This is a genomic window from Shewanella sp. UCD-KL21, from assembly GCF_001957135.1.
Classification (GTDB): Bacteria; Pseudomonadota; Gammaproteobacteria; order Enterobacterales; family Shewanellaceae; genus Shewanella.
The window spans coordinates 57,672-104,079 of record NZ_MPHK01000017.1 but is presented as its reverse complement, the minus strand read 5'-3'; the positions used below and the strand labels follow the sequence as shown (position 1 = coordinate 104,079).

Sequence of the window (46,408 nt, the reverse complement as noted above, 5' to 3'; positions counted from 1 at the left end):
TCAAAAAATCTCGAAAGAGTTATCAGATTTCCGAATTATTATTTACTGCATTTGCGGTAGATAAAGCAAGAATTTGCTTGGTGACAATAGCATTGTGGTACCACCTGATCCCATCCCGAACTCAGTAGTGAAACGCAATCGCGCCGATGATAGTGTGGGGTCTCCCCATGTGAAAGTAGGTCATCGCCAAGCGCCTAATTTCTCTTTTAAAGAGAGCAGATAGCCCGTTACTGATGTAACGGGCTTTTTTGTGTTTGTCATTTGAGCGTCATATGCCATGTGAAAGCCATGTGAAAGTAGGCTGTAATGTCTGTGTTTATAAAGCAACATATATACAGACATGCAGCGCTGAGGATTTATCCGCAAATAAACTTCGCTAAGTTCCGAATGTCTCTCATTAGAGAGTCGATAAAGCCCTGACTTAATAGTCAGGGCTGTTTTCGTTTTGGGCAAAATAAAATAACTCACTGACCGTGATAGCTTGAGTCATTAGCTGCTAGATAATATTGTGAGCAGTGAGCGTGGGTGAATGTCTATGTGAAAGTGGACCATAGCCAGCCTGATTTTTATTATTTTTACAAGTAACAGCAAAAGTTATCAATAATCCCTTCCTCACCGAGTTAGGGATTTTTAGGTTTTGGGATGTTAATAAAACAAATCCTGATAGTTGAAGTATTTAGCCATGTTCTTTTAAATATTGATGTGGGCAGCAAGCCAATGTATAACCAGATTTAAGTTAACGGCCTAATCTTTCTAAATAGCATAATTAGCCAATTACTTAAGAGTCAGACTTTATTGTGTTTGAGATTTAAGGCGCTAGCTTCAATCAATATTGCGCTTAAGAAGCTGTTGAGTACACAAGTTGAACTTAAAACAACCTAATACAGTATTAAATATCAGTAACGTAATGCAGCTATCATGATGGTAAGCTATCTTGTAGGTTATTTTGCGGATTTAATCTTGCTTGTTGTTTCTTTCAAGGCAGGCTTTTTAGGGATAAGAATGAAACTAGAGATGATTTGTACTGGCGAAGAAGTGCTATCTGGCCAGATTATAGATACTAATGCTGCCTGGGTTGCTAATACCATGATGGAGTTAGGTATTGAAATGCAGTACCGTATCACTGTTGGTGATCGCTTAGATGATCTTGTTCAAGCATTTATTGATAGAAGCCATCATGCCGATGTGATTATTGTTAACGGCGGTTTAGGGCCAACCAGTGATGATATGTCAGCAGAAGCGATGGCGTTAGCTAAGGGAGAGCCTTTAGTTGAGAATGTTGAATGGCGAGAGAAATTAATTGAATGGTTTTCCCGTAACAACCGTGTGATGGCCAAGAGTAACCTTAAACAGGCTTGGTTACCTGAGTCTGCAGTAATGATTGATAATCCTGTTGGCACAGCATGTGGTTTTAGAGTTAAGTTAAATAAAGCGTGGTTATTTTTTACTCCCGGTGTTCCTTTTGAATTAAAGCACATGATCACCGAGCAGTTTATTCCTTTTATTAAGGCTGAATTTAAAGCTAGTGAAAACACTTCGCTAAAAAAACTGCTTACCATAGGGCATGGGGAGTCTTCTTTAGCTGATAGCCTAGCGGATTTAACTTTGCCTGATGGTGTCACCTTAGGTTACCGCTCTTCTATGCCACATATTGAGATTAAAATATTTGCTCGTGGCGATAAGGCAATTAGTCAACTTCAAAGCGTAACTCAAGCAGTCAAAGCGATTCTCGGTACTGCAGTGGTCGCTGATGACAAGCCCACACTTGCAGCAGAGATCCATCAATGTTTATATCAATCTGGTTTTAGTTTAAGTGTTGCCGAGTCTTGTACTGGTGGCTTAGTAACAAGCCAGTTAATTGATTTTGCAGGTAGCTCATCATATTTGCATCATGGTTTAGTAACCTATAGCAATGAGTCGAAAGTCAAAGTATTAGGCGTAAGCCCACAAATTTTAGATGATTACGGCGCGGTTTCTATTCAAACAGTCGAGGCGATGGCTAAAGGCGCTAGAGAGGTTTTAGATAGTGACTATGCTTTATCGACCAGTGGTATCGCTGGGCCTGATGGTGGTTCAGAGGAAAAACCTGTTGGGACAGTGGCCATTGCGCTGGCGACTAAGCATGCGGTATATAGTCAGATGATTAAAGTCTCCAGTCGATCACGAAGTTTGGTGCGCACTTTAAGCGCAGCTGTTGCCTATGACATGTTACGCAGGGCATTATTAGATGAAGCGGTTATTGTTGATTACCCATCAATCAAACGATTTGATAAGTAATTGAGCGTATTATCTTTATATAAAAAAAGTAGCAATAATATTGCTACTCTTTTTAGTATCAGTTGAATCATTAAGCTTTAAAACTTAATGACAATCTTGCCTTTTTGCACTTCAATCTCTTTGGTGATTGAGGCCATCATTGCTTGGTTAGAATCATTTTCATCCAGCACGTAGACAGGTTGTGATGCTAAAAAAGTACTAAGAAACATCATTAACTGTGGAGTGATTGATGAAAGCATTTTTTCAATATCTGCGGGGGTGGATTTAACCTCAACCAAATCTAACTTCTTTAAATAGATGCTTTTGGTTTCAACGTCATACCAAGGCTCAGCCTCAAATGTTGTCACAAGATCTGCTTCTATAGATTTGAAAGGGTTTTTAACGGCCATTCTCGTTTGGGCTGTGACCGCGATAGTATTGGGTTTGTGGCCCAATTCTACTTCCATATCATTGAGTTTAAGTTGAAGCCCAAAAACTTGGTTACCTTGGGAGACTTCATAATGCATCTCGTTATTTAGGTAATCTTCAACTTCAGACTCACTAATGCTGTACTGAGCGGCGCAGCCAGTCAGTAATAGCATTAGTAAACCTAAACCACATTTAAGTATGCGCATTAGCCAGTGTTTCTCATTCCTGCTGCGACGCCAGCAATGGTTAACATCAGTGCAAGTTCAACTTGTTTAGATGCCTGTTCTTCATTACGGGTACGAGCGAGTAATTCAGCTTGTAAAAAGTTGAGTGGGTCAATATACGGGTTACGTAACTTAACAGACTCGCGGTTCCAAGGCGTATGCGCCATTAACTCTTCTGATTGGGTTAATGACAATACCTCATCAATACCTAATTGTAGGCTGGCGCGCAGCTTTATGCCCAAATGTTTTAACTCATCAGGGACAAGGCAGCTATCGTAATAACTAGCAAGGTTTGGCTCCGCTTTCATATATACCATTTCAAGCATCGAAACACGGGTTTCAAAGAACGGCCATTGTTGCTCCATTTCTATGAGTAAATCAGCTTCACCTCTTTGTGACGCGGCTTGTAGTGCTTCGCCTGCGCCTAGCCATGCTGGTAGCATTAGGCGGTTTTGAGACCAGGCAAATATCCATGGGATTGCGCGTAAACTCTCAATGCCGCCATCGACACGACGTTTTGCTGGGCGACTCCCTAATGGCAGTTTACCTAGTTCAACTTCAGGTGTCGCTGCGCGAAAGTAAGCCACAAAATCAGGCTCTTCACGGACGATGCCACGATAGGCTTTAACTGAATCATCTGCTAAGCGCTGCATACAGTCGCGCCATTGCTGTTTAGGCTCTGGTGGCGGCAGTAAGGTTGCCTCCATAACTGCTGAGGTATATAAAGCCAAGCTTTGAACGGCCACTTTAGGTAGGCCGAACTTAAAGCGGATCATCTCCCCTTGCTCGGTGACCCGGATTCGGCCATCCACAGACCCCGGAGGTTGCGATAAAATTGCTTTATGAGCTGGTCCGCCGCCACGACCAATTGAGCCACCACGACCATGGAACAACATCAGTTTTACATCTGCTTTCTTACATACTGCTACTAGTTGCTCTTGGGCATGATATTGCGCCCATGCTGCAGCAATTACGCCGGCATCTTTGGCTGAATCAGAATAGCCGATCATCACCTCTTGCATGCCTTTGGTGTAACCGCGATACCAGTCAATATTAAGCAGTTGAGTCATGCAATCAGCTGCTGTGGTTAAATCACTTAATGTTTCAAACAATGGCACTACGCGCATTGGATGCTGGCAGCCACTTTCTTTAAGTAATAACAGCACCGCTAATACATCTGATGGCTTACTTGCCATTGAAATAACATATGATCCCAGTGCTGTCGCTGGTTGACTTGCAACCAGTTTACAGGTGTTAAGCACTTCTTGTACGTCAGCCGTTGGTTGCCAAGTACTTGGAATAAGCGGTCTTCGACCTGTTAGCTCTCGTAATAAAAACGCCTGCTTTTCGTTTTCATCCCAGTGATCATAGTCACCAAGGCCTAAGTAGCGTGTTAGCTCGGCAATGACGTCGCTGTGACGTTCAGCATCTTGGCGGATATCCAGCCTGAGCATATGGATACCAAAACAGGCCATACGGCGGAGAATATCTAACAATAATCCGTTGGCGATAAGGCGCATACCGGATGACATTAAACTACGATAAAGCAGCTCTAATGGTTGCTTTAAGTCTTCAAGTTCCCAAATGATATCATCAGGTGTCATATCGACTTGCTGGCCTTCAAGGCGGATATTTAAGTAGTCGATGGTATTACGTAACTTGTTGCGTAGATCTCGCAGCACATCACGGTAGGGCTCTTTACTGTTATTGGATAATGCCATGAGTTCTTCACTGGCATCTTCCATTGATAATTCATTAATCAGCTTAACGATATCTTTGAGGTATAAGCGTGCGGCAGCATGGCGATTTCGTAGTAATACTTCTTGAGTGACGACTGAGGTAACGAATGGATTGCCGTCTCTGTCTCCGCCCATCCAGCTAGAAAAACGTACTGGGCATATATCTGTTGAAATCTGTTTACCGGTTTTAGCTTGGACATGATCATTGAGCTGACGTAAGAAATCGGGTACTGCTTGCCATAATGATGTTTCAATCGTACTTAAACCCCAGCGAGCTTCATCAACAGGGGTTGGCCTGTCATGACGAATTTCATTGGTATGCCATATTTGTGCGATGAGCTGGCGTAAGCGTAAATGAGATTGGCCTCTTTCTCGCTCGGTTAGTTGCTGATTTTCTTGCTCTGTCAGGCAATCAACCACTGCAGAGTATTTTTGAATGAGGGTGCGGCGTGAAATCTCGGTGGGATGTGCTGTGAGTACTAAATCGATATCGAGGTTTTCAAGGCAATGAATGACTTCTTGTTCATCGGAGCTGCTGTTAAGCATTCGTCCAAGTAGCTGCTCTACGGGATCCGGTGTACATACAAGCTCATCACAATTACGACTAATGGTATGGAATTGCTCAGCAATGTTGGCCAAATTAAGAAATTGGTTAAAGGCTTTGGCAAACGGGACTAATTCTTCATCAGGAAGTGAGTTGAGTAAAGTGAGCATCTGTTGGCGTGAGTCTGCATTTCCTTGGCGGGATTCTTTAGCCAGAATGCGAATTTGCTCGACTTTTTCGAGAAAACCTTCACCAAGGTGATCGCGCATAGTATCACCTAAAATTTGTCCTAAGTTGCTGACATTAGAACGCAAGGATGCATACATATCGGCGGTTTGATCTGCCATAATTACTCCATAAGTTACTTAATAAGCGGTGACTATTTTTCCATAAGCTTTAGCACAATAGCGAGCGACAACGGCTTGGTCAATGGCTGATGAGATAAATTCAAAAGCCATTAACCTGCTTGTTGTTATTTAATACAAGCCTGATAAATCAGCTTTTTAATGAGCTCAACCGTAGGGGTTAAATATTCAAGGCCAATATATTCATCGGGCTGATGGGCTTGATTAATACTCCCAGGGCCAAGTACTAGGGTTTGGCAGCCTAATTGATTTATATAAGGCGCTTCAGTGGCATAATTGACCACTTCAGCTTGGCTATTAGCCAGCTTAGAAACCAGCTTGGTCCAATAGCTATCAGCTTTTCCTGCAAATGACTCAGAGCCTGGGTATAAGGTGCGAACTTCAATACTGCCAGGATACTGCTTATTAATATCCGCGAGATAGTTAATGACCATTAGCTCTAAATCCGCGAGTTCAATACCGGGCAGTGGACGAATATCAAGGTGTAAGTCGCAGCAACCACAAATACGGTTGGCAGCATCGCCGCCGTGAATATGGCCAAAGTTCATGGTTGGGTAGGGGACACTGAAGGCATCTTCTCGGTAGTTTTCACTTAAATGTTGCTTAAGCTTTATTAACTGACCCGTGACTTGATGCATTATCTCGATGGCATTAAGCCCACGAGCAGGATCTGAAGAATGACCACTACGGCCAATAACGCGAATACCTTGGGCTAAATGGCCTTTATGCATATACACCGGCTTTAAACTAGTTGGCTCGCCGATAATGGCATAATCTGGTGCGATAGCTGTTGATTCAGCAAAGGCCTTAGCGCCATTCATGGTCGTTTCTTCATCGGCGCTGGCAAAAATATGTAATGGACGCTTCAATTCAGTTAATGGGATGTCTTTTAACGCTTCCATGATCAAGGCAAAAAAGCCTTTCATATCGCAGGTGCCTAGGCCATACCAGCGATTGTCTTTCTCAGTTAATTCAAACGGACTTTGACTCCAACGACCTTCATCAAAGGGAACGGTATCGGTGTGGCCAGCTAATAACAAGCCGCCTTTGCCAGAACCAATGGTGGCGACAAGGTTTTGCTTACCTCTGCTATCAGCGACAGTACTAATTGTGCAATCAAAGCCCATGTCGCTAAACCAAGACTGTAGCAGTGCAATAACTGCATGGTTACTCATATCTTGCTCTACTTCTAAAGCACTGATTGATGGTAGTGCAATCAACTGTTTAAAAGCATCTTTTAATTCTGGTAGTGAGTTCATAAGGGCCTTTTATAAATATTTTATTAAATAACCATTCATTATTATTGCATAAGTAATGTTTTATGTTAGTCTAGCAAACAGCTAAGGAATTCACCATAACTTGATAAATATTTAAGAACTATAGATATGTATGTAATTGCGATTCAATTCACTGTAACAGATCCCAAGGTAAACTATTCTCGACGATAGTTTTAATCTCGAGCACCCTGCTCATATTTCAAATAAAAATTAATAATTTACTGACTTAAAGATGACAACATAATGAAAAAAATCGCAATAATTGGTGCTAGTGGTTATACCGGAGCACAAATCACCGCTCTTATTGATGCGCAAGCATCACTATCGATCCAAGGCTTATATGTTTCTGAAAACAGCCTAGATAAAGGCCGGTTATTAGCAGATCTATACCCGAGTTATCAACACATTCAAATTCCTCTGTCACCGTTATCGGCTGAAGCTAAACAAGCCATCGTTGATCAAGCTGACGCCGTGGTACTAGCAACAGAGCATTCAGTTAGTTTGGAATTAGCCGCATTCTTTTATAACCAAGGTTTAGCAGTATTTGATTTAAGTGGCGCATATCGGTTTGCTGATACCGCCCAATACCCTAAATGGTATGGCTTTGAACATACTCAAGCAGCAGTGCTGGCTGATGCGGTTTACGGCCTAGCAGAATGGAACGCTGAAGCTATTGCTAATAGCAAAATGATTGCTGTGCCAGGTTGTTATCCAACGGCATCACTCACAGCGCTAAAACCATTAAAACCTTTTTTAACTGATGCTTACCCTGTTATTAACGCAGTAAGTGGCGTGACCGGCGCAGGCAGAAAAGCCCAATTGCATACCAGTTTTTGTGAAGTCAGCTTAACGCCCTATGGTGTATTAGGGCATAGACATCAACCTGAAATTGCCACCCAACTGGGTCAAGAAGTTATCTTTACCCCACATTTAGGTAATTTCAAGCGTGGTATTTTAGCCACCATTACCGTGCAACTTAAAGCGGGTACTACAGAGGCTGACATTGCTAAAGCTTATGGCGTATATGATGACTCGCCACTGGTGAGCGTCAAGCATAACCAATTTCCTAAAGTCGATGATGTGGTGCTAACACCCAATTGTATAGTGGGCTGGAAGTTTGACCCGCAAAGCAATTACCTAGTGGTTGCTAGCGCCATTGATAATTTAATGAAAGGCGCAGCAAGCCAAGGCCTGCAGTGCATTAATATTCACTTCGGTCTATAACAGGAGCCTTGATTATGTCTAATACCAACCCTGTTATCGTACTTAAAGTAGGTGGCGCGCTGTTGCAATCAGAGTCTGGCATGGCAGAGTTAATGTCAGTAGTTGCTGAAATGATGCAACAAGGGCAGAAAGTGATTTTTGTTCACGGCGGTGGTTGCTTGGTCGATGAACAGCTTGAAGCTAATGGCAAGCAAACCATTAAGCTTGAGGGCTTACGTGTTACCCCTGCTGATCAGATCCCGATTGTGGTGGGCGCATTGGCGGGCACATCGAATAAAATTTTACAGGCCGCAGCAATTAAAGCTGGCATCGTCAGTGTGGGGATGAGCTTGGCTGATGGCAATATCGTCAATGCCAAAATTAAACATGAAAAGTTAGGTTTAGTGGGTGAAGTGTCGCCTAATGATCCAAGTTATTTAAATTACTTACTGTCACAAAACTGGTTACCTATTTGCAGTTCAATCGCGATTTCGCCAGCGGGCGATATGTTGAATGTCAACGCCGATCAAGCCGCTACCGCATTAGCTAAACTCGTTGCCGGTCAGCTGGTGTTATTGTCAGACGTACCCGGTGTACTTGATGCTAAAGGCGAGTTAATTGCCCAATTAGATCAACAACAAATTAGCTCGCTTGTGGAGCAAGGGGTGATTGAAAAAGGCATGAAAGTAAAAGTTGAAGCGGCATTAGAGGTCGCTCAATGGATGGGCAAAGCCGTACAGGTCGCCTCATGGAAACAACCTCAACAATTAATTGCATTAACTAACGGACAATCCGTTGGCACTCAAATTCAGCCTTAGGAGCAAAGCTAATGGAACACTTATTATCACTTAAAGACTTGTCGCAAACCCAGCTATTAGACTTACTGGCTTTGGCAAAAAAAATTAAAGCAAATCCAGCTGATTACAATCAAGCGCTGGCAGGCAAAAGTGTGGTGATGTTATTTGAAAAGCCATCACTACGTACTCGAGTAAGTTTTGATATCGGTATTAACAAGCTCGGTGGTCATTCAGTTTATCTTGATCAACAAAATGGTGCCTTAGGCAAACGTGAACCAGTTTCTGATTTTGCGACCAACATTTCGTGCTGGGCAGATGCGATTGTGGCGAGAACCTTTTCGCATACAACTATTGCCGGTCTGGCTGAACATGCATCAGTTCCGGTGATTAATGCGCTATGTAATTTATATCATCCTTGCCAAGGCTTAGCAGACTTTTTGACCTTATCAGAGAAGTTTGATGATGTAAGCAAGGTGAAATTAGCTTACCTAGGTGATGGTAACAATGTGACACACTCTTTGATGTATGGAGCTGCTATCTTAGGTGCGACCATGACTGTAGTTTGCCCGCCAGGTCACTTCCCTGACGGCAACATTGTCTGTGAAGTACAAGCCTTGGCTGCCAAACATGGTGGCAAGCTTATCTTGACCTCGGATGTGAGTGAAATGGGCCCGCAAGATGCCATATACACAGATACGTGGATCTCAATGGGCGACAATACTTCAATGGCCGAAATTGAAGCGAAATTTAAGCCTTATCAAGTTAATAGTGAATTAATGAATAAGGTGGGTGCCAATTACTTTATGCATTGTTTGCCAGCTTACCGTGAAGTGGAAGCAACAGCAGAAGTGGTGGATGGTGAAGGTTCACTTATCCTCCAGCAAGCTGAAAACAGAATGCATGCACAAAACGCCGTATTGGTTACTTTGTTAGGTTAATAAATCATATTTTCATCAGCTGGCGTTAGCGAGCTTTTATAAACGAATTACGTTAGGAATTACCATGTCACTTACAGCACAAGCAAATATTAAAAAAGTCGTTTTAGCTTACTCGGGTGGATTAGACACCTCAGCGATTATCCCATGGCTAAAAGAAACCTATGATAATTGTGAAATTGTCGCCTTTTGCGCCGATGTTGGTCAAGGTGCAGAAGAACTTGAAGGCTTACATGAAAAAGCCATCGCATCAGGTGCTTCAGAATGCTACATCGTCGACTTAAAAGAAGAGCTGGTGGCTGATTATATTTATCCGACCATTGCAACAGGTGCTATCTATGAAGGTACCTACTTACTGGGCACCTCAATGGCGCGTCCTATTATTGCTAAGGCGCAAGTAGAAGTCGCCCGTAAAGTTGGCGCTGATGCGGTATGTCATGGTTGTACCGGCAAAGGTAATGATCAAGTACGTTTCGAGGGTTGTTTTGCCGCACTTGCACCTGATTTAACCGTTATTGCCCCTTGGCGTGAATGGTCAATGGTGAGCCGTGAAGACTTACTTGATTACCTTGCTGAAAGAAATATTGAAACCACAGCATCAGCGACTAAGATTTATAGCCGTGATGCCAACGCTTGGCATATCTCTCATGAAGGCGGTGAGTTAGAAGATCCGTGGAATGAGCCAAGCAAAGAAGTATGGACCATGACAGTGGCACCAGAAGATGCGCCAAATACCCCTGAGTATGTTGGGCTAACCATTGCCAATGGCCGTGTTACTCATGTTGATGATGTTGCACTGTCGCCATACGACGCACTAATGAAGCTAAATGAATTAGCTGCAGCGCACGGTGTTGGTCGTATCGATATTACCGAAAACCGTTTAGTAGGCATGAAGTCTCGTGGCTGTTATGAAACCCCAGGCGGAACAGTGATGTTTGCAGGCCTGCGCGCAATCGAAGAGCTAGTGCTTGATAAAACAAGCCGTGAGTGGCGTGAGCAAATTGGCGCACAAATGGCTCACCTTGTTTATGACGGACGCTGGTTCACTCCATTATGTAATTCGTTAATTGCCGCGTCAGAATCTTTAGCGCAATTAGTTAACGGTGAAGTGGTCGTTAAGCTTTACAAAGGCAAAGCAAGTGTAGTGAAAAAGCGCTCTCCAAATAGCTTATATTCAGAAGAGTTCGCGACCTTTGGTGACGACAACGTTTATGACCAAAAAGATGCAGCAGGCTTTATTCGCCTTTACTCTTTATCAAGCCGTATTAGAGCATTAAATACGAAATAAATTTCCTGTGATTTAAGATTGATACGGGGCTCATATAGCCCCGTTTTTATAGAATAAGTTAAAAGAGGGTATCGACATGGCGTTATGGGGCGGAAGATTCAGTCAAGAAAGCAGTGCATTATTTAAATTATTTAATGACTCATTACCAGTAGATTATCGTTTAATTGAAGAAGATATTATTGGCTCAATTGCATGGGCATCAGCAATCACTTCAGTGGGTATTTTAACTCAAGCAGAATGTGAGCAATTGCATGGCGCATTAAATGAATTACTTACAGAAGTAGCCGACAAACCAGAATTGATTATTGCCTCAGGTGCTGAAGATATTCACAGTTTTGTGGAACAGTCTTTAATTGCCAAAGTGGGCGACCTGGGTAAAAAGCTGCATACGGGGCGTTCGCGTAATGACCAAGTGGCCACAGATTTAAAACTATGGTGTAAAAAAGAAGGTCAGCACTCACTTACATTACTGAAAAAGCTCTCAGCTGAACTGGTTAAACTGGCTGAGCGTGAAATTGACGCTGTGATGCCCGGCTATACCCATCTACAAAGAGCCCAGCCAGTATTATTTGGTCATTGGTGTTTAGCTTACGTAGAAATGTTTGAGCGTGATATTAGCCGTTTAGAAGATGCACTAAAGCGTGCTGATACTTGTCCATTAGGCACTGGCGCCCTTGCGGGAACGGCTTATCCAATGGACAGACATCAGATTGCACAATCATTAGGTTTTGCAGCGCCAACCTTAAATAGCTTAGATTCAGTGTCAGATCGTGACCATGTTGTTGAGTTATGTAGCGATGCTTCAATCAGCATGATGCATTTAAGCCGTATGGCTGAAGATTTAATTTTCTTTAACAGTGGCGAAGCAGGTTTCATTGAGCTTGATGACGAAGTGACATCTGGTTCATCATTAATGCCACAGAAGAAAAACCCTGACGCTTTAGAGTTAATCAGAGGCAAAACAGGCCGTGTCTATGGCAGTTTGATGGGTATTCTTACTACCATGAAAGCATTGCCACTTGCTTATAACAAAGATATGCAAGAAGACAAAGAAGGCTTATTTGATGTAATGGATAGCTGGTCTATTTGTCTTGAAATGGCAGCATTAGTATTAAGTGGCCTGCAAGTTAACCGTGAAAGAACCTTAGCTGCAGCCCAGCAAGGTTATGCAAACTCTACCGAGCTGGCTGATTACCTAGTTGCTAAAGGTATGCCATTTAGAGAAGCGCACCATGTTGTTGGTGAAGTGGTCGTGGCTGCCATTGCCAAGCAAACTCCGCTAGAAGATTTTGTTATTTCAGAGCTACAGCAATTTAGCCCAATCATCAGTGATGATGTTTATGAGTGCTTAACGATTGAGTCATGCTTAGCAAAACGTGAAGCTTTAGGCGGTACCTCGTTAGCGCAAGTAAAATATGCATTAGCCCAGAAACAAGCTAATAGCTAAATAATGTGTCAGCCTTATTAGTTTATATTTGTTTCTTTTAGGCTTAAATAAAAAGTCCGCAGCGATTAATCACTGCGGACTTTTTTAATTCATTAACAGCAGATTTATTTTAAAACTAACCGCTGGTGGATTTATTTATTGAAATAAATCATCTGCTGGATTTTCAATAAACAGATCATCTTCAATAACTTCTTCTGTGGCATATTCAGTCGGCTCAGTGCCTTCGATAAAATATTCAAATGAAGTAGTGTAATCTGTTTTACGGGTTAATTTGCCACTAGCTAAGTCAATACGCGCCGAAATAATTCCTTTAGGTGGAATGCTCGCCACTTCTTCTGTGCCAGTGAGTGCTTGGTTCATAAAGTCATTCCAACCAGGCCCTGCTGTTTTTGCCCCAGCTTCAGCCCCTGATATTTGATTTTCAGGACCATCGGCAACCCAGCTGGTTCTGCCAAGTTTACGGCTGTGATCGTCAAAACCAACCCAGAATGTCGAGGTCAGCGTTGGGTTAAAGCCACTAAACCAAGTATCGCGGGATTCATTGGTAGTACCGGTTTTACCAGCAATGTCACGACGCTTTATCAAGCGTGATGCTCGCCAAGCGGTACCATTCCAGCCAGTGCCTTTACTCCAATTGCCGCCACCCCAGATTACACTTTTGAGGGCTTCAGTGATCAAGAAGGCGGTTTGCTCAGAAATGATCCTAGGAGCGTAACGCGCGTTTTCATCTCCACAAGCAGCAATACCAGAATCACTCATAGTAGAGCTAATATCAGCACTAGCCAGTGTATTGTCTAAGCTGTTTTCAGTTTCAATTGGCGCTTGTTGTGAGCTAACAAACTCATTAGCCATTGCTGCAAAAGGGTCATCAATACTGTTGGTTGTCTCATTAGTCGCATCATCAACCTCATTGACTTCCGGGGTGCAGGCCAGTGTAGGCGACGCCTTTTCAATAACATTGTCATATGAGTCAGTAACCTTACTAATATAATAAGGTTCAACTAAATAGCCGCCATTAGTAAAGACATTAAAGGCGGTGGCGACTTGCAGTGGTGTTACTGAAGGAGACCCTAAAGCGACAGATTCATTTCGTGGTAAATCAGCAGGATCAAAACCAAAGTCAACTAGGGTATCTATGGTGTTATCTAAGCCAATATGACGCATGGTACGAACTGACATTACGTTGATAGACTGAGCTAAACCAATGCGTAAACGTGTTGGGCCGCCATAAATATCAGGTGAATTTTTTGGTCGCCATGCGGTACCTTGACGAGTATCGGGCTTATTAATCGGCGCATTATTGATTAATGTTGCCAGAGTGTAGTCTTTTTCAAGCGCGGCAGCATAAATAAACGGTTTGATATTAGAGCCTAATTGACGCTTAGCTTGAGTGACGCGGTTATATTGGCTTTGAGTAAAGCTAAAGCCGCCCACTAAAGTTTTAATCGCGCCATCAGTTGGTTCTAAAGATACCGTTGCGCTAGAAACCTGTGGGATTTGAGACAATTGCCAAAACTCGCCATTATCTCTAATCCATACCTTTTCACCGACAGTTAAAATATCAGCTGCCGTTTTAGGCGGCTTACCTTGACGGCGATCGCTAATAAATTTGCGAGCCCATTTCAGGCCGTTCCACTGGATGACAACTTCTTCGCCTTTAGTATTCAGTAAAGTTGCTTGTTGCTCACTAACTGACATGACAGCCGCTGGAATAATACCTTGTACTGCAGAGGTCTTTTTAAGGTTTTCTATAATGTCGCTGGTGGCCAGAGGTGTATCAGTCCACAAGGTGCTAATTGCACCACGGTAGCCATGACGCTGATCATAAGCGAACACATTATCGCGCAGGGCGCTTTGGGCTTTTAATTGCAGATCCGATGAAATGGTGGTGTAAACGTTATAACCATTAGTATAGGCGTCTTCTTCACCATACTTATTCACCATATAATCACGTGCCATTTCAGAAACGTAAGGTGCATATAGATCTATTTCTGCGCCATGGTATTTCGCGGTTATAGGGGCATTTATGGCTTCTTGGTATTGGGCCTCGGTGATATTACGTTTTTCCAACATGCGGCCTAGAACCCAGTTACGGCGAGTCATGGCACGATTTGGATTGCGAATTGGGTTTGCAGCAGAAGGCGCTTGAGGTAAGCCTGCAATCATGGCCATTTCTGGCAGAGAAAGTTGGTCTAAATCTTTGCCGTAATACACTTGGGCAGCAGCGCCGACACCATAGGCACGGTTACCTAAAAATGAGCGGTTTAAATATAATGTGAGAATTTCTTCTTTAGATAAGGCTTTTTCAATTTTTAGCGCCAGAAAAATTTCTTTCGTTTTACGGATATAGGTTTTTTCACGGGATAAGAAAAAGCCTCGAGCCACTTGCTGAGTAATGGTACTGGCACCTTGGCTTTTTTTGCCAGTAGTGACCAAAATAACGGCTGCGCGAATAATACCAATAGGATCGATACCCTGATGTTCAAAGAAACGTGCATCCTCAGTATCTAATACCGCATTAATTAATTGTTGAGGCACATCTTCATATTCAACCGGTACTCGCCGTTTTTCACCAAATTGAGAAATTAATAAACCATCTTGGCTATAAATCCTTAAAGGTGTCTGTAATTTGACCGTTTTAAGAGAGTTTACATCCGGTAATTCTGGTAAAACGTAGAAATAAGCAGCGACAATGGTGCCGACACCAAATAAAGTTAAGCTAAAAATAGCAATAAGTATTCGTTTAAACCACTTCACCAAAATAATCCAAAGTTCGACAATATGGCTTCTAGTATATAAGCGGGAGGGTTTTTGGTGAAGTAAAAACATGAAAACAAAAAAAAACTGGTTGTAAAATGTCGAAACATTTTATACAAATACTTATAACGAGTTGATTTTGTGCTAATCTATTTTAAAATATAAAATAATAAATGCGATGATGGAATATGCTTTCTAAATTTTGGAAGCGTCAAGCTCCGCAAATGGTGGGGATCGATATTGGATCCCATGAAATAAAAGCCATATTGCTGGGTAAGACTGCTGATGGATATAAAATTCAAAATTATATATCAGCTCCTTTGCGAAAAGGAGCTGTAGTTGATCATGAAATACGTGATTCTGAAGCTGTTATTGAATCATTAAGACACATAAAACGTGGACTACCGAAAGGTATTAACTCTGCCGCCGTGTCTGTTTCTGGTTCTGCTGTGATGACAAAAGTGATATACATGGACGCTTCATTAAATGAAGAAGAAATGGAAGCGCAAATTGAAATTGAAGCAGACAATCTTATCCCTTATTCACTTGATGAAGTGAGTATCGACTTTGAAACTCTTAATCCCAACACTACCGACCCAACAAAGGTAGATGTGTTATTAAGTGCTTGTCGTACTGACAACATTGATTCAAGAATGGATTCACTTGATGCAATTGAGCTTGATACCAAAGTGGTTGACGTTGAAGCTTATGCTTTAGGGCGTTCAGCAGAACTTATTCTGGCTCAACTTCCAGAAGGGGCCAATGAAAAATCTGTTGTGCTAGTGGATGTTGGCGCCAATATGACGACGTTTGCGGTTGTAGAAAATGGCGAAACGACATTTATTCGTGAGCAAGCATTTGGTGGTGAGTTATTTACCCAATCAATTCTCTCTTTCTATGGTATGCCTTACGATGAAGCTGAAAATGCTAAAGTCACAGGCGAGCTACCACGTAATTATATGTTTGAGGTGTTATCTCCATTTCAAACCCAATTATTACAACAAATAAAACGTACCTTACAAATTTACTGCACTGCCAATGGCAAAGATAAAGTTGATTATATTGTCTTAAGTGGTGGCACTGCAAAACTTGAAGGTATGACAACGTTATTGGCTAATGACTTAGGGGTGCATTCAATTGTTGCTAACCCTTTTCAAGGTTGTTTACATGCTGATGACGATATTAAAAACCAAATAGAACCTAGTATCAGTAAATATATGGTTGCATGTGGTTTAGCGCTTAGGAGTTACGCTCAATGGCGAACATAAACTTACTACCTTGGCGTGAAGAGGCCAGAGAAAAACACAAACGAGACTTTATCGGTATATTAGCGTTAGTGTTTTTAATGACCTGTTTAATTGTATTTCTGGCATTGAGTTTTATTGAAGTCGTTACTGATGATCAACGTGCTAGAAATTCATATTTACAGTCTGAAATATCATTATTGGACTCGCAAATTGCCGAAATAAGAAAAATTAAAGCGCGTAAAGATGATATTGAACGTCGCACTAAAATTATTCTAGACCTCCAGCAATCACGTAATTTGCCAACACATGTATTAGATGAGCTGGTTAGAATTGTGCCGCCAGGAATTTATCTTTCAAGTATTGAAAAGAAAGGTAGCTTGTTGTGGATTGAGGGTCGCAGTGAATCTAATAATAACGTCGCGAATATGATGAGAAAAGTTAAAACATCTCAATACCTCAATGACCCAAGCATGCAGTCAATTGTTAGTCATAATGAAAACTTACGACAATTGCAAAAGTTTAGATTAAGAGTGACTATTTTTGATGACCAAATCGATACTGGCTCAAGCCAAGGAGGTCAGCAATGAATCTTGACTTAGAGCAGTTTAATGATATTGATTTTGAAAATATTGGTGCTTGGCCAGCATTAGTTAAAATTGTATTTGCTGCTTTTTTATCTATCTGTGTACTTGGCGCCAGTTATTATTTATTTATTTCCGATGCCATTGATGTCCTTAATGCTGAAGAAAGAAAAGAAATAACCCTAAAAGAAGATTTTCAAACTAAATATCGTTTGGCGGCAAACTTAAAACTGTATCGTGAGCAACTTGTGGTAATGGAAGCTCAGTTCGCAGAACTTTTAAAAATGTTGCCATCAGAAAATGAAATGCCAGGTTTATTGGATGACACCACATTCGTAGCAACAGATGCAGGACTGCGGATTAATAGCTTAGATTGGGATACTGAAATTGAACGTGATTTCTACTTAGAATTCCCGATTAAAATGTCAGTTGTAGGTGATTATCATAAATTAGGCAGCATGGTAAGCGGTGTCGCAAAATTGCCGCGCATTGTCAGCTTGCATGACTTTGTCATTAAGCGTGATGATTCAGGTAGTCTATCGATGGATATTTTAGCTAAAACCTATCGATTTAAAGAAGGTGCGAAAGTACCTGCGAATAAGAAGGGGAAGAAATAAATGAAACTCTTACCCTTATTACTCATCATGCTAATGCTAACAGGTTGTATTGGTGACAGAAGTGATTTGGAGTTGTTTGTAACAACGACTAAATCTCAACATGTTGCTCGCATTCCTCCGTTAAAAGAAACACCTAAGTTTGAGCATTTTGCCTATCAAGCAGAGCTTATGCGAAGTCCTTTTGTTCCACCTTCTCGAGAGCTCACAGAGGAAGTGATTGACACAAGTAGAGATTGTTTACAGCCAGATTTGAAACGTCGTAAAGGGCGCTTAGAAACGTATGCTATAGATAATTTAAAAATGCGCGGAACGTTAAGTGAAGATGGCACAGTTTGGGCCTTAGTTGAATCATCAGATACCAATGTTTATCGCTTGGGTGTCGGTGAGTATCTTGGACTTTACCATGGCAAAATAGCTGAAGTCACGCCGCAATACATTGAAATTATAGAATTAATTCCTGATGGTTCAGGTTGCTGGGCTGAAAGAGCAAGCAACTTAGAACTTTCTGGCAAATAATGCGAAGGATGAGGGAATAATGAAATCTTCTGCCTCGATGCACATATCGACAAAAAAAATATCACTGTTCAGAACCGTACTCGGTGCTGTGTTGTTGCTTGGTGCATTACCAAGCGCGTTAGCTGCGAATAAATTATTGGATGTAAAGTATCATTCTATTGTTGACCATCAATTAGAACTAGAATTGGTGTTCGAGTCTGACATTGTTCAGCCTGAAGTTGACTTGAAGGCGTCACCTGCTCAAATTTTATTAAGTTTTGACGATAGTATTTCAAGCCTCGATAAAGACGATATTACTATCGATAGAGTTGGGGTTGAGAGTTTAAAAACCTCTCAACAAAATGGCGCACTGAACATCGTTGTTGATTTAGCTGAGGTAAAACCTTATCAAGGCAAAGTGGTAGGTAATACTTACCGTTTAACGGTTAACGATACTGTATCTGGGCCTGATAGCGCTGATAACCCATTTGTAAATGGCATTGATACTATTGATTTTCGCCGCAATAAAAATGGTGGTGGCGATTTATTAATTCATTTAGCTAATCGCTCTGTTGCTGCCAACGTAGCTCAGGTTGGCTCTAAATTAGAAGTGAAATTGTATAACACAGACATTAAAAGCGAGCTTTTATATGTGATGGATGTACAAGACTTTAATACACCCGTAACCAGCTTTGAAACCTTCAAAGAAGATTTAACTGCCCGTCTGATGGTCGATGTTGATGGCAACTATGATTACACATACAAGCAAGACGGTAATGTGTTCAAAGTGAGTATTAATAAAGTAGAACGTGCCATCGTTGCTAAAGATGATAAAAAATATAATGGCCGTTCTTTGTCGCTTAACTTCCAGAATATTTCTGTAAGAACAGTACTGCAAATTATTGCTGATTATAATGATTTCAATTTGGTCACCAGTGATACCGTAGAAGGCAATATCACTCTACGTTTAGATGATGTGCCTTGGGATCAAGCGTTAGATTTAATTCTGCAAACTAAAGGATTGGATAAGCGTATTGAAGGCAATATCTTAATGGTTGCCCCAAGTGAAGAATTAGCTATTCGAGAAAGACAAGATTTGGCTAATAAGCAAGAAGTCAAAGAGCTAGCGCCGCTTTATTCTGAATATATTCAGGTGAATTATGCTAAAGCTGTTGATATTGCAGAGCTGATGAAAAGTGCTGATTCAAGCTTATTGTCAAATCGCGGTAGCGTTGCCGTTGATGAACGTACCAATACTTTATTAGTCAAAGATACCGCAGATACTTTAGAAACCATTCATCGTTTAGTTGAAGTACTGGATATCCCGATTAAACAAGTATTAATTGAAGCCAGAATGGTGACAGTTAAGGATAACGTCTCTGAAGATTTAGGTATCCGTTGGGGTATCACAGATCAACAAGGTAATAAAGGCACGTCAGGTTCACTTGAAGGCGCTAATGATATTGTTGCTGGGGTTATTCCTGCACTAAGCGATCGCTTGAATGTGAACTTACCCTCTTCGGCCTCTAATGCAGCCAGTATTGCATTTAGTGTGGCAAAAATGGCTGATGGAACCGTACTTGATTTAGAGCTAAGCGCGTTAGAGCAAGAAAACAAAGGCGAAATTATTGCTAGCCCTCGTATTACCACTTCAAACCAAAAAGCGGCCTATATCGAGCAAGGTGTAGAGATCCCTTATGTGGAGTCTGCCTCAAGTGGTGCGACAACTGTGTCATTTAAAAAAGCAGTGTTGTCATTACGAGTCACCCCTCAAATCACCCCAGATGACCGTGTCATTCTTGATTTAGAAATTACTCAAGATACCCGTGGTGAGGTTGTTTCAACGGGTACAGGTGAAGCGGTTTCAATTGATACTCAGCGCATTGGTACTCAGGTGCTTGTTGATAATGGTGAAACCATTGTATTAGGTGGTATTTACCAGCAGAACTTAATCAGTCGAGTTAGCAAGGTGCCAGTATTAGGTGACATTCCTCTGGTTGGCTTCTTATTCAGAAACACCTCAGATACCAATGAACGTCAAGAGTTATTGATATTCGTGACACCGAAAATCGTGACTGAAAAACTGTAACGGCGAAAAAATAATCATGCCAGCTTAATTGCTGGCATTTTTTTGCCTTAAAATAATTAATTGCTTGATTATATTAAGGTCATTAAACATACCGTCATTTTTTAAGCTCATTGAATCTAGGGTTAAATTATTTATTTTTAATAAACTCACTATAAATCGCTCACATCACTTGCAACAACTGGTGCATAACTGAGATAATCCTTCGTCAAGTCTCATTAGAGCAAGGTTAAATAATAGGTCGGCTTGAGTTTAAGTCGATAAGGCATACTTTTCATATAAGATTCAGACGTATATACAATGGCTGAAAAACGCAATATTTTTCTGGTAGGCCCTATGGGCGCAGGTAAAAGCACAATTGGTCGTCACTTAGCCCAACTGCTGCATTTAGATTTCCACGACTCAGATCACGAGATTGAGCAACGCACAGGTGCAGATATTGCATGGGTGTTTGACGTTGAAGGCGAAGAAGGTTTTCGTCGACGTGAAGCTCAAGTCATCGCCGACCTTTCGGAAAAGCAGGGCATTGTCCTAGCTACTGGCGGCGGATCTGTACAAAGCAAAGACATTCGTAATCATCTGTCGGCTCGCGGTATCGTTGTATACCTTGAGACAACAATTGATAAGCAAGTGGCTCGTACTCAACGTGATAAACGTCGACCTTTACTTCAGGTAGATGATCCACGTGAAGTACTTGAAGATCTTGCTGACGTTCGTAATCCTTTGTATGAAGAGATTGCAGACGTAATTGTTAAGACTGATGAACAAAGCGCAAAGATTGTCGCAAATCAAATTATTGAGCAACTCGGTTTTTAGGTAGGTTTATGCAACAAGTTCAGGTTGAATTAGGTGTAAGAAGTTATCCCATTTATATTGGCCAGAATTTATTGCAACAAAGCGCTTATCTCACCGATTACCTTTCCGGTAAAAAAGCACTTATTGTCACTAACGACACCATTGCTCCGCTGTACTTGCAACAAGCGCAGCAGGCTATGGCATCTTGTAGTGATATAGGTGTGGTTGTTTTGCCGGATGGTGAACAATATAAAGATTTAACTCACTTAAATTTAATTTTTTCTGCACTGTTAGAAAATAATTATGCCCGTGATTGTGTAATCGTAGCACTAGGTGGCGGTGTCGTTGGTGACATGGCCGGCTTTGCTGCATCTTGCTATCAGCGGGGCGTTGAGTTTATTCAAATTCCAACCACCTTATTATCTCAAGTGGACTCTTCTGTTGGTGGTAAAACCGCAGTAAACCATCCGCTTGGTAAAAATATGATTGGGGCTTTTTATCAGCCACAACTGGTATTAATTGACACCGATTGCTTATCGACATTACCTGCAAAAGAGTTTGCTGCAGGGATGGCTGAAGTCATTAAATATGGCGTGATCTGGGATGGCGAATTTTTTAGCTGGTTAGAGCAAAATGTTGACCCATTAAAAGCATTGAATACCGAAGCATTAAGCTACGCGATTGCTAAATGCTGCCAGATAAAAGCTGATGTTGTTACCCAAGATGAAACAGAACGTGGTGTACGAGCATTACTAAATTTAGGCCATACTTTTGGCCATGCTATCGAAGCTGAAATGGGCTACGGTGTGTGGTTACATGGTGAAGCTGTTGCTACCGGAACCATTATGGCGGCGGTGACATCGCAAAAGTTAGGTCTAATTGAACAAAAAGATGTCGATAGAATTACTCGTTTGATGTTGGCGTTTGATTTACCGATAAGCTCACCAGAGTCAATGAACTTTGCTGACTTTATTAAGCATATGCAGCGAGATAAAAAAGTTCTCGCGGGTCAAATTCGATTAGTCTTACCCACCTCAATAGGCTCTGCTGATGTATTCTCTGATGTTGAAGAGTCTTTATTAGCCGACGTCATTAGCCAAGTTTAAGCTTTTTGTCTAATGGTGGATCTGTGGACATACAACAAACGCTTTTATTACCTTCCCAAGAAGCTTTAGTTCAGCGGCTACAACATATTGCCAGCTATAGTGAGCAGCTAGTATTAGTCAGCGGCGCTAAAGGATCAGGTAAAACCACCTTAGTGACAGCATTGGCGAGCGAGCTTGATAACTACAACTCTGCGTTGGTTATCTGCCCAATGCACGCTGATAGTGCTGAAATTCGGCGTAAAATACTGATCCAACTGATTTCATCACCTATTTTTGATGATACCTTACCGCTATCAGATACCTTAATTCGCATACAATCTAGTTTAAGCAAACCGCTGCATATCATTATTGATGATGCGCATTTGCTGCCTAAAGAATTATGGGCAGAATGTATAGTGCTGACTCAAATCCGTTGTGCGGATAAACCAGTGTCACTGACTTTTACCGTCACCACTGAATCATTTGCAGAGTTTAATGAATTAACTAAAACCATGAAGGATTTATTGCTTCATGTTGAGGTAGAGCCATTATCCTTAGCTGAACGCGAAGGCCTATATCGCACTTTATTAGTTAGAAGTAATAAAACGCCATTTATACCTCGCGAAATAATTCAATCGCAAATTGAAAAACAAACGGGTACTCCTACCGAAGTGATTGAGTTACTTAAGCTTGCGCTTGAGGATAAGGTTGAAGAGCCAAAACGCTGGCCAAAATATTTTCCGTTAGCAGTGATCAGCTTACTGCTATGCCTAACCCTAGGGATTGTCGGTTTTTTTTATAACGAACCCGCAGCAGAATCTATTGAAGCAAACCAAGTTAACTTTAGGGCTTACCAAGCGCCAGGATCTGCAGCGCAATGGGCAAACTATCATTATGGCCAAAGCTTATTATTGCCTTGGTTACAATTACATTTTCCATCTCAGCAATCTTTAATTGCGGCTCATGAGCCAACAAATCTTGTTTTACAGCTACTTACTGAGCAGCAAATATTAACCAGCACTACAAAAAGTGGCGCAGTTGAAATTGAAGCTGCAAACACTCAACTGGATTACCAGAGCGTTGATACTGTAGCTGGTGAATTAGTGGCTGGTGAATTAGTGGTTGGTGAATTAGTGGTTGGTGAATTAGTAGCTGGTGAATTAATAGCAGCTGAGTTAGTGGTAAATGAAGATATTGATACTGCTGAAGTTGATGAGACATTAGTCATTATTGAAACAGATAAACTACAGCTTACTGATAACAGTGCAGCGCTGAGCAATACTGACGATAATGCCACTGCCAATGAAGCGTTAGCCGAGCTGCAATACCGAGCGGGTTACACATTGCAACTGGCCAGCGTTATCGACCCCAAATCACTTAACAGTATCTTGCTAAAATTAGATAATGAAACCGCTGTAATTCGTGCTAATTATAATAAACGTCATGTTGTCTTATTTGGGCAGTTTAATAACGCCAGCCAAGCACAAGATAAAGCGCTTAAATTACAAGCCGAACTCGGTTTAAGTGCCCCTTGGGTTCGAAAATTCAGCGATCTTCAAGGTTATCAACTTAGTTCAAATTAATTAGTTAAAGCCCTTAAATCAGCAATGATTATTCTCAATAAAAAGAGTACAATCATCTGCTTTAATTTTGCTAGTAAATGGTATTCATGACTAAAAAGCATAGAGCCTTTCTTAAATGGGCGGGTGGAAAATTTAAACTCGTTGATGAGCTAGCAAAACATTTACCTCAAGGTGAAAGGCTAGTTGAGCCTTTTGTTGGTGCGGGATCAGTGTTTCTCAATACTGACTACGACTCATATCTGCTATGCGATATTAATCACGATCTCATTAACCTCTATAATATTGTTAAAAACCAGCCTGAGAAATACATTGCTGCGGCAAAGGCTATGTTTGTCCCAGAGATGAACGTGAAAGAGCAGTATTACCGAGTGCGAGAAGAGTTTAACCAAACTCAAGATCCGTTTTTACGCTCGGTTTATTTCTTGTATATGAATCGTCATGGTTTTAATGGTTTATGCCGTTATAACCGTAAAGGCGGCTTTAATGTCCCGTTTGGTTCTTACAAAAAGCCTTATTTTCCTGAAAAAGAACTGCGTTACTTTTCTGAAAAAGCTCAAAAAGCAATTTTTGAGTGTGTGGGTTACGAGCAAGCATTTGATATGTCAAAAGCAGGTGATGTCATTTATTGCGATCCACCTTATGCACCGCTATCAACTACAGCAAGTTTTACCACCTATGCAGGCCCAGGTTTTAGTCTTGACGACCAAGCGCTATTAGCGAGAAAATCTCGTCACACTGCACTTGAGCGCGATATCCCGGTACTGATCAGTAATCATGATATTCCACTGACTCGAGAGCTATATCGTGGCGCAAAAATGGCCTCAATAGACGTACAGCGCAATATTAGTCAAAAGGGTAATTCACGTAAGAAAGTCGCTGAAGTGATGGCGTTATATGATCATCATTATCAAGACGTTATTGATTAAATATCGAGTTAAGCTAAGGCTTCACCTATAAATAGTGGCTTAGCTTAGTACCTGTTTAACTATCAATATTAGCGATAAAACCATCAGCACTGCCAGAGCAATGCCCATAAAGATGAAGGGTAAGGGTGAACGACTTTGCTTAAAATCACGTTGGCGATTATCTTCGGTTTGCACCCCAAAAAATGCGGCTATAGTGCTGGTAAATACCTGCCAAATAGACATTAAAGTGCGTTCGGATTATTAGTTGGCATATCACTTATTGGTTTATTGTTGTCGTTACTATGCAGTAACTCCAATAAATCTAAAAAGTGAAACTGACTTGAGCGGCTATTACCTGTTACCCAACTTCCCCAACTGACATTATCTGAATCAACTGCACAGCGGTTAGTCGGATGGCTACTGGGTAAACTCGCGTTATAGGTAACATCGTCAGAGCAATCACATTGCTGAGCTTGCAAGGCCGGCTCAGTTTCTGACATGGCAAAGTAGGCAACAAGGATTAATGCGCTAGTCGAAAATAAGCTAACCGCAGGTTTTAATGTAACTTTACCTGTTTGCTTAGTACTCATTTTTAGCTGACGGCACATCATAAGGGCTATCCTTGTCTTATACTTTCAGAAATTATTCAAAAGGGTTTAATCATCTATCTTCACCGGCATATACGTTGCCTAGCAGAAGATGGTTCATAATACACAGTGACTTGTATCGCATTATAGCAAGTTTGTTTAGATATTGAACAGCTATCATATGTGATCTAGATCAACTTAATATCGACATTGGATTAAAATTTACATTTCTTGCTGTTGAAAAAGTTTTATTAGCGATTGAGACTAGAGCGATTTCTCTACAGAGGGTAAAATACTGTCACTTATAACCGCCTCGAGAAGACTATGCGTCCATTTTTGATTGCCCCATCTATTTTATCTGCCGATTTCGCCCGTTTAGGTGATGATGTTAAAGCCGTTTTAGATGCCGGTGCTGACGTTGTTCATTTCGATGTTATGGATAATCATTATGTGCCTAATTTAACCATTGGCCCAATGGTATGCAAAGCGTTGCGCGACTACGGCATTACCGCTGATATTGATGTACATTTAATGGTTAAACCTGTTGATAGTCTAATTCCTGATTTTGCTAAAGCGGGCGCATCAATCATTACTTTCCACCCAGAAGCCACAGAACATCTTGATCGCAGCCTACAGCTGATCAAAGAATCAGGCTGTAAGGCAGGCTTAGTGTTTAATCCTGGCACGCCATTACATTACCTTGACCATGTGATGGACAAATTGGATGTGATTTTATTAATGTCAGTAAACCCTGGTTTTGGTGGGCAGTCATTTATCCCATCAACACTAACTAAGCTTAAGCAAGTACGTGACATTATTGATGCTAGCGGTTACGACATCCGTTTAGAAGTCGATGGCGGCGTAAAAGTCGATAATATTGCTGAAATCGCTGCTGCAGGCGCTGATATGTTTGTCGCAGGATCTGCTATTTTCAACCAGCCTGATTACAAAGTGGTTGTTGATCAAATGCGCGATGAACTAGCAAAAGTTGAAGCCTAATTATGACAGTATTTTCTAATATTAAAGCCATCGCTTTTGATTTAGATGGAACGCTGATTGATAGTGTTCCTGATTTAGCCGCGGCAACGAATGCAACACTAACAGAGTTATCATTAGCTAACGCACAAGAAGCCCAAGTTAGAAGCTGGGTTGGCAATGGTGCCAATATGTTAATGCGCCGCGCTTTAATGTTTGCTCAACCACAAGTGGCTGATGCACAGGTCATTGACGCTCAATTAGATCAAGTTATGCCAAGGTTTATGCACCACTATGGGCTTCATTTAGAAAAACACAGTAGCTTGTACCCAAGCGTGTTAAGCACGTTGAAGCAGATAAAAGCTGCGGGTTATAAAATGGCAATTGTGACTAACAAGCCGTACAAATTTACCACACCGTTACTTGAATCTTTTGGCATCAGTGAGTTTTTCGAGCTAGTACTTGGTGGCGATTCTTTAGAAAAAATGAAACCCGATCCATTGCCATTAACCCATATATTGCAGCAATGGCAACTTGAGACAACGCAACTACTTATGGTGGGTGACTCAAAAAATGACATACTCGCCGCTAAATCGGCCGGACTAAGCTCAATAGGCTTGACCTATGGCTACAACTACGGCGAAGATATCGCCCTGAGCAGCCCAACGGCAGTATGTGAACAATTTAATGAAATTTTAGCGCTACTGAATTTGTCCGCTGAAATGAATGCAACATCAATGGAGCAATAAACGAATGACTGCAAAACCTATCGTGTTTAGTGGTGCTCAACCATCAGGTGAGCTGAGTATTGGTAACTACATGGGCGCACTTCGTCAATGGGTTAACATGCAAGATAGCCACGACTGTATTTATTGCGTAGTTGATTTACATGCAATTACCGTAAGACAAGACCCTGCCAAACTGCGCGAAGCCTGTTTAGATACCTTGGCTATTTACCTTGCATGCGGTATCGACCCTGAAAAAAGCACGGTATTTTTACAATCTCAAGTTCCGCAGCATACACAGCTAAGCTGGGCGTTAAACTGTTACACCCAAATGGGTGAGCTAAGCCGTATGACCCAGTTTAAAGATAAGTCGCAAAAGCATGCAAACAACATCAATGTTGGCTTGTTTGATTACCCAGTATTAATGGCTGCTGATATCTTGCTATATCAAGCTAACGAAGTACCTGTTGGTCAAGATCAAAAACAGCACTTAGAGCTAACCCGTGATATCGCGACCCGCTTTAACAATGCCTATGGTGAGACATTTGTCGTGCCAGAGCCGTTTATTCCGCCAACGGGCGCGAAAGTCATGTCACTGCAAGAGCCGACTAAGAAAATGTCAAAGTCGGATGAAAACCGTAACAATGTTATTGGTTTACTTGATGATCCTAAAGCGATTATGAAGAAAGTGAAAAAAGCCATGACTGACAGCCAAGAGCCGCCAGTGGTGCGTTTTGACGTTGAAGAGAAACCCGGCGTGTCAAACTTATTAAGCTTGATGTCAGGGTGTAATGGTCAGTCAATCGAGTCAATTGAAAAAGACTTTGAAGGCAAAATGTACGGTCACTTAAAAGTTGCTACCGGTGAAGCGGTTGTCGCTATGCTTGAGCCACTTCAAGAGCGCTACCGTGAGATTAGAGCCGATGAAGATTATCTTAATGCAGTATTTAAAGCCGGTGCTGAAAAAGCCCAAGCTCGTGCAGAAGAGACGATCAAAAAGGTCTACGAAAAAATCGGTATGATTGTGTAGTATCTGTTTTTTAAAGACTAAAAAGCCAGCATTAAGCTGGCTTTTTAGTTGGCGCTAAAGGCCTATTAAAAGCGCTTAATTATCTTTATCGACATACTCAAACACTTTAATGACTTTACGCACCCCTGAGGTATTACGGGCGATATCAACTGCAATATCTGCTTGTTCGCGATCGATTAACCCCAGTAAAAATACCTCGCCGTTTTCCGTGATCACTTTAACTCGGGTCACATCCAAAGCCTTCTCATTTAGCATCCGAGTTTTCACCTTGGTTGTTACCCAAGTGTCGTTGCTGCGAGTGGTAAATGAGGTAGGGTTGCCAATACGAATTTGATTATGTAACTTGCCGCCAATTTCCAACTCTTGCACCGTTTTAATGGCTTTATCACGCAACATTGAGTTAGGAGATTGGCCAATCATCAATACATTACTGTTTAATACCACACCGGTAATATTGGTCTGGTTATGGATGTCTTCATGTTTTGCCAGAGCACTGGTGATTTCAAAATCAGCATTGGTGTCACTGATTTGCGTAGACATACTACGCTCATCATTGACCATTTTGGCTCCGCCAACAGCACCAACCATGACAACGCCAGCGCAGCCTTGAAGCAGGAAAAGTATTGCTATGACAAGAGCCGTTTTTATCATGCTTGCTCGTCCTGTGGGAACAGAGTGCGGTCAATATTGTCACATAAGCAGTGAATCGCTAATAAGTGAACCTCTTGAATACGTGCAGTGACATTAGAAGGCACTCGCACTTCAACATCGCCAGCGCTCATCAAGCCCGCCATCGCGCCGCCGTCTTTACCGGTTAATGCCACAATAGTCATGTCACGGCTTAATGCTGCTTCCATGGCTTTAATGATGTTACCTGAGTTACCGCTGGTTGAAATCGCTAATAAAATATCACCAGGTTGACCCAGTGCCATGATTTGCTTTGAGTAAATTTCGTCATAGCTGTAATCGTTAGCAATAGCAGTAATGGTTGAGGTATCACAGCTTAACGCGATTGCTGGTAACGGTGGACGCTCAATTTCATAGCGGTTTAATAACTCGGCAGAGAAATGCTGCGCGTCGCCAGCACTGCCACCATTACCACAGGCTAGGATCTTGTTACCACTTAAAAGACATTGCACCATCATTTCAGCCGCTTTCTCAATCGACTCTGGTAATGCTTCAGCAGCATCAATCTTGGTTTGAATTGACTCTGTAAAGCTATCTTTAATACGTTCTAACATGGGTTAAATCCTTACAAGGTAAAGTGTCGCTAGCATGCTTTATATCGTTAATTGAGCAGCATTATAGCTAAAAATAGTCGTTTAAAAACACCCCTGAAGCCATTGAATGTCGGTTGTGTTAATGGCAACCATATCAAAACGGCATGGGGCATTGATTTTATGGGTTTGTATATACTGCTGAGCTGCTTTTCTGATGCGAGAGATCTGTGCTGCAGACAGGGCGGTGAGTGCGCCGCCAAATTGGGTTGATGAGCGAAATTTTACCTCAACAAATACCCAAGTTTGTTGGTCGCGCATGATTAAATCAATTTCACCAAAGCGGTAACGCTGATTTTGGGCGACAAACTGTAAGCCTTGTTGCTCAAGGTAAGTGCGTGCGGTTAATTCAGCCTGTTGGCCTTGACCTACCGTTGACGACATCATAATGGGCGCAGCTGGCCTCGTTGGTATTTGCCCCAACTGAGTTTACGCTCAATCACGCCATTTTCATCCACCGATAATGCGCCACTTCGGCCATTAAACTGGTAGCCAGGAAAGGCGCGCATTTGCGCTAAACGATTGACTAAATCAAGAGCGTCATAACCCATGATGTATAAACGCTTTTGGCTGTTATTCCAATTGCTCCAGAGTTTTTTGACCATGGTGGTTTCAGTATTAGTGCCCATTAACCAAGGGATATCGCTGATCATCAGGTTATTAAGCTCTTGAGCTGATTGAGTCGAGCTGCCACTTAAACGGCTGCGGCTGGTGGTATACAGAGCAACCGGATCGGAAAATACACTAAAATTGACGTCAAGAAACGGCTTTAATAGCACTAAATCTTTTGCGGCTGAGATCATGTAAATGGCATCAATATCACGACGCGAGCGAAAGTCAGCTTCAATATTGTTGCCAATCAGCTCTTTTATTCTAGCAATACGTGCCTGGCTGTCTTTAACACCTAAGGCTTCTTGCACAGTAAGCTTCATCTGATCGCCGCGATCATAAAAGTGGACTTCGGCATTGTCTTCAGTTAACTCAAGCCACTTTTCATTAAAGCTTTCAGCCATACGTTTACCCGTGGAGTCATTACTGACTAACAATAACGGTAGCGTTATGCCATCTTCATAGAGTTTTTGCGCAGCATCACTAGCTTCTTGTGCTGGCGATAATGAAAAGTAAAACTGATCATTTTTTGGGGTAAAGCTGTCGGTTTGATTTAAATACAGCTGCGGCACGGTGAGTAAATCTTGCTCATTAAGTGCTTGTAGCTCTTCAACCGCGGAAGGCAATAGCGGCCCAATCACAAATTCAGCACCAGCAGCAATAGCAGCTTGATAAGCTTGCTCAACCCCAAGGTTAGTGTCAAAGAAATTAAGCTCAACATTGTCTTCAAATGCCGCCATATAGCTGGCAATTAAACCTTGTCTAATGGGTTCTGCAACACTGGCTCGTCGGCCTGTTAACGGCAATAACACCGCAATATTTTGTGGTTTAAAAGGTTTGGCATTTAAGGCTTGTTCTAAATCTGATGGCAGTTTTGCAGCGCCAGGGTGATTAGGGTTGGCTTGTTGCCACTCACCTAAGTAACGAACTAACTGTGAAGGGTCAACCGCATAATGTTTGGCAATGTAGGCTAGCTGCAACCAGCCTGAAAAAGTGGGATTGCTGCGATCACCCATAAAGCTTTTAATGGTTTCTTCATGCAGTGGTTGTAGCGTGCGCCAAATGGTGTCATTCACTTCAAAGGCTTGCTGCTGCGGAAGATATAAACTGAGTAAACTTAATTGTCTAAGCTCATCAATCGGCTGCTTAGTTTGATTATATAAGCGGGCTTTATATTGATGATAGGTGACTCTTTGCCATTGAGGTAATTTCCACTGGCTAGGATAGCGTAAAATCGCTAAGGCATCGGCATCTGAACTGGTGTTTTCAGCCACCCGCGCAGAAAGGTAAATATACTCAGCCTGAATGCTTGAATCACTTTGCAAATCGGCTTTCATTGAGGTCAAAAGCTTGTTTGCAGCAACAAAATTGCCATCATTGATATAAGCATGTGCGGCAAGTAACAAATAGCGGTCACGTATTTGTGGCTGCTGAGCATTGCTAGCTGCAGATAAATAAACATTAGCTGTTTGTTCAACGGATGCCATTGAGCTATCAATAGCCTGTTTATTTTCAGTAGGTTGAGTCGCACAACCAAATAACACGGCTGATAAAATGGCGGCGAAAACAAATTTAGTTGTATTCAGTCTTTTTAACACAGGGCTTCACTCTGGTAAGATGCTGTCTCTAGTTTAACCTGCTCTTTCACTTGGCGAAAGTCTTGATGATAGTCAATACAGAGGTAGTTATGGACCTATCGGTCGCACTTTATATCGTTCCCACTCCTATAGGCAATTTAGGAGACATCAGCAGCCGTGCAATCGAGGTGCTTAATAACGTTAAACTTATTGCCTGTGAAGACACGCGTCATAGTGGCAAATTGCTCAGTCATTTTGGCATTGAGACCCGTAAAACGGCGCTGCATGATCATAATGAACGCGACAGAGCACAGTGGATTATTCAAAAATTGAGTAATGGTGAAGCTGTGGCACTCATTTCAGATGCGGGTACACCGCTGATTTCAGATCCTGGCTACCACTTGGTCAAACAGGTGCGTGAAGCGGGTTACAATGTTATTCCGTTGCCGGGCCCTTGCGCTGCAATTACCGCCTTAAGTGCATCAGGCTTGCCGTCTGATCGTTTTTCATTTGAAGGCTTTTTACCTTCAAAAGAAAAAGGCCGTTTAGATAAATTATCAGCACTTAAAGAAGACTCAAGAACCTTAATCTTCTATGAGTCACCGCATCGCATCGTGCACAGCTTAGAGTCAATTGTGGCAGCATTAGGCGAAGACCGTGAAATTGTCATGGCCCGTGAAGTGACCAAAACCTTTGAGACCTTTTTATCTGGCGCAGCAGGCGCTGTACTACAACAAGTTAAAGATGACTTAAATCAGCAAAAAGGCGAAATCGTATTAATGATCCATGGTCACCGCAGTGACAGTGACTCAGAAATACCCACAGTGGTGATTAATACCTTAAAACTGCTGTGTAAAGAATTACCCCTTAAAAAAGCGGCGGCATTGGCGGGTGAAATTTACGGCCTTAAAAAGAATGCCCTTTACAAATACGGTTTAGAAATCGGCCTATAGTGAATAAGTTAAGTTTAGTGGCTAATTCACCTCGTTAAGGTAAGTTTGATTTGGTTTGCCCCAAAGCCATATTTTAGTTGGTGTGTTGCAGTTGCTTAGGCTATAATCCGCGCCGAGTTGGCCAGACAGTTGCCGCGTTCGCAAGAGCGGGGAGGAAAGTCCGGGCTTCAAAGAGCAGGATACCAGGTAACGCCTGGGCGGTGTAAACCGACGACAAGTGCAGCAGAGAGGAGACCGCCAACTTCGGTTGGTAAGGGTGAAAGGGTGCGGTAAGAGCGCACCGTGCGGCTAGTAATAGTTCGTAGCAAGGTAAACTCTATCCGAAGCAAGACCAAATAGGGTCCCGTATGGCGCTGCTCGCGTTGGGACCGGGTAGGTCGCTTGAGCCTGTGAGCGATTGCAGGCCTAGATGAATAACTGTCCAAGACAGGACCCGGCTTATCGGCCAGCTCACCTAATAGTACGAAGCCCGCTTATCGAAAGATAAGCGGGCTTTTTGCTGTCTAGTCTATCAGCAATCTATTTCATTACCGCTTGTTGGAAACGGTTACCTGCAATGGCGCCGATGACCAGTACCAGTAAATATACCCAGCCAGATAATGAGAAATTAGCAATGGGGGTGAACAATGCGCCGACATTACAACCGTTAGCAAAGCGTGTTCCAAAGCCCATTAATAGTCCCCCTAAAGCAAACAGTGCTAGCTGTTTGGTGGAGTGGTTTATGGCAAATGAGAATTTAAATTTACCCATAAATAACACCGCAATGAGCGTGCCTAAGAAAATCGCCAAGTTTTGTACTGATACCCCGTGTTCAAAAAAAGGCGTGCTGAACATGGCTTCAGGCCGCTGGCTTATTTCGGTAATGGTGCTCATTTCAACCCCAAACATCATTAAACCTTTAGCAAACCAAATGCCAAAGGGGGTCGATGCGCCCCAGCCTGAGCCAGTACTTGCCATCATGATGCCAAAAATAACGGCGATAACTAAGGCTGTGGTGCGCATTTGCCACAGGTTGGCGAACCAGTTTTGGTATGTTTTTCGGCTAAATAATGAGAACGATGTATCTTCATCACTGTTAACGCTTTGGGATTGAAGCTGTTGACGCTCAATTTCACCGGCGACACCTAAGTATGAGCCTTTACGGCGACGATAGTTTTCATATTTTTTGGCAATAATCACCACGGTCAACGCTAAAACTATGGTCACTAAAATTGACATGAAGTAACCATTTAGCGGTGTGCCAGCAAACAAATCGGGTAAAAACACCCCTTTACCTTGATAGCTTGCTGATGAAAACCAACTATCCGTTATCCAGCTTTGGCTGCTTTGTAATGGAAAGCCAAAAAAGACCCCCGCGCCAAAAAACACTAAGGTGATTGCAGCTCTTGGCACATCACTGACAAACTCCACCATCATCCCTGTTGCGCAGCAGCTGGATAAGCTCATACCTGCGCCAAACATGATGCCGCCAATCAGTAGCCCAGCATTGATGGGGTTAATCCATAAATCATAGCGCTGGCTGTCAGCGTTAAGCAATAAACCGGCATTGATGATGGCAGTGATGACAAACATAAACATCAGGGTTTGTAGTAATTGAGTCGAGCCACGGCGGTAGGCCCGGTTAATGCTGCCTGCAAAACCGATGGTGCCTTTGGCTAACGCAAAGCCTAAACTAAGACCTAATAACAAGCGTAAAAAAAGCCCGTCATTGGCTAACTGAGTTGCACCAACTACTAAGGTTAATAGCAAAATGCTTACGGCCATCACCGCTTGATTTTTATTTATTTCCACAAGAACAACCCATCACACCTGATAACAAAATTAAAACAGAAATTAAACAAATGGTATGGTTTTCAATTGTTTAAATGTATCTGCTATTTTTAGGGGGATTATGGTGAACTCGCCTGTAGGTGTCTATCACCATCGGCTGTTTTAACTAGACCGCTTTGTCATAACTCATGCAATAAGGTGAATTATGATGATAATTATTTTATGCCTGAACCATGAGATAGTTCAGTTACCTATTTGATTATTCCTACATAGATAAAAATAACGTGGTCGCTATATTGGTTGGCTTATCATTGAATTGTTATTAGTAATTATTCATATTTGAAGAGTTAATCATTACCTATAGTAGAATATCTAGTGTTTAGGCGACAATAAAATAGGGCGCGATAGTGATTGTATATCATCGATTACCACACTAAACCACATTCTACTGACCCCTTTAGTAAAGTAAGGAGTGTGTGAGTTACGGGTTAATTTATTCCTGCTTGTGCTCAATTCTTATGTCTAATTCTTCCTTTGCTATTTTCAACAGTTTATCCCGCATCCAACCATTTAGTGGGACTTGCTCCGCTTGTTTATGCCAATACATATAGACAGGTAAATCGGGGACTTCAAAGGGCAGCTCTAGCACACTCACGGGCATTTTATCTTTGAGTAGATTGGGAATTGGCGACCCTAGGTGATCTATTAATGGATTTAGGTAATATCTTGGCCTATTGGGTAGAAGCTGATGATGACTTTTTAGCGCAATCCACAAGGCGGCAGCCAACCCATTTACAAGGGATGTTTACCCGTAAAGAAGTGGTCGATTATTACTGTAAAAAAGTGGACATTGATGTTGATGAATTCACTTTTTATGAAGTGTATGGCCAGTTTCGGTTAGCGGGGATCGTGCAGCAAATTTATTATCGATATCATCACGGTCAAACAAATAACCCCGCTTTTAAGCGCTTTTGGGTCTTTGTTCATTATTTATTGTGGCGCTGTAAAAAGGCGATTTCTCAGCAGGGGCGTTATTAATAGAGTTGCTGTTAATAAACTGGCAGTGCATGATAATTTTAGCCACTTAACTGAGTAAGCATCATATTTCGAGATAGGACTCACGATGAGTAAAATTTTTCTAATTCGTCACGGCCAAGCCAGTTTTCATGCCGATGATTATGATCAGTTATCTGATTTAGGCATTGAGCAGGCTAAGCTGGTGGGGCGATATTTAGCTAATAAAACCATTACGCCAGATCTCGTGGTAACAGGCTCAATGTTACGCCATCAGCAAACCGCGCAGCATAGCCTAGATACCTTTGGTTTGGCTGATGATGCGCTGATAAGTTTAACTGAGCAAGATGCTGGCTGGAATGAATATGATCATCAAAATATTCTCGGGGCGTATCATCCTGAATTTACCAGCCCCAGTAAAATGCGTGCATTTTTGGCTCAAGAGCCCGATCCTCTCGCGGCTTTTCAGCAGCACTTTTTCGGCGCTATGCAGCAGTGGATACAGGCATCTGCAACGGCCAAGCATAATGACAGTGGTCCATATACCGAATCTTGGGCAGAGTTTCAGCAACGGGTCACTGGTGCCTTTAAGCAGTTAACGAGTCAACATCACGGTAAAACCTTTTGGTCTATTCATCAGGTGGGCCGATTAGCGTGATTGCCAGTTTATTATTGGGATTGCCGCTAACACAGTTTGTCGATATTAATTGGTCGTTAGTCAATGGCGGCGTGACCAAAGTGGTGGCCAGAGGTCAGGACAAGCAGTGGTCATTGTCTTCATTAAATGAGCACGATATATTTGAGCAACAAGGGGATAAAAGGATAATTACTTACACCTAAGTGCTTATTTTTGCTGTGACCGCGCCTAAAAGTGGGCTTAAATAGTCCATGCAAATAATAAAAATAACTCATCATAAAATGGATAATAAGATGCGAAAAAATATTTTGATCACAGGGGCCAGCTCAGGTTTAGGTCGAGGAATGGCCATTGAATTTGCAAAACAGGGATCTAACTTAGCGCTGTGCGCGCGCCGAATGGATAGGCTAGTTGATCTCAAGGCTGAGCTAGAACAAATTAACCCGCAAATTAACGTGCTGATAAAACCCTTAGACGTGAATGATCATGATGCGGTTTTTAGTGTTTTTGATCAATTTAACGCTGAAATGGGCCAGTTAGACCGCATTATTATTAATGCGGGCATGGGCAAAGGTGCTTCCATTGGTACTGGGTATTTTAATGCCAATAAACAAACCGCTGAAACCAATTTTATTGCTGCGCTTGCACAGGCTGAGGCGGCAATGGCTATCTTTAGGGCTCAAAATTCAGGCCATTTAGTCACCATATCATCAGTCAGTGCAGTACGTGGTTTTAGGCGGGCAATGACAGTTTACGCAGCCACTAAAGCAGCGCTAACATCTCTTAGTGAAGGGATACGTATTGATGTAATGAATACCCCGATAAAAGTGAGCTGTATTCACCCTGGTTTTATTCAAAGTGAGATCAACGAAGGGGTTGAAAAAATCCCCTTTATTGTCGATACCGAAACCGGTTGTAAGGCTTTAGTTAAAGCGATTAATAAAGAAAAAGCCAAGGCTTTTGTGCCAGGTTGGCCATGGGCAATATTGCATTGGGTATTACGGATTGCACCTGTGAGTATTATCAGAAAAATGAGTTAAATCATTTGCTTAAATTAGAATTATAATTGGCCTATTTATCCTGTGATAGATAGGCTTTTTTATATTCACACTGCACTGAATCTTAGTTGTTATGGGATTGAATGGTTCGATCCTTCGACAGTGAGTCGAAAAGCTGCTTTAATTAAGTAATAATTTCTACTGTTTGTGCTGCTGAGTTTTATCGTGCTAACCCTTGTAGATACTTTGGGGCAGTTGATTCAGTGCTAGTATTCTTTTTACTTGGTTAGGTAGGTCATGTTTAAAAAAATCTCATTATGTATTTTAGCTATGGCCTCTTGGCAAGTATCTGCTGAACAGTCTTATTTTTTTGATGAGCAAGATGGGCAGTTTGATCTTGGTCATCACCTCGCTGAAAATGCCTATGGTTTTTTACCTGTTCCTATTTTAATTACTGAGCCTGCAATTGGTGCTGGTGGTGGTTTAATGGGGTTGTTTTTACATGAAACCGACGAAGAAAAAGAAGCTCGTAAACAAAAAGCGCTTGAGTCTATTGATGGCGGCGCCCAGCTAATTCCCGCAGCAATGACCTTGGTGGGCGGCGGCGCAACGGCCAATGGCACTTGGTTCGCCTTTGCGGGTCACCGTCATACTTGGTTAAACGATAGCATTCGTTATACCGGCGGCGCAGGTGCAGCTAAGGCAAATTTAGATATTTATACCAATTTAGGTGGCTTGCTACCTGAAGGGAAAAACCTCAAATTTGATACCACCACCGAAGCTTACTTTGCAATGCAAAAACTGCAGTTTAGAGTGGCTGATACGCCATTATTGTTGGGCTTAAAACAGCTATGGTCAGTGTCCAGTGTTTCGTCGTCAAACGCAGTAGTAGATTGGTTTTTACAAGCTGCACTGGGTGATAAACATACCACCTCAGGTCTTGGCTTAGTGGCCGAGTATGACACTCGAGATAATATGTTTTTTCCGAAAAAGGGCTACATTTTATCGGCTGAGTACATGTTATATGATGAGGTGTTAGGTTCTGACAGCCATTACGGCACTTTAGATACCAGTGGCGAATTTTATTTCCCTATCGCTAAAAAGTGGACCTTTGCGGTCGCTGCCAGCTATGAAGAGTTGTATGAGAAAGACACCAACCTTTCACCAACCACCAAGCCTTATGTTGATCTTCGTGGTGTATCTGCATTTCGCTATCAAGGTGATCAAGTCGGCACTTTACAGGCGCAGTTGATGTATCACATAGATCACCGCTGGACGGTATCGACCTTTTACGGTTACGGCCAAACAGAAACTGAATCTATGCAAGATAATAGTGAGTCAGTCAATGCCTATGGTGTCGGCTTTCGCTATCAAATAGCCAGACGTTACGGCATTCATATGGGGGTTGATATTGCCGCCAGTGAAGAGGAACGAGCACTTTATTTTAACTTAGGCTCGGGTTTTTAATCGTCAAGCAGACACTTAAGCACATATATATTGGCAATCATTTTATATGTGCTCATACCCTTATAAGCTCGATTTATTAAAGTAGTAGTTAATATTATCTGTCTGTGATTAAGCGTCTTCTGATAATTACCCCCACCCATGCTGATAATTAATTGCACAGTTTTTTATTGGTTTGTCTCTATAGGTGTGTACTTATATATCTGTAATTATATTTCTGTGCTTATAATCTGTGTTTAATATATTCGAGTTTAATTTTTACGTTTAACTTTAACAATGTAATCATTTTGTATCTACTGCAGGTGAGTAGTGGCTTTTTTATTTCCGAGATTTACAATCTATTCTTTATTGTTGGCGGATTAATTTTTGAAATTTTAATTTGGTACTGACAATTAAATGTTTGCCTGGTGTTGTGGTCTAGTTTACTTTTTGATTGCCTGGTGTTTATTTTGTGGTGCGTGGTTGTTGCAAATAAGTGTGCGTTTAACGATTTATAAAATCGACTTTATATGCTTAAATTATCAACGCGATTAAATGCGTTGTGTTAGGTTTTTTATGTTTTGATCAGATTTGAAATTTATTGATCATCTCAGCAGTAAGCTTGCTCTAAGTGGGCTTAATCTTAAAATGTATCTACTCCTTTCATATTTGTTATTTAAATTATCTAATAAAATCAGTGGTAAACGGTTAATTTACTGTCGGTTTTAAACTGGCGTTTTATCTTATCTATTTGTACTTTAATTATTTTGTACTTTTTATTTATCTAATGTGTCTCTTTCAAGACAATTAGCAGTGTTACTTTTTGTGTATATGATTAGGATTAATATTTTATCCTTTAGGGTATTTGTTTAATATATATTCGATTTTTATGTTAATTGGGCTGTTTGGATGAGAGGGTTTAAGCTTATGAATAATCTTAAACTATTGATTGCTCATTCTTGGTTTGTTTTTTGAGCGATGTTTGTACTTTTAGTTTTTATGTTTGTTATTTATTTTCTGTGTTGTTGTTTTGCTGGTTTTAAATTTAAATGTTTTTCTTGTTTTTTGTGAGTTTCGCTCTTGGCTGAAATAAAATTTCACTTTACTTATTTGTATGTTTTATTTAATTACTCCCGCCTTTACTGATGTTGAATGTATTATTTAGATTTATGGGCTTTCTTAATCTAGGGTAATAATTCGGCATGCAGACATAAATAAAACAATTATCTGGAATAAATATGAAATTTAACGCTAAGAAGCTTCTGCTTGCTACCAGTGTTGCTGCAGTACTTACAGGTTGTAATAGCTCATCAGACGATAAATCAATTAGCATGGAAGTCCGTTTGATGGAAACGACGGATATCCATACTAACGTGATGCCATACAATTACTTTGCGAGTGCAGAGCACAACGAAACTAACTTACCTGAATGGGGCTTAGCGCGTACTTCTCTAGTGATTGCCGACACTCGCGGTGAAGTATTAAACAGCATGTTGTTTGATAATGGCGATTTAATCCAAGGTAGCCCAATGGGCGACTACATGGCGGCATTAGGCGCTGAGCATCTTAAAGGTGAAAAGCATCCCGTTTACAAAGCGATGAACCATTTAGAATATGATGCAGCTAACTTAGGTAACCATGAGTTCAACTATGGCCTTGAATACCTAGATGAAGCGCTTAAAGGTTCAGATTTCCCTTATGTTAGTTCAAACGTATGGAAAGCAGATAGCGAGCTTGAAAAAGTCAGCAATGCAGCAGATGAATGTGAAGTACGCATTACTGAAGATTTTTATGACACCGCTGAAAATATGTATAACCCATATGTCATTTTAGACCGTGAGTTTATTGCCGAAAATGGTGAATCATACAATGTGAAAGTCGGTGTCATTGGCTTTACACCACCAGATATTATGGGCTGGGATGCTTCGCATCTAGTGTGTAATGTGATGGTTTCAGATATCAAGAAAACCGCTGAACATTTTGTGCCTATGATGAAAGCTGAAGGCGCAGACGTTATTGTTGCTATCCCGCATTCAGGCCTTAATGACAATAATGATGAGTTTGCTGAAAACGCAACTTTACACCTTGCTTATGTAGACGGTGTTGATGCCATTATGTTTGGTCACGACCACCGTGAATTCCCGAATGCAAATAATGAATACGGTGAAATTCCAGGGGTTAATCCTGAGCTTGGTTTGATTAATGGTATTCCAGCCATCATGCCAGGTTTCTGGGGTGCTAAGTTAGGTGTGATTGATCTTAAACTTAAATCTAGCGATGACGGCGAGACATGGACGGTTGACCATTCTTACTCTACAACCGAGCTACGTTCACTTGTGCCTAACGAGTCAGATGTCCTTATCGAAGACTTAGTGGCTGAAGAGCATAAAGGTACCGTTAAATACATGTCAGCAATGATTGCTGAAATTGATGTCAACATGAACAGCTTCTTCCCACAAGTGGTACCTGACTTATCTATTCAAGTGGTTAACGAAGCGCAACTTCACCAGTTAAATAAGTGGAAAGCAGAAGGCGAGTTTGCTGATGCTTCAGAAGATGCGATTTTCCTATCAGTATCTGCGCCATTTAAATCTGGCCGTAATGGCGGCGCCGATTACACCAATATTCAAACTGGTGAGCTAACTAACGCCTCAGTTGCTGATATCTATGTATTTGATAACAATACCCCTGCCGTTTTAAAAATGACCGGTGCGGATATGAAAAACTGGATTGAGTGGGTTAACTCAAATGCTTATAACAGCTTACCATTAGCTGAAGGTGAGACTTTCCTTGTTGAAGGCTTCCCAGGTTATAACTTTGATGCCTTCTACGCTGGTTTTAATCAGTCAGGTGAAGGGCTACTTAAGTACACTGTTAACGTTGAAAAGCAATCAAAGTACACCAACATTAATGGTTGGGAATTTGATACAACAGACAACAGCCAGTTAGTTGAGCTTACTTATAACGGTGTTGAAATTGCTGATGACGCTGAAATCTACGTGATCACTAACAACTACCGCGCATCTAACTCGCGTATGCCAGGTGTTGATAAAGCTGAACTAGTTAAAGAAGAAGCGGCATTTAACAACCGTGAATTGGTGCAATTCTACTTAGCTGATCGTTTAGCTGAGCAAGAAGGTGATAACACCTTAGCCTTCCCGAACGCTAAAGTATTTGAGCTTATCGCGCCAACCACAGAAAGTGTGTCGTTTAGCTCTGCAACACTTGATGAAGGTATTCGATGTGCAAGCAATGAAATCACCGGTCTGTCTACAGACGGTGAAGAAGGTACTAAAGCCGGTACTGAAGGTTTCACCATCTACAACTTTAACTTTGATTACAGCGGTGAATTCAACTGTACTGCCAAGTAAGTTAACCAAGGTGAAAGTCTAGCTTAGGCTTGTATTTCACATCATAAAAACCCTACTTCACTTTGAGTATAAAGTAATAAGTAGGGTTTTTTTATGCCGTTTGATTTTAGCGGCAGCGGTTTTGTTCTTGTTTTTATTGCAGAGAGTGACAGATAGTGACAGAGAGTTACTGACAAATAGAGGCGGCTCACAGTAAACCACAATCAATACTGCAGAGTGTGAACAATATTAAGGTTTATCAGCCCAAAAGCACGTAGGTTATAGGCATATCAATTAAATTTGCCAGTCTAGGCAGCTCTTATATCAAGGACTTTAGAATGTTTGATTCAAAACCAGATAACGCTTTTTTCGATCGCGCTAGTGACTTTATTAAACTTGCTAACGATCACAATCAAGACCCACAAGTAAAAACCGGTGAGGTCAGCGCATCATTTATGTATGCTTTGTCGCGTTACAATGCATGGTTTAGCTCTACTGGTTTCGAAAATGAAGAGCAAATGCAGCAGAAAAAAGCAGAGATGGTAGCGTATTACGTTGAAGAGTATCGCAAGCTGCTTGAAGGCAATATGGAAGATTACATCAAAAACTTTGACCATTACCGTAAAACGCAAAAGTAAATTTATTGCTGAGCGCAGCTCAAGTATAGCTAACTAAAAATCCACTATCAGTGCATCTCTAAGAGAATCGATAGTGGATTTTTGTTGTTATTGAAGCTGTTTATTCGAGGGCATTTGAAACATTTGCCGCAAAAGAAACATCTCACCCTAGCGATTAGTTACTTTCTAACTCTGCCAATAATTGCGTCAGTACCTGTTTATATGACTCAACCGGATGGGCGCCATTTAAGGCGCTAGTGCGGTTAAACACCACTGTTGGTACAGAAGATATTCCCGCTGCGGTCCATTGGTTTTTCTCAGCGCTGATATGCGCTCTGATGTCGGGGTTATCTAATAATGCCATGGCCTCATCGACGTTAAGCCCAATAGCAGCCAGTTCATTGGCCAATACCGCTCTATCTGAGACATCTTTATGCTCAGTAAAATAAGCGCTAAACAAACGTAATTTTAAGTCAGTTTGTTTATCAAACCCTTTGGCGTAATCCAGCAATATATGGGCATCAAAGGTATTAACGATATGCATGTTGTCGCCAAAGTTAAACTCAAAATCGAATTCGGCGCCGCGCTGGGCAATATTTTCTCTGGCTTTGGCACTATCTGCAGCACTTGAACCATATTTACGCGCCACATGTGCACGTAATTCTTCACCTTCTGCCGGCATATCAGGATTGAGCTCAAAAGGTTGCCATTCAAGTTCAACTTTGTCTTCTATCCCCAGCTCTTTAATGGCTTGCTGCAAACTTTTGTAACCGACCACACACCATGGACAAACCACATCTGAAACGATATCGAGTTTAATTTTATCTGGCATAAAATACCTTATCTTGCTTTGTGATTAACGACTTTAAATAATATAAACTGATCATTACAAGTCTGTATTTAATATAAAAATAACCTGTATATTACGTGATTTTAATCTCTGGCGTGCAAACTTTTAACGAGCTTATTAACTGGCATACGAGCACGGACGTTAATCCAGCTGCTGGCCGTAACTGCTGGTAATAAATGGCGCCATTCACTAGCAGATAACATACCGAGGTTACGCATAATTCATCTGTGCTGGTATGCAAGCTATGATTAGTTTAACTAAAGTTAGCTAGGTACGCTTAATCGAGCTTATTTGAATTTGCTTCCAAGGACATGATAAATGCAATCGATTACTAAACAGCTGAGTCTTTTTCTTGATGTGGTGCAACAGGGGTCGTTTACTAAAGCGGCGGCATTGCACGATATGGATAACTCGTTACTGTCAAAGCAAATCAAAAAGTTAGAAGCCGAGTTAGGGGTGCAATTACTGAATCGCTCAACACGGTCGTTTTCATTAACCTCAGCAGGCGAAGAGATCCTCGAACAAACCCAGACGTTATTAGATACCCTAAATCAAATCCAAAATATTGCCGACTCATACCAGTCTGAGCCCAAAGGGATTATTAGAATTACCTCGTCTATCTTTTTTGGTCAGGAGTATCTGCAACCTGTCATCAGCCAATTTATGAAGCAATACCCCAATGTAAAAGTGACCCTGTCATTGGATGACAAGCGCGCTGATATTATTTCTGATCACTTTGATGTGGCTTTTAGAATTGGCAAGTTAACAGAGTCGAATTTGATTGCTAAAAAATTGCCAAGACCCACTTTGCCATCTTGGCATCAGAAGCCTTTTTGGCAGAGCATGGCCACCCGCAAACCCCAGAAGAGTTAATTCAATTGCCTGCGGTTATTTATAGCAATGGCAACGTCATCTTAGATCAAATGCACTTATCCCAGCAGCCCCATGGTGAGCAATTTAAAAGTTATAAAATGCAGGGGAATTATAAAGTCAGCGATGTCAGAACCATTATTGAAGCGGTGAAGGATGGCTTAGGTTACACTCATATTGATTTATTTAATTTAAATCAGTCGATTACTGAGCTTAAATTAGTGCCATTATTAACCAGCTATTCACTTTCCACTATGGATACCGGCATATATGCTGTCTATCCACACCGTAAGCAAACACTGCTAGTAAGTGAATTTATTAAAGCGGTGCAGCAATATATTGGCACGCCGCCGAGGTGGGTTGAGCACGTACCGAATTATAAAAACTTGTACAAATAAGCCTCAGTTCATGTTAGTTATTGTTTATATTGTATTTAGTCACAATGGATTAAAAGGGCGGTAGCGCATGTCTGTAAAAAACTTGATTAGCTTAGGATTAATGTTATTACTCGCGGGCTGCGCGGCAACAGAAGCCAGTAAGCAAAAAGCGGCCATGTATCAGTTTGATGAGTTGCAGCAGGTGAATTCAATTAAAAATTTTCGTCTTGATAGTTGGCGCAGTATTGATAGTCGTAGCTTATTTATTGATGTGCGCCCAAGGCAAAGTTATCTACTCGTGCTTGATGGCGTTGATAATAATCTGCAGTTTGCTCAAGCCTTATTAGTGTCATCGAAACTAGGTACAGTTGAAGCGGGTTTTGATATCGTATCTACCGCGGCCGATCCGCAATTCACCACCCGAATCAAAAGCATTTATCGCATTAACGATAAACAGCAAGAACAACAAGTAAAACAAAAAATAGTAGGCTTTTCTGCGGTTAAAAAGCCTTAGTAGTTAGCGAGTAAAGTTAAGGTTGCAGAAGTAACGACAAGTATCAGTTTAAAAACGATTTTTTACTTGAAAGCGCCACTCCCAATCATCGACATATTTACCGCTGGTAAAGGGTACGGCAAAATCAATATGGCCGACACTGCCGTAGCTGGATTTTGATGAATATACTCTGGCACCAATGCCAATGCTGCCAATGGGGGAGTTGACCTCATTATTGTCATCAGGCCCGCCAAACGCCTGACCCACATCCACAAAGGTGGCCCAGCCAAGTTCAGCAAGTTGATATAAATTGATGTTGGGATAATAGCGAACCTCACCCGTGAGCAACCATTGATTATCACCATATTGGTAGTCGTTAGGATAACCTCTCACCCCTGTATCATCACCTAAGGCAAAGGGAGCATCGAGATAATTATTTTGCGAGCTGGCTAAGCGAGTTTTAGCGTAGGCGGTCCATTTAGGATTAATGTGGTGGAAGTATTCGCCTTGGATGCTGATATTATAGTAATCGGCTTGGCTGGTGTTAAAGCTGGCTTCGCCAATAAGATTAAATAAGAATAAATTATCTTGTTGTTGATAGCCTCTACTGCTATTGACCGTTAAGTGATAGCCCACAGAAGATGACTCGGCAACATCGCGAGTCTCAATGCCTAATTGCACAAAGTGACGCCAGCCCAAGTTAAAGTCCTCATGATTATTAATCAGATGGATATTAGTAAACACCTTATAATCATCTTGTAAGTACTCATAACTTACCCAAGGGTATAAAAAGTCTCTGTCTTCAGGCAAGGCTTGATTTGGGAAGGTCTCACTGGGTTCAAATAGGTGTTTATCTTGGGTAAAACCTAAGCTTATTCGTGATAAATCTGCCTCTGTTTTATCAATAAGCCTGCCATAGCCGATAGCGGCATAATCGACATTATGCTCAAACTCGTTAACGTCTTGGCCATTTTGTCTTAAGGTATCAATACGTTGGTCGGTTAAGTATTCTGCGAAATACCTATCGGGGGTATCTAGTGAGTAAAACGGCTTATTAAAATATAGCTGGGTTGCTTGACCGTCACTATTATCATACCAATTGGCTGCAACAGTGGCGTGCTTGATGAATTTTAGTGGTGCTGAAATGCCAAATTTATAGCCGGTTCGATCCGCATTTGACTGATATTTAAAGCGGGTTTTAATGCCGCGTCCCATCAGGTTATCTTCTTTTATCCCGACTGAAAACTTAGTTTCACCACCGCTAGAGCTTAAGCTGAAGGTGGGCAGGAGTGACCAATTATCCCAGGTTTCCACCACCACAGTATCTTGCTCATTCTCGGCGCTAGGATCTTTTTCTGCGAGGTAAATTTTGGCTTCTCGCAGGTAAGGCTCGGCTCGCAGTAAGCGCTGGGATTCAGCAAAGGTTTTTTGATTTACCTCATCGCCTTCAGTGAAGGTGAGTTTATCGAGGATTGTTGCTTCAGTGGTGTTGATATGCAGCCAGTTGGCCCAGTGATGAATAAAGAAGGCATCAGGGTCTGATTTATCAAAAATAGCATTGCTCTGCACGATAATGTTATCGACAGTAAAGGGTGTTGACT

General features: G+C 41.6%; 39 protein-coding genes, 1 rRNA gene, 1 other RNA gene and 3 pseudogenes (1 of these 44 running past the window's edge). 30 read left to right on the top strand and 14 right to left on the bottom strand.

The annotated features are described in order from the left end of the window. Window positions 1–76 precede the first annotated feature (76 nt). Together rrf and BM739_RS15000 are read left to right on the top strand one after the other, a co-directional pair. Window positions 77–192: ribosomal RNA gene (gene rrf, locus BM739_RS15005) — 5S ribosomal RNA — on the top strand. A gap of 810 nt (window positions 193–1,002) precedes the next feature. After that, window positions 1,003–2,277 carry a CinA family nicotinamide mononucleotide deamidase-related protein gene (locus BM739_RS15000; protein WP_076542013.1) on the top strand — a complete coding sequence of 425 codons (1,275 nt, stop codon included), beginning with the start codon at window positions 1,003–1,005 and terminating at the stop codon, window positions 2,275–2,277. Between the two features lie 77 nt (window positions 2,278–2,354). Here BM739_RS15000 and BM739_RS14995 read toward each other — a convergent pair whose 3' ends face one another. The 3 genes from BM739_RS14995 to argE all read right to left on the bottom strand — a co-directional run bounded on the left by BM739_RS14995 (window position 2,355) and on the right by argE (window position 6,816). Beyond that, complete coding sequence (locus tag BM739_RS14995) at window positions 2,355–2,891, bottom strand: DUF1439 domain-containing protein (RefSeq protein WP_076542012.1); 537 nt, start codon at window positions 2,889–2,891, stop codon at window positions 2,355–2,357. Next, entirely contained in the window at window positions 2,891–5,539 is a 2,649-nt protein-coding gene (gene ppc / locus BM739_RS14990; RefSeq protein ID WP_076542010.1) for a phosphoenolpyruvate carboxylase, read from the bottom strand. Before ppc ends, BM739_RS14995 begins: the two co-directional genes overlap by 1 nt. A gap of 125 nt (window positions 5,540–5,664) precedes the next feature. Then, on the bottom strand, window positions 5,665–6,816 hold the full coding sequence (gene argE / locus BM739_RS14985) for an acetylornithine deacetylase (protein WP_076542008.1): 1,152 nt from the start codon (window positions 6,814–6,816) through the stop codon (window positions 5,665–5,667). Window positions 6,817–7,077: 261 nt separating this feature from the next. Here argE and argC point away from each other — a divergent pair, with 261 nt between their 5' ends. The 5 genes from argC (at window position 7,078) to argH (ending at window position 12,504) form a co-directional block, all read left to right on the top strand. Beyond that, window positions 7,078–8,058: an N-acetyl-gamma-glutamyl-phosphate reductase gene (gene argC / locus BM739_RS14980; RefSeq protein WP_076542006.1), complete on the top strand. Its 981-nt coding sequence runs from the start codon at window positions 7,078–7,080 to the stop codon at window positions 8,056–8,058. A 14-nt stretch (window positions 8,059–8,072) separates the two neighbouring features. After that, window positions 8,073–8,855: an acetylglutamate kinase gene (gene argB, locus BM739_RS14975; RefSeq protein WP_076542004.1), complete on the top strand. Its 783-nt coding sequence runs from the start codon at window positions 8,073–8,075 to the stop codon at window positions 8,853–8,855. Between the two features lie 11 nt (window positions 8,856–8,866). After that, a complete protein-coding gene (locus tag BM739_RS14970) occupies window positions 8,867–9,772 on the top strand; it encodes an ornithine carbamoyltransferase (protein ID WP_076542002.1) in 906 nt (301 codons plus the stop codon). Between the two features lie 64 nt (window positions 9,773–9,836). Further along, window positions 9,837–11,057, top strand: a complete 1,221-nt coding sequence (locus BM739_RS14965) for an argininosuccinate synthase (RefSeq protein WP_076542000.1) — start codon at window positions 9,837–9,839, stop codon at window positions 11,055–11,057. A 76-nt stretch (window positions 11,058–11,133) separates the two neighbouring features. After that, window positions 11,134–12,504: an argininosuccinate lyase gene (argH, locus tag BM739_RS14960; protein WP_076541998.1), complete on the top strand. Its 1,371-nt coding sequence runs from the start codon at window positions 11,134–11,136 to the stop codon at window positions 12,502–12,504. Window positions 12,505–12,639: 135 nt separating this feature from the next. Here argH and BM739_RS14955 read toward each other — a convergent pair whose 3' ends face one another. Then, window positions 12,640–15,261 carry a penicillin-binding protein 1A gene (locus tag BM739_RS14955; RefSeq protein WP_076541996.1) on the bottom strand — a complete coding sequence of 874 codons (2,622 nt, stop codon included), beginning with the start codon at window positions 15,259–15,261 and terminating at the stop codon, window positions 12,640–12,642. A 188-nt stretch (window positions 15,262–15,449) separates the two neighbouring features. On the opposite strand from BM739_RS14955, the gene BM739_RS14950 reads away from it, so the two are divergent. From BM739_RS14950 to BM739_RS14910, 9 genes are all read left to right on the top strand, one after another. After that, a complete protein-coding gene (locus BM739_RS14950) occupies window positions 15,450–16,529 on the top strand; it encodes a pilus assembly protein PilM (RefSeq protein ID WP_076541994.1) in 1,080 nt (359 codons plus the stop codon). Beyond that, on the top strand, window positions 16,517–17,095 hold the full coding sequence (locus tag BM739_RS14945) for a PilN domain-containing protein (RefSeq protein WP_076541992.1): 579 nt from the start codon (window positions 16,517–16,519) through the stop codon (window positions 17,093–17,095). Before BM739_RS14950 ends, BM739_RS14945 begins: the two co-directional genes overlap by 13 nt. Next, a complete protein-coding gene (locus BM739_RS14940) occupies window positions 17,092–17,706 on the top strand; it encodes a type 4a pilus biogenesis protein PilO (protein WP_076541990.1) in 615 nt (204 codons plus the stop codon). The genes BM739_RS14945 and BM739_RS14940 overlap by 4 nt, the downstream gene beginning before the upstream one ends. After that, a complete protein-coding gene (locus tag BM739_RS14935; RefSeq protein WP_076541988.1) occupies window positions 17,707–18,222 on the top strand; it encodes a pilus assembly protein PilP in 516 nt (171 codons plus the stop codon). It begins immediately after the preceding gene. 19 nt (window positions 18,223–18,241) lie between these two features. After that, window positions 18,242–20,290, top strand: a complete 2,049-nt coding sequence (locus BM739_RS14930; RefSeq protein ID WP_076541986.1) for a type IV pilus secretin PilQ — start codon at window positions 18,242–18,244, stop codon at window positions 20,288–20,290. 297 nt (window positions 20,291–20,587) lie between these two features. Next, on the top strand, window positions 20,588–21,103 hold the full coding sequence (gene aroK, locus BM739_RS14925) for a shikimate kinase AroK (protein WP_076541984.1): 516 nt from the start codon (window positions 20,588–20,590) through the stop codon (window positions 21,101–21,103). An 8-nt stretch (window positions 21,104–21,111) separates the two neighbouring features. After that, on the top strand, window positions 21,112–22,188 hold the full coding sequence (gene aroB / locus BM739_RS14920; RefSeq protein WP_076541982.1) for a 3-dehydroquinate synthase: 1,077 nt from the start codon (window positions 21,112–21,114) through the stop codon (window positions 22,186–22,188). Window positions 22,189–22,211: 23 nt separating this feature from the next. Next, window positions 22,212–23,750: an ATP-binding protein gene (locus tag BM739_RS20375; protein WP_076541981.1), complete on the top strand. Its 1,539-nt coding sequence runs from the start codon at window positions 22,212–22,214 to the stop codon at window positions 23,748–23,750. 86 nt (window positions 23,751–23,836) lie between these two features. After that, the gene (locus BM739_RS14910; RefSeq protein WP_076542031.1) at window positions 23,837–24,676 is read left to right on the top strand and encodes a Dam family site-specific DNA-(adenine-N6)-methyltransferase; all 840 of its coding nucleotides are present in this window, start codon (window positions 23,837–23,839) and stop codon (window positions 24,674–24,676) included. A gap of 39 nt (window positions 24,677–24,715) precedes the next feature. Here the strand turns inward: BM739_RS14910 and BM739_RS14905 are convergent, their stop codons facing one another. Together BM739_RS14905 and BM739_RS14900 are read right to left on the bottom strand one after the other, a co-directional pair. Further along, window positions 24,716–24,898 (bottom strand): DUF2970 domain-containing protein, encoded by a 183-nt coding sequence (locus BM739_RS14905; protein ID WP_076541979.1) that lies wholly within the window; start codon window positions 24,896–24,898, stop codon window positions 24,716–24,718. Continuing rightward, window positions 24,898–25,266 (bottom strand): hypothetical protein, encoded by a 369-nt coding sequence (locus BM739_RS14900; RefSeq protein ID WP_139326897.1) that lies wholly within the window; start codon window positions 25,264–25,266, stop codon window positions 24,898–24,900. Before BM739_RS14900 ends, BM739_RS14905 begins: the two co-directional genes overlap by 1 nt. Before the next feature lie 300 nt (window positions 25,267–25,566). Between BM739_RS14900 and rpe the strand changes: the two genes are divergently transcribed. From rpe to trpS, 3 genes are read left to right on the top strand one after another with little or no spacing between them, the layout of a single operon-like run. Continuing rightward, the gene (gene rpe / locus BM739_RS14895; RefSeq protein ID WP_076541977.1) at window positions 25,567–26,241 is read left to right on the top strand and encodes a ribulose-phosphate 3-epimerase; all 675 of its coding nucleotides are present in this window, start codon (window positions 25,567–25,569) and stop codon (window positions 26,239–26,241) included. Between the two features lie 2 nt (window positions 26,242–26,243). Continuing rightward, window positions 26,244–26,966: a phosphoglycolate phosphatase gene (locus tag BM739_RS14890; protein ID WP_076541975.1), complete on the top strand. Its 723-nt coding sequence runs from the start codon at window positions 26,244–26,246 to the stop codon at window positions 26,964–26,966. Between the two features lie 4 nt (window positions 26,967–26,970). Next, window positions 26,971–27,972 carry a tryptophan--tRNA ligase gene (gene trpS, locus BM739_RS14885; protein ID WP_076541973.1) on the top strand — a complete coding sequence of 334 codons (1,002 nt, stop codon included), beginning with the start codon at window positions 26,971–26,973 and terminating at the stop codon, window positions 27,970–27,972. Window positions 27,973–28,047: 75 nt separating this feature from the next. Here trpS and BM739_RS14880 read toward each other — a convergent pair whose 3' ends face one another. From BM739_RS14880 to BM739_RS14865, 4 genes are all read right to left on the bottom strand, one after another. After that, the gene (locus tag BM739_RS14880) at window positions 28,048–28,623 is read right to left on the bottom strand and encodes a BON domain-containing protein (RefSeq protein WP_076541971.1); all 576 of its coding nucleotides are present in this window, start codon (window positions 28,621–28,623) and stop codon (window positions 28,048–28,050) included. Next, complete coding sequence (locus BM739_RS14875; protein WP_076541969.1) at window positions 28,620–29,213, bottom strand: phosphoheptose isomerase; 594 nt, start codon at window positions 29,211–29,213, stop codon at window positions 28,620–28,622. Before BM739_RS14875 ends, BM739_RS14880 begins: the two co-directional genes overlap by 4 nt. An 81-nt stretch (window positions 29,214–29,294) precedes the next feature. Continuing rightward, a complete protein-coding gene (locus tag BM739_RS14870) occupies window positions 29,295–29,633 on the bottom strand; it encodes a YraN family protein (RefSeq protein WP_076542027.1) in 339 nt (112 codons plus the stop codon). Next, window positions 29,633–31,456: a penicillin-binding protein activator gene (locus BM739_RS14865; RefSeq protein ID WP_076541967.1), complete on the bottom strand. Its 1,824-nt coding sequence runs from the start codon at window positions 31,454–31,456 to the stop codon at window positions 29,633–29,635. The genes BM739_RS14870 and BM739_RS14865 overlap by 1 nt, the downstream gene beginning before the upstream one ends. A gap of 89 nt (window positions 31,457–31,545) precedes the next feature. Here BM739_RS14865 and rsmI point away from each other — a divergent pair, with 89 nt between their 5' ends. Then, entirely contained in the window at window positions 31,546–32,388 is an 843-nt protein-coding gene (rsmI, locus tag BM739_RS14860; RefSeq protein ID WP_076541965.1) for a 16S rRNA (cytidine(1402)-2'-O)-methyltransferase, read from the top strand. A gap of 113 nt (window positions 32,389–32,501) precedes the next feature. Next, an RNA gene (gene rnpB, locus BM739_RS14855) (RNase P RNA component class A) lies at window positions 32,502–32,845 on the top strand. A 62-nt stretch (window positions 32,846–32,907) separates the two neighbouring features. On the opposite strand, the gene BM739_RS14850 is transcribed toward rnpB, so the two are convergent. Further along, the gene (locus BM739_RS14850; RefSeq protein WP_083698187.1) at window positions 32,908–34,179 is read right to left on the bottom strand and encodes a YeeE/YedE family protein; all 1,272 of its coding nucleotides are present in this window, start codon (window positions 34,177–34,179) and stop codon (window positions 32,908–32,910) included. Window positions 34,180–34,651: 472 nt separating this feature from the next. Next, window positions 34,652–34,834: pseudogene (locus tag BM739_RS20670) on the bottom strand (hypothetical protein); the annotation flags it as partial. On the opposite strand from BM739_RS20670, the pseudogene BM739_RS14845 reads away from it, so the two are divergent. From BM739_RS14845 to BM739_RS14820, 7 genes and pseudogenes are all read left to right on the top strand, one after another. After that, window positions 34,834–35,196 (top strand): annotated as a pseudogene (locus tag BM739_RS14845) (phosphotransferase family protein); the annotation flags it as partial. The pseudogenes BM739_RS20670 and BM739_RS14845 sit on opposite strands and share 1 nt — an antisense overlap. Before the next feature lie 85 nt (window positions 35,197–35,281). After that, window positions 35,282–35,830 (top strand): histidine phosphatase family protein, encoded by a 549-nt coding sequence (locus BM739_RS14840; RefSeq protein WP_254843555.1) that lies wholly within the window; start codon window positions 35,282–35,284, stop codon window positions 35,828–35,830. Next, entirely contained in the window at window positions 35,827–36,012 is a 186-nt protein-coding gene (locus tag BM739_RS20565) for a hypothetical protein (RefSeq protein WP_254843554.1), read from the top strand. The genes BM739_RS14840 and BM739_RS20565 overlap by 4 nt, the downstream gene beginning before the upstream one ends. 90 nt (window positions 36,013–36,102) lie before the next feature. After that, window positions 36,103–36,849 (top strand): SDR family oxidoreductase, encoded by a 747-nt coding sequence (locus tag BM739_RS14835; protein ID WP_076541963.1) that lies wholly within the window; start codon window positions 36,103–36,105, stop codon window positions 36,847–36,849. Window positions 36,850–37,104: 255 nt separating this feature from the next. Then, window positions 37,105–38,274, top strand: a complete 1,170-nt coding sequence (locus BM739_RS14830) for a BamA/TamA family outer membrane protein (protein ID WP_076541961.1) — start codon at window positions 37,105–37,107, stop codon at window positions 38,272–38,274. Between the two features lie 1,214 nt (window positions 38,275–39,488). Next, the gene (locus BM739_RS14825) at window positions 39,489–41,621 is read left to right on the top strand and encodes a bifunctional 2',3'-cyclic-nucleotide 2'-phosphodiesterase/3'-nucleotidase (protein WP_076541959.1); all 2,133 of its coding nucleotides are present in this window, start codon (window positions 39,489–39,491) and stop codon (window positions 41,619–41,621) included. 317 nt (window positions 41,622–41,938) lie between these two features. Further along, complete coding sequence (locus BM739_RS14820; protein ID WP_076541957.1) at window positions 41,939–42,238, top strand: DUF3144 domain-containing protein; 300 nt, start codon at window positions 41,939–41,941, stop codon at window positions 42,236–42,238. Window positions 42,239–42,392: 154 nt separating this feature from the next. Here BM739_RS14820 and BM739_RS14815 read toward each other — a convergent pair whose 3' ends face one another. After that, window positions 42,393–43,049, bottom strand: coding sequence for a DsbA family oxidoreductase (locus tag BM739_RS14815; RefSeq protein WP_076541956.1), 657 nt, complete (start codon window positions 43,047–43,049; stop codon window positions 42,393–42,395). A gap of 336 nt (window positions 43,050–43,385) precedes the next feature. Between BM739_RS14815 and BM739_RS20735 the strand changes: the two are divergent. Both BM739_RS20735 and BM739_RS14805 read left to right on the top strand, forming a co-directional pair. Next, window positions 43,386–44,335: pseudogene (locus BM739_RS20735) on the top strand (LysR family transcriptional regulator). Between the two features lie 67 nt (window positions 44,336–44,402). After that, window positions 44,403–44,828: a DUF6491 family protein gene (locus tag BM739_RS14805; RefSeq protein WP_076541954.1), complete on the top strand. Its 426-nt coding sequence runs from the start codon at window positions 44,403–44,405 to the stop codon at window positions 44,826–44,828. Between the two features lie 48 nt (window positions 44,829–44,876). Here BM739_RS14805 and BM739_RS14800 read toward each other — a convergent pair whose 3' ends face one another. After that, window positions 44,877–46,408: the 3' portion of a hypothetical protein gene (locus BM739_RS14800; protein WP_254843551.1), read on the bottom strand. Its footprint extends 139 nt past the window's final position; the window shows 1,532 of its 1,671 coding nt (coding positions 140–1,671); its start codon lies beyond the right edge, outside the window — the gene reads right to left on this strand; the stop codon is at window positions 44,877–44,879.

Coding starts and splice junctions, on each gene's coding strand:
- argH (WP_076541998.1), top strand. CDS start 11,134: ATGGCGTTATGGGGCGGAAGATTCAGTCAAGAAAGCAGTGCATTATTT.
- BM739_RS14950 (WP_076541994.1), top strand. CDS start 15,450: ATGCTTTCTAAATTTTGGAAGCGTCAAGCTCCGCAAATGGTGGGGATC.
- BM739_RS14835 (WP_076541963.1), top strand. CDS start 36,103: ATGCGAAAAAATATTTTGATCACAGGGGCCAGCTCAGGTTTAGGTCGA.
- aroK (WP_076541984.1), top strand. CDS start 20,588: ATGGCTGAAAAACGCAATATTTTTCTGGTAGGCCCTATGGGCGCAGGT.
- BM739_RS14815 (WP_076541956.1), bottom strand. CDS start 43,049: ATGCCAGATAAAATTAAACTCGATATCGTTTCAGATGTGGTTTGTCCA.
- BM739_RS14945 (WP_076541992.1), top strand. CDS start 16,517: ATGGCGAACATAAACTTACTACCTTGGCGTGAAGAGGCCAGAGAAAAA.
- BM739_RS14820 (WP_076541957.1), top strand. CDS start 41,939: ATGTTTGATTCAAAACCAGATAACGCTTTTTTCGATCGCGCTAGTGAC.
- BM739_RS14875 (WP_076541969.1), bottom strand. CDS start 29,213: ATGTTAGAACGTATTAAAGATAGCTTTACAGAGTCAATTCAAACCAAG.
- BM739_RS15000 (WP_076542013.1), top strand. CDS start 1,003: ATGAAACTAGAGATGATTTGTACTGGCGAAGAAGTGCTATCTGGCCAG.
- BM739_RS14930 (WP_076541986.1), top strand. CDS start 18,242: ATGAAATCTTCTGCCTCGATGCACATATCGACAAAAAAAATATCACTG.
- argE (WP_076542008.1), bottom strand. CDS start 6,816: ATGAACTCACTACCAGAATTAAAAGATGCTTTTAAACAGTTGATTGCA.
- trpS (WP_076541973.1), top strand. CDS start 26,971: ATGACTGCAAAACCTATCGTGTTTAGTGGTGCTCAACCATCAGGTGAG.
- BM739_RS14840 (WP_254843555.1), top strand. CDS start 35,282: ATGAGTAAAATTTTTCTAATTCGTCACGGCCAAGCCAGTTTTCATGCC.
- aroB (WP_076541982.1), top strand. CDS start 21,112: ATGCAACAAGTTCAGGTTGAATTAGGTGTAAGAAGTTATCCCATTTAT.
- rpe (WP_076541977.1), top strand. CDS start 25,567: ATGCGTCCATTTTTGATTGCCCCATCTATTTTATCTGCCGATTTCGCC.
- rsmI (WP_076541965.1), top strand. CDS start 31,546: ATGGACCTATCGGTCGCACTTTATATCGTTCCCACTCCTATAGGCAAT.
- ppc (WP_076542010.1), bottom strand. CDS start 5,539: ATGGCAGATCAAACCGCCGATATGTATGCATCCTTGCGTTCTAATGTC.
- argB (WP_076542004.1), top strand. CDS start 8,073: ATGTCTAATACCAACCCTGTTATCGTACTTAAAGTAGGTGGCGCGCTG.
- BM739_RS14940 (WP_076541990.1), top strand. CDS start 17,092: ATGAATCTTGACTTAGAGCAGTTTAATGATATTGATTTTGAAAATATT.
- BM739_RS14825 (WP_076541959.1), top strand. CDS start 39,489: ATGAAATTTAACGCTAAGAAGCTTCTGCTTGCTACCAGTGTTGCTGCA.
- BM739_RS14805 (WP_076541954.1), top strand. CDS start 44,403: ATGTCTGTAAAAAACTTGATTAGCTTAGGATTAATGTTATTACTCGCG.
- BM739_RS14935 (WP_076541988.1), top strand. CDS start 17,707: ATGAAACTCTTACCCTTATTACTCATCATGCTAATGCTAACAGGTTGT.
- BM739_RS14905 (WP_076541979.1), bottom strand. CDS start 24,898: ATGTCTATTTGGCAGGTATTTACCAGCACTATAGCCGCATTTTTTGGG.
- BM739_RS14830 (WP_076541961.1), top strand. CDS start 37,105: ATGTTTAAAAAAATCTCATTATGTATTTTAGCTATGGCCTCTTGGCAA.
- BM739_RS14900 (WP_139326897.1), bottom strand. CDS start 25,266: ATGATGTGCCGTCAGCTAAAAATGAGTACTAAGCAAACAGGTAAAGTT.
- BM739_RS14965 (WP_076542000.1), top strand. CDS start 9,837: ATGTCACTTACAGCACAAGCAAATATTAAAAAAGTCGTTTTAGCTTAC.
- BM739_RS14995 (WP_076542012.1), bottom strand. CDS start 2,891: ATGCGCATACTTAAATGTGGTTTAGGTTTACTAATGCTATTACTGACT.
- BM739_RS14910 (WP_076542031.1), top strand. CDS start 23,837: ATGACTAAAAAGCATAGAGCCTTTCTTAAATGGGCGGGTGGAAAATTT.
- BM739_RS14870 (WP_076542027.1), bottom strand. CDS start 29,633: ATGTCGTCAACGGTAGGTCAAGGCCAACAGGCTGAATTAACCGCACGC.
- BM739_RS14970 (WP_076542002.1), top strand. CDS start 8,867: ATGGAACACTTATTATCACTTAAAGACTTGTCGCAAACCCAGCTATTA.
- argC (WP_076542006.1), top strand. CDS start 7,078: ATGAAAAAAATCGCAATAATTGGTGCTAGTGGTTATACCGGAGCACAA.
- BM739_RS14890 (WP_076541975.1), top strand. CDS start 26,244: ATGACAGTATTTTCTAATATTAAAGCCATCGCTTTTGATTTAGATGGA.
- BM739_RS14880 (WP_076541971.1), bottom strand. CDS start 28,623: ATGATAAAAACGGCTCTTGTCATAGCAATACTTTTCCTGCTTCAAGGC.